The organism is Bradyrhizobium sp. USDA 4452, from assembly GCF_054063575.1.
In genome coordinates this window covers 3613546-3671216 of record NZ_JBSSGK010000001.1, presented here as the reverse complement: position 1 = coordinate 3671216, position 57671 = coordinate 3613546, and the positions used below count along the sequence as shown (strand labels likewise).

Genomic DNA, 57671 nt, shown 5'->3' with positions numbered 1-57671 from the left:
CGCGGTTGTCTCGGGTCAGATTGTTTGATTTCTGACTGTCTCTCCCGCATAGGAAATAGATCGCAAAGCCGTCGTTGGCGTAGCCCACTGTAGTTACTTGGGGCCAGCCGCAGCGCATGATGCGATGCTGATCGAGCAATGCCTGTATCTTGCACCTAGATAAATCGTCCATGGGTCCACCTTCACGCTCGCCCGCAGTGTTGAACACAATAGCGAAGGTGGGCCAGTCAAGGTTGAGTTAAATCAAGACGTAATTCGAGCTCGACCGCGTCGGTATTATTGTCAAGTCGGGCCACTGCCGTTCAATGTAGAAGCAGCCACTCTGAGGGTGCACGCCTATTCAAACGCCAGCGCGGACCTCCGCGCGGGCTCGGCCGCGGCGTGCGCTGCTGAGGTTGCAGACCGAAGAGTTGGAACAGGCGATGAACCGTGCCTTTGGCAATTCCCCTCTCTTTGGCATGGCGCGCACGCTCCAATGGGTTGCGGCTTTAGGCCTGCGAGCGTGCGTCTTCTGATCAACTTGGCCACAGCCTCATCCCCAATAGTGCGGGGCCTGCCGGCACGCATCTCGTCGTAGAGACCCTCGATGCTATTTGCGATGAAGCGATTGCGCCATTTTCCGATCCTATGTGGAACGACACCAAGCCGGGTTGCCGCGAGGGCGTTGCTCGGCTCACGTTCGCAGGGAAGCACGATCTTTGCTGGCAGCGCCAGTGCCGCAGGGAGCGACCGCGACCGTGTCATGGCCGTGAGTGCGTGCGTTCGTCACTGGAAATCGTCAGCATTCGCTTTCGGGCGTTCGGGGCGCATCGGGTATCTCCTTCGATCGCGACACCCGAAACACTTGCAGTTATTACACTACGAACTAACGAGACAGAACACTAGTCTAGCTTTACATTTCTGGATCTGAAATGCGGGTCAGCATCTTAACGTGCGGTCCCGCCCGTTTGAAGATCGGCTCCCAAAAGGCATAGGCCTTCTCGGCGAAACTCGCGCTCACGGTGAACTTCGTGACCGCCCCCCGATATGCGGCTTGTCGTCCGCAGCCCTGCCCCTCGACAAGGTGCCAAACGAATTGAGCGACCTGGCGCGTGTACGTGCTCGGACGACCTCGGTGGTTGGGTACGATCTCAAGCCGCATGGTCCCGGTGTCGCGCGTCTCCGGTTCGGTGATATTGGCGAGCCAGATGAAGATTGATGGATCAATGCTCGCGGCATAGCCGTCGCGCTTGAGCTGCTGATTGATCATAGAGAACACGCTGGCGGCTTCTCTGAAGCATTCGCTCAGGATGAAGTGCGCCTCATTCCCCAGCTTGCCGCTCCGAAGATCGTCCAGCAATCTGACTGCCTCGTCAGTGAGTCGCCGCATGTATCGCGATTGCGGCTGCCCTGCGCTGTCGGCTGGTGGTTCCTTCTGCACAATCAATTCGACCGCATCCGCGCGGCACTCCGTTGCGGCTTTTTTAAGAACGGTCAATAAATCGTTTTCAAGAATGGGACCGACTTTTGACGCCGCTTCACCTTCCACCCGGGTCTCGGCGAGGTCCTTTGCACGGTCCAGCGCAACATCCAGTCCGGCTTTGATGTTTTCAAAAGCTCTGTCTTGATTGTCCTTGGCAATCTCCACCATTCTCTCGATGGCAGTGTCGGAATCTGGGAGTTCGTACTTTCGCGGCACTGCCGCATTCCGAGATTCAAGCGCCGCAAAGGGACTCGGAGCCGTCGCTTGCCTTGCAAGGATTGGTTGATCAGATGTATTCGCGCCTGTGAGCTCCGATCGCGGATTGGAAGCAGCAACCCCGCCGGACAACACAAAGAGGCCATCGTCAACGGCTCGGCTCGCCGCCGCGGTAAGCTCCACGAGCGAGCGTCGCACGCAGCGCGTCCGCCTACCACGCCGCTTTTTCGTTTCTTGCGTGCGGCTCATGATCTGATGCCCCCTCGACAAGCTTCCTTAAGATCCAGCGCCATAGCTCGCGAACTTCCTCCGAGGCTCTTCCCTCTTGGGAAAACTCGGTCACGCCTAATCCTGCCCCAAGCGCATCCTGGTGGTCATTGCGCTGTCCGATACAGGGAAGCGCAAGCACCCCGAGCGAATTGAGCGACGTTGCAGCTTCACTCAAGCGGCAACCCCGCGGTGGCGTCTGATTGAGCACGAAAGCAAATCGGCGGTTGAGCCTACGAATGGCAATCAGCGTAGGTATCGCAGCTTCGATGTCGGCCAGACTTGGACGCACCGGCATCAGGCAAAGATCAGCACTCGCGATGGCACGCATAGCCACTGCATTGTACGTGGGGGCGGTATCGATAACTGTAAGCCAGATCCCCTCAGATTCAAGACTGACGAGCGCCCCTTCTATTGTGGCGGGATCGGCGACCCGAACGACCCGCGGAAAGGGGTGCCCGCGCCGCTCTGTCCATTTTGAGATCGTCCCTTGTGGATCCGCATCGACAATTCCGACGCGCTCCCCGTTTCCCATCGCGGCCACTGCGATTCCGACCGCCAGCGTGCTCTTGCCGCTTCCTCCTTTTTGGGTGACTAGAGCAAGGACATACATCGCCTGCGCGTCCCGGACAACAACGACATGAAACACACGAGGTGAGCCTACCATTCCCTATCGCGAATCGCATCAATAGCGAGCGCGGAACTCACAATCAAATCGGAGCGCAGCTACTAACTATAGTAGCGCGCTATACGGCGCCCAACGCCGGCCGGTCCAAACATTGGGCCACGCGGACATTCCACGGCCAACCCGAACGTTTAAAGATGCCGGCCAGCGCTGCTACAAAGGCAGGACTCTCGCTTAATCCGACCCTTACTGTTTGCCGCTTTCGCGACGGCGCATCGAGTGATAAGCTGACCTTTCTCGTCAGGGGCAGCCTGTTTGTGACGGAATCCGTTTGGCGGGCATACCGGAATCGTGAGTCCGCTGTTGCCATTTTGACGGATTCAGCGGGAGGTCGTGAGAGACAACCGCGCCAGCTAAGTGCTGTTGCAGCTTCCGGACAGGCACGTCATCAATCCGACACCGTTGAACGCGATGGAGACGTGCGGCTGATGCCGAGGACGCAAGGTGATTGGATCAATCTCACCATCGTGTAAGACGATCAGCCCACCTGGCCTCAAGCCGAGACTTTGCAACATTTCAGGTTCAAGCGGGAAGTTGAGCATTGCGGCATTGGCGCTGTTGTCTTCAATAGTCAGCTGCACGGCTTCGATCTAGTCAGCGACTGCAACCGCGTTAGTTACGTGCCGGTACTCTTCATCGTCGTCGCCGTCTTTCTCGATGGCGACAGTCACTATCCAACTACGCATCCTGCTGCGCCTCGGGAAGCGTCGCCCACGAGCTATCGAGCCTCTGCAATTCCGCAGCCAATGGACACGCTGGCTGTGAATCGGGTGGTGTGCCGGACGGTATTCCAGGAACCTTCTCCCTCCACACCGAACCTTGGGTGTCCGTCGTCAGAAAATTTGAGACTGATCAGGCGTTTCGAGAAGGGAGGCTCTGGCTCATCGGGGGTAGAGCTTAAGCCGCTTGCGATTGATGCAACGACCACCGAGACTTTAACTGCCGCTGGATGAAAGTTCAGTGGCAGATCAGTTGTACGCCTTGCGGCTCGGTGGAAGCAACGGGCGATCGGCGGAGCTGGTCGGGGTTGCGCAGCCGAGCGCCCGTTGCGGTGAGAGAGGCGGCGTAGGCCGCGGGCGTGAGGTATTGCAGCGAGGAATGGGGGCGTTCGCCATTGTAGTCGGCGACCCATGCCGCGAGTTTGCCCCAGGCATCGTCGAGACCGAAGAACAGCGTCTCATTCAGGAGCTCGTCACGCATCCGGCCGTTCCAAACGAAAGTTGCTGGCGATTCCGACTTCGAATTAATGCCACACACTGTCTCGGCGCGATGATCAGGCCGTTCCGGGCGGCTTTTTCATGAGCCTCGTCGATAGCCCCACAAATCCTTGCCGAAGACTTTCGGAGAATTCTCCAATTCTCCGAAGCTCAGTGCCTTGCTGGACTACATCAAAGTCAGAGATCGTTACGTAGGCCCACCACCTATGGTGATGTGGTCCATATTCGAGGCTAAATTTAATGTCTGTCACCTGCGCATCTTTATCGTCCGGATCGTGATGGATTAAGCGGATGACAGGTAGCGCTCTCCCGAGCCTGACACTGATCAAGGTGTCGGCCAGATCGGCAATGCCCTTTATCTCTTCGAGCGCAGCCTTCGCGCCATCGATATCGTCATCCGTCTCCGATGCAGCGTTGAAAGTGCGGAGATGCTAAATTGCTCGAACGGGGTCCATTGCCAAGCCTCCCGACCGGGCGACGCTAGTCCTGAAGCTTACGATGGCTCATTAGCATGAACGTCGAAGGAGCTCCGCTCTAGCTGCCAGTATTGGTGGGGTCCACCGTGCGCAATCAGGGTTGATGACATGCCTATCCGATGGCTCCGAAATTGCTGGATGGTCGCTCACGGCCACTGCTTGGGAGCGCAGCAACATGGATGGTTGGATACTGACGGTCGCCGTGCCCAAGGAAGACGGCGACGACGACGAATTCAGGCACATAACCTACGTGGTTGCCGTCGCGGACCCGGCGGAAGCGGTGAAAATGACCATAGCTGAGTCCGGCGCAAAGGCCGCAATGCTCAACTGCCCGATCGAAGAGGAGCAGCTGCAAAGGCTCGGCGTGAAACCTGGTAGACTTATGGTCGTGCACGATGAGCAAATTGATCCACTCATGTCGCGACGACGTCGACATCACTAGATGCGCGTCCGATCTCGTCCAGCAGTGTCCGGTTGTCAGCATTCCCGTTCGAAAAGCCGCGCTAACAGTAGCGGCGCGCGTGTGAAAAGCGCGCCGTTTTGGCCTCTCGCGGCGCGTGTGAATGTCTGGCACGCGGCTTGCTGAGCCAGGCACGGCTTGGTCTTTCTTGAATGACCCTCCCGAGGGGACAAGCCTCCTGCTTAGCGTAACTACGTGCGGGCGGTCCATGCAGCCGTCCGCACGCTTTTGCTTGGCGCCCCCCCTGACATAGCGGCTGGCACGCGAGTTGCGGGAAAGTCGGCGGGCTTGGTTGCTCATTTTATCCCCAGAGGACCAAGCTCGGCGTAGCCAACTTCGCGCGGGCGGTGCCTCCATCTGCCCGCGCATTTTTCCGCACGCCCTCCCCCTCGAAATCGGGCCGGGCTCGATCTGCGACGCCTTGCCGATCAGTTCTTTTTGCATGCCCTTTGAGATCGCTTTTGATCTCTGCTCCAAGGGCCTTGATGTCGGCTCGGATTGAATCCGTCGCGCGCACGAACTCGTCCTTCTTCACGTAGTTGTCGCGCCCGTAGATTTCGACTTTGCGGACCTTCTTCTCGACGTCGGCGATGTACCGTCGCATGGCTGCACCAACCTCTCCGAAATTGTGGTCTTGGGTTTTTTGGTCTGCATCGAAACGCCGCTCTAGCTCATCGATTTTGTCGATGAACTTTTCGCGTTCCTAGTCGATCTCTTCTCGGACGGCCGCCCGCATTTGCTCGACCGCGCGCCCAAGGCTGATGCACCGAGTATCCAAGTCCCGATGAAGCCAAGAGCGCCCAGCCCCAGCGTCACCCGTTGGTAGGTCGTCATTCCGTCTCCTAGCCGTCCGCCGAAGTGCTAGGATATTCCCAGCGCCCTCCTCCTCACCGTTTGATGATGCGAGCCACGTTTTCAAACAACGGCTCGCCTCCAGCGATAGTCGTCTATAATACCTGAGAGTGCGTCGGATGCCCTTGACTAAAATCAACCCGACTTGTCTGCGAGCTCGTGCCTGAAGTCTACAACTGCACAAGACGCCTAAGCGCCGCTTCCAACCTGCGCGATGATCTTGACCGAGGGAGAGCAGCACAAAAGCTGCGTCCAGTTCCGCTGGCGAGGGCAACGAAGCTCCGGCACGTCGATCGGCTCCGTTCTTCCCAGTACGTTGGTCACGCATCGACCGAGCGCCGCTTGTCCGCTATCTTACGGCCGCGTCCGCTGTCAGCTTTCGGACACCCGTGACTATCGTTCGAACCAACGTTTCTCGCGATAGGCAGCTAGCATCGATAGACGCTTTGGCACGCTCGTTGCTACTCCGGTTAATGAACGTCGGTCGCATTGCTGCGGAGGGGCGCTAGTCGATCAGCTTCGCAACGCTGCACAGGTGAAAGGCGACGGTAGCGAGGTCGATGGTCCTTCAGGCTGCCGCCACGCTTGTATGACGTGTACGACGACGTTCGGCGCGGTCCCCGATTGAGCTAGAGAGCATGACGAAGGTCGGCTTCAGCATAGCACACCGAGAAGCGCGCGGTGACAATACAGACGCCCGCTGGGTTGGCAACACCGTGCACGATACAATGCTGGGACGCACTCCAGCCGACTTGTCAGCCGGAAAGCTGTTCAATGGCGACACTTTTGCAGTCAAGGCACTCCGGCAAACTTATCAATCTGGATCGTCTCCAAGCAGTTCTGAGACTGGAGAATGTTGACGCTTTGGTGGCAAGCTCGCCAGAGAACGTGACCTACGCAAGTGGGTACTGGGCACTATCACAGTGGATTAGAAGGGGTCCACCGACGTACGTCGTCATTCCCCGGAAAGGCCCGGAGCGATCTACGGTGGTCGCCCCAACCGCTCTGCTAGATCTTCTTGCTGACCAGGATATCTGGGTGCCCAACGTCCGCAGATTTGGCTACTTTCAGATGGATCGCGCAGAAGGAGTGCGCAGTGGCCTTGATAAGAAACTCCTGCGCCTCTTCGGCCTACCCGATGATGGTACGCCACTCGAGGCGCTCGCCAAGGCACTTATCGATGCGCGCGTCGCCAAGGGACGTATTGCGATTGACGAGCTTGGACTGCTGCCGGGCAATTGGGAGCGCCTGCAAGAGCTATTGCCAAACGCGACGCTCGTCCCAGGTTGCGCCCTGTTCAGAACTGTTCGCGCCGTCAAGACTACGGAGGAGATTAGCCGATTGCGACACGTCGCTCAGGTTGCTGAGCGCGCGATCCAAGCCGCGTTGGCGGAAGCGCGAACGGATATCACCGAGATTGAGATGGCGCGCGCGTTTCACCGGAAGACGGTCGATAGCGATTGTCAACCGGTACTCGGCTGTATTGGCTTCGGAACGCGCAGTGCTATGCCCAACGTGCAGCCGTCTGACGCTCGCCTGGTCGATGGCGACATCATTCGGTTTGATGTCGGTGGGCGCTTCAGGCATTACCGCGCCGATATCGCGCGCATCGCCGTGTTCGGAGAACCCTCGGCAAGAACTAAACTGTATCATCGCGCGCTGCATCGCGGCGTTCAGGCCGCACTCGAGATGATAAAGCCGGGTGTCAAGGCAGCAGACGTGTTCTTGAGGGCCGTCGATGTCACGCGAAAAGAGGGCATCAATCACTTTTCACGCTCACATGTTGGACATGGCATCGGGATCGATGGCTACGATCTGCCCGATCTCACGCCGAGCAGTACCGACCTCATCGAGGAGGGGATGGTCATGTGTGTCGAGACACCGTATTACGAGGCAGGCTGGGGCGGCCTTCAGGTCGAAGACACTGTCGTCGTGCGCGCTGACGGCATCGAGACGTTCATGACCACTGACGGCAGCTTGATGGTGTCGCCATGACGGCGGAGATCGCTCTCATTCGCGCGGAAGCTTGAGCGCGCAATCGGCGGAGCCTCGCACATCGAACGCTTCGCGAAAGAACCGCGGAGCTACAAGCTTTCCGCAAGCGGTCGAGCGGTTCTTCACAAGCCGGGGACGTTGCCGCTCCAAAGTCAACGCGCTCGAGATTACACGTTTATCAGAATGTGGTTCGGCGAACCAGCTACCGCAGCAGCGCCCATAGCCCGAAAGTTTCATGCTAGGGCTGCTCAGAGAACCCGTGTCTCCCCAATTCTGGTAGCTTTACCCAAATGAGCTACCTGCAATTATGTAGGCCGTCGTGCCATGAGCGGGTGTCATGGGTGCGGGCGATGCTCTAACAAATGAAGGCGCTCGAGGCTCTGGTCCTGTGAACGAATTTGCACCAAGGTACTTGCTGCATGTCGGTGTTGGCTGTGCAATCGGTCATCACGGTGAGTTGCTGCAGGGTGTATTCGAAGCTGACGATGGACGCCTTCATCGCGGCCTTATCACGATGCCATTTCCAGCTCGGCACTCGGTCGCGACCTTTCGGCCACGGAATACGGCTGAGATCAAGATATCGCCGACCGGTCGTACTAAGGCCGCGCGGGCGATCGCACTAACGTTCAAACATCTCGGGTTTGTCCAATATGGAGGAGATCTCACGATTGAAAGCAACATTCCCGCGAGTCATGGCTACGGCTCTTCGACCGCCGATGTCGTTGCGGCGATCCGCGCCGCGGCGGCCTCAGCGGGGAAGGCATTTTCCTGCGCGACGGTATCGCAACTTGCGGTGGCGGCCGAAGGCGCCAGCGATCCTGCCGCTTATGATGGCCGAGCGGTGTTGTTTGCTCAGCGCGAAGGGATGGTCATCGAGCATTTTGCCGACGAGTGTCCGCCATTCCTGGTGGTGGGCGTCAGGCATCCAAGTGACCAGCCAGTCGACACGTTGCATCTGCCGCCGGCCCGTTACGATGCGCGTGAGATTGAACAATTTCGGTGTTTGCGCGGCCTGGCCGCCCAGGCGATCAAACGACAGAATGCGCGCCTACTCGGGTGGGTGGCGACCGCGAGTTCCCGAATTAGCCAGCGCCATCTCTCCAAATCCCGCTTTGACGACATGCTGCGTTTGACAGCAGAAGTCGGCGGTTGCGGGCTTCAAGTGGCCCATAGTGGCACGCTAATGGGCATCCTGTTTCCGGCGGAGGAATTGGGCGTGATTGAACGAACCAACGCAGTAGCGGACCGCCTCAGACATTCCGGATTTGAGGACGTTACGGTCTTCGCTACGTACGCGAATGGAGCCATCTCCCCGTGAACAGCGCCGACACGTTTCTTGCTGCCTACGAAACACCGCGGCCAGCGCGTCTCGCCCCTAATCTTCTCGCTGCCTGCTTTCCCTTGATGAAGCTTATCCCGGCCCGCTTTATGATTGCCCGTGCGCGCGCCTCTGGGCACCTTGCACCCGGCGGTCATATTGTTGAGACGACATCCGGTACCTTCGGCCTGGCGCTCGCCATGATCGCGGCGGCGCATGGTTATGGTTTGACCCTAATCAGCGCCGAAACCTTTATCGATCGAACGCTCCGCTGCCGACTGAGACTACTCGGGGCGCGGCTAGATGTCGTGGACGATCCGGACGGTTCGGGGGCTCAGAGCCGTCGTCTGGAACGGCTACAGGTGATCCGCGAAGAACATGCGGGAACGTTCTGGCCCGCACAGTATGATAATCCCGAAAATTGCTGTGCCTATGGCAGGCTAGCTGAATGGTTCGTACGCCAGGTCGGTCAGGTCGATTGTCTCGTCGGCTGCGCTGGATCCGGAGGGTCCCTGTGCGGCACGGCGGCTATCCTGCGCGAAATCTTTCCCGACCTCGTCGTCCTCGCCGTTGACACACCTCGCAGTGTGCTGTTCGGCCATCCGCCCGGACAGCGGCTGCTGCGCGGGCTTGGTAACTCGATTTTGCCCCGCAATCTGGACCACGGCCTGGTTGATGAGGTCCATTGGGTTGGCGCTCTGCCGGCCTTCGCCGCGGCGCACCAACTTTGTCGGGACCATGCGCTCTTTATGGGTCCAACGAGCGGAGCAGCGGCCTTGGTGGCGCGGTGGTATGCGCGGCACCACCCCAGGGCGATGACGGTCGTCATCCTGCCCGATGAAGGTTTTCGATATCAAGAGACCGTGTTCAACAGCAAGTGGCTCACCGCTCTGAAGGGGTGGCCGGTCGCCATTGCCGATGCGCCAGTCACAATTGAGAAGATCGCGCCAGGTGGAGAGGAGACATGGACACGCATGATCTGGGGACGGCGGTCGTTGGAAGAGATGCCGAGTGGAGGAGAAATGGCACATAGGATCCTTGGCTAAATCGCCGCTGCCGGGCGGAAGCGGTGCGGGGTCAATGTTAAATGTTGGATGCCGATTCACAGCCACGGCTTTATGTCGGAAACGGAACACCGATACGCAAGGACCCACCGGTTCGCGGTCCGGAGCATATGTTTGCTTTTGCTTTGTGCGAGCTATGGCTGATTTTGGGTGACGCGGCCTGATCAGGCGGCGTGGCTTTCAGTGTTCGGAATGACGTCGATTCCGTCGATGAACTTTACACCTGCGATGACTTTCGGCAACTGGTTCGTGCTCTTCAATCGCCGCCAGGTCTTCGACGCGGCGTCGATGAGCTTGAACGCCATCAGCTTCGCGGTTTGTTGCGACAGCGATCCCTTGGTCCGCACCGTTCGGTGGCGCACCGTGGCGAAGACGCTCTCGATCGGGTTCGAGCTGCCTAGGTGGATCCAGTGCTCAGCAGGGAAGTCGAAGAAGGCGAGCAGCGCGTGGCGATCCTTGATCAGGCACTCCACCGCACGTTCGTATTTGACGTGGTATTTCTCGACGAAGACGTCGATCGCGGTTTCAGCTTCGGCCCGGTGTGGGGCCAGATAGATGTTCCGCAGGTCGTTCTTCATGGGGCCGATTCCGTTGAAAAAGGCCGGCAGTTTTCGTTGTAATAGCTCCGTCGCGACGTGGCCGAACTGCTCTACCGACCCTATGCGAGCCTCGGGCTGGGCATCGGGATCAGCTTGGCCATCTTTCGAAGGTTCTGGGCGGTGGCTGCGAGGATGAACTCGTCGCGCGCGCCGTTTGGACCTCGTAAACGCAAACGGTCGAGCTTGAGAATGCGCTTGAGGTGCGCGAACAACATCTCGATTTTCTTGCGGAGCCGGCGCGAGGTGCCTCCCTCCCACGATCTCTCGATCTGGCGCGCCATGTCGCGAGCGCCCTCGTAGATCGAGCGCGGCACTCTCCGTGAAGCCTGCTTGGGGCAACACCGAGCCTTCAATGCGCATCGATCACAATCGCGCTTGCTGGCGAGGTAAAGCATGGTGGCACCATCATTCACCAACGTTCCGGTCGTGGTAAGAACTTTGCCACCAGGGCAAGGATAGATGTCCCCAGCATGATAGGCGAAGTCGTCGCGCGAGAAGATCCCATCTGTGCGGGCCGACTTGTCGAAGACTGTAACGTGCGGCTCGATGTCGTGCTCATAGACCAGCCAGGCGAGCATCTCGGCCGAGCCATAGCCGCTGTCACCGAGGAGCCGGCTCGGATAGAGATCAAACCGCTCCAGCGAGCGCTCAATCATGCGCTTAGCGGCCAATACCTCCGCTTGCCGGATTGCCGTCGTTGCCTCAACATCGACGATGATCGCATTCTCGATGTCGATCAGGTAGTTCGTCGAATAGGCGAAAAACGCTTGGCCGCCGTGCGCCCCCGTCCAGCGCGCCGCCGGGTCGGAGGGCGATACGAACTTCGGGGTAACCTCGGTCGCGGCTCCGAAAGCAGCATCATCGAGGACAGCCAGATACTCATCGATTGCTCGGCCGGCAGCCTCCGGCGGAAGTCCCTTATCGCCTTCGATCCCCTTCTGCCGATTGGCATCGGCCTTGATTAGGCTCGCATCGACTGCAAATCCTTCACCGCCGACCAGTCGTTCCTCGATGCATCGGCGCAGCACGCTCTCGAACACGCGACGGAAGAGGTCGCTCTGCCGGAAGCGGCCATGCCTGTTCTCGCACAGGCGCCGTTCCGATCGGATGCCGAAGCAGTAACCGATCAGGAGCATCCGGATCATCAGCTCGGGATCGATCGAAGGCCGACCGATGCTGCTGTAGAAAGGCGCCAGGTCCCGCCGGACCTGTTCAAGATCGACAAACCTGTCAATCAACCGCAGCAAGTGATCAGTCGGGATATGTCTTTCGAGCGAGAACTCATAGAACAAAGCAGCCAGTTCGACTTGTCGATGCCCCATCATGATCTTTAGTCCTGCCAACTAGACAGACTGAATCACTGATATCACTGCGTCGCAACAGCCGTCTTTTTCAACAAAATCGGCCCTGCACGGATTTGGCGACTTTGTCGAGTACGTTGCTCACTTTATGGCACCAGCATCGTTGGTGCCGCGTGCCGGGAAAGGCCTCGTCCAGTGCCTTCCAGAAGCCGAGGGCGCCGTCGCCGATGGCGAGTTGCGGGGCAATCCGTAACCCGCGTTGCCGCAGGTCGATCAGGAGTTCGCGCCAGCTCTGCGCGCTCTCGCGCACGCCGACCTGGAAGCCGATCAGCTCCTTCTTGCCTTCCGCCGTGGTACCAATCAGCACCAGCATGCATTCGCTGTGATCTTCCATGCGGGCCTGCAGGTACACGCCATCGGCCCAGATGTAGACATAGCGACGCGCCGACAGATCGCGTCTCTGCCAGCGTTCGTACTCGACCTGCCAATCGGCCTTCAGGCCGGCAATCACCGAAGGCGACAGGTTCGGCGCATCCTTGCCGAGCAGCGCCGAGAGCGCCTCCTGGAAGTCGCCGGTCGAGATGCCGCGCAAATAGAGGACCGGGATCAAGGCACCCAGGCTCTTCGTCCGCCGCGCCCATAGCGGCAGGATTGCCGAACTGAAGCGGAGGCGGTCGCCTGGCCCGCTCGCTCCGCGGTCGCGGACCTTGGGACGAGCGACCTCCACCGGACCGATGCCAGTCGCAATCTCGCGCACCGGACCGTGCCCATGTCGGACCAGGCGCGCTCGACCGTCGGGCAGCGTCAGACTGGCCGTGCTGGCCAGAAACGCGCCAACCTCGATCTCGATCGCCCTAGCAAGCAGGTCCCGCTCTCCTCAAGAGGTTCTGGCAGGCTCGTCACCCGCCTCGATACGCCGCCTTCCTCACACCGTCATCACCCAGATTCCGCCATAGCTCTCGTAGAGCGCTTATGAGATGTACACACATGTGCCATGTAGCAGAACTTTGACCGTGTTTTTTGATCTACGATAATGGCCCCACTATTCAGGCATGATTATCGGTTCAACGGGATCGTTGGCCGATGACAATCAATCGCCTGCTCGCCGGAAGTACCTATACGGAAAAAGAGCGGAAATCGCCTAATTGGGCTTACCAGCTCACGCTGGAATCGCTTGGGTTGGTCGAGCGAGGAGACCCACTTTGCGAATTTATCGCGCGTAAGGTCATTGAGGTCCGCGCGCGCGGCGTAATGAACGTATCAGCCATTTCGCGGCTTGCAATCAAAGAGCTGAAGCTTAATTAGGCCGCTTCAGTCGACGCCCGTTCGTCCCATAGTCCCAGTCGATGCCGGTTTCCTTGTACCAGGCCAGCATGGCGTTACAGGTGAGTTTGGTGCCGTTGTCGGAGACGACAAGGCCGGGTTTGCCGGGCCGCGCGACAACCGTCGTCAGTTCCCGCGCCACACGCCGGCCCGAGATCGACGTGTCAGGAATGGCGCCAGAAATTCCTTGGTGACATCGTCGACGATATTGAGGATGCGCGCCGGCCCCACCTAGTTCGATAGCGATCGGGGCATCCCGCGGCTCTTCCACCTCCAAGAATTGGTAGTCGCACTTCGTGATGAGTACGCCTAGAGTTAGCTGGGGCGATCTAACTCGTTGGATTGCACACATGGTAGCTGGTTGCATGGTCTTAATTGGTCACCTGGAGAGCGGCGGCCTTCAGAACGTAACGTTTGCGGTTACCATGCCTGCTGCGACCGACGCTATGAGGCTTCGCTCGATTTTCGGGGACATCCGTTTTGAACTCGACAGACACGGCGGATTTGCCTTGGGGATTTCCACACTCAGTGAACGGGCACCTGAGTGATCTCGGCATCGAGGAAGGGCGAGATTTGTCCGATCTGTGACGATGATTGGCAGATCTGGCCGCCCACGCTCCATTAGGCGCCACAAAGTTGGCTTGCAGTTCGGCCTCACTTGCGAACGGTGCACCGGATGAAGGCGATAGGCAGTCCGACACAAGCAGATCCGTTCAAAATCTACGCTGATCGCATGATCGAGATCGGGACCAACACCATCAACGTTCTACAGATGGCGTCGACTTTGCGGCTCAGGCGCAGCTGCGAAGACCCTTTTTTCGTCTGCCCCAGCTCATGGCCTCACTCAACCGACTTTAACCTCGACCCAAGACTCGTCGTTCTCGTAAATCCGCACACTCTAGCAGCCAAGAATGCGGCCAAAGAACCAATCGACGATGACCGCGGCGGTCGGATTCTCCGGTCCTTCGACATCGTTTAGAAGTCGGTGATCGACGAGTTTAGCAGCGGCCGCACCTCAGCGGCCATCTCAGCGAAGTGGCGCCAATCGTGCCCTTCGACGACGGGCGCACGCCGTGACGCACGCCAACGAAGCTCGTTTCCAATCCCGCGGCGCTCTTCGGCGGTAGCAAGGCGAGCGGTCTTCGGGAAAGCTCGATCGAAGGCATCAAGGACTCTCTCGAAACGAAGTACATCGCAGTCTCGCTGTATCGAGCGGATGAACTGCACACAGAGACGGCGCAGTGGCGTAGTGAACCACCGGAGATGAACAACGGACGTGTAGGAGGAAACATGGGCGCGGTGAAGAACGTTATCGTCGTGGGCGGTGGTATTGGCGGCTTGACAGCCGCCCATGCGCTTCGACGCATCGGCGTGTTTGTGCGAGTCATCGAAATGGGAGATAGGAGCGACCGGATCGGGACTGGCATCACCCTACTCGGGAATGCGCTGCGAGCGCTCGCCGAATTGGGATTGGTGGAAGCGTGTCTGCAAGGCGGTCACGGCTGGGACGTCGTATCGATACGCGACGCCGCCGGAAGCCCGCTGCATCAGCAGTTCTCGCCAAGAATTTGGGACCCGGATCGTCCAGCCGCGCTAGGGATCATGCGGCCGCGCCTCGGGCAGATCCTGGAGGAGGCCGCCAGGACGAGCGGCGCCGAGATCGCCTTCAATACGACTGTCACTCGGATTGATCAGGACGCTGAGGGCGTGACGGTGCAGCTCTCGCACGGCGAGACAGATCGCGCAGACTTGTTGATCGCGGCCGATGGCGTTTATTCCAAGACGCGCCAGCAAATCTTCGGCGAAGAGTTCAAGCCGCACTACGCCGGCCAAGGAGTGTGGCGTTACACTGTTTCTCGGACCGAAGCTATGAACGGCTTCATCCTCTATCGCCATCCGATGGGGAGAGTGGTTGGCGCGCTGCCGCTGTCGAAGGAGCTGTGTTACCTGTTCTTCCTGGAAACCACGGATGAAACGCTTCGTGTCGCTCAAGATCAGGTTTGCGATTATGTTCGAAACCTGCTCGCCCCATTTACGGCGCCCGAACTGATCCAAGCGGCCGACTTGGTCGGCGAGGGCAATCATATAAGCTACCGCCCGTTCGACGTATTGATGATGCCTGCACCATGGCACCGCGGCCGCGTCGTATTGTTGGGTGACTCGGCTCACTCGCTGACACCGCAGATGACGTCGGGCGGCGGCATGGCGATCGAGGATGCTCTGGTCCTCGCTCAGGAACTCCATCGCAGCCACGACCTGGAAACCGCGCTCGCGGGGTATTGCGTTCGGCGTGAGGAGAGGGTCAAGCGCATATACGACATCGGATACGCCATTTGTAACGAAGAGCGCAATCCGATGCATAGCCGAGAATATCAGATAGGTCTTCTTCGTGAAGGCTACGCATTCCTGTCTGCGCCTGTCTGAATCGAAAACGGCCGCCGAAGTCAATTGGAGAACAACCAAGATTATGAAAAAATAGTTCCGAGTAGGCGCCGTGTTCCGGGCAAACGTGCTTCTGCCCGCTCGCTCCAGAGGCAGCATCTATTTCGGCCGGCAACTACCGATTAAATGATTCAATATCACAGAGATTGAGAAGAGGACTGTGCGGCACAGCTCGCGCCGACGACGCCGCGCTTCTGACCTGAAGTGAAGACGCGGCGGGGATTTCGCGCGTCGTGGCCGCCGGTAGTCGTTGTCGACATAGACCCGCTCGATCGCGCAGCCGGCGCGTGTCTCTGTGCGGTCAATAACGTCCCGCTGTCCGACGACGTCAGATAATTTGAGACTGATCAGGCGTTTCGAGAAGGGAGGCTCTGGCTCATCGAGGGGTTAGCAGGCTGTTGAAGAAGCCGGTAGCGAAGCGTTTCGTAGAGCTATGGCGGAATCTGGGTGATGACGGTGTGAGGAAGGCGGCGTATCGAGGCGGGTGACGAGCCTGCCAGAACCTCTTGAGGAGAGCGATACGCCATGACCGAGACTACCAATGTTCTTGCTTTCCGTCAGCCGTCCGCGGTTGATGTGTCAGTAGCTCGTGATCTGTCGCCTGTTTGTAGCTCGTGAAGTGTCGTGTTTTCGGTGCTCCGGAACAAGGGGGCACGATGGGCGCGGCATCCATTCACGAGGGTGTACGACGGATGCGGTTTTCAGATTTGCTGGATCGGACGGAGGCGAAGGAACTGACGCAGGAGGCAGCATCGGAGGTTCTTGGGATCAGTGTTCGGACGTTTCAACGCTGGGCGGAGCGCTATGAGGCGGAGGGCGACGAAGCTGCGTGTCGTCGAGGCGGGAACAACGCCACTATGCCATGCTGGAACAATCCGCCATGGCGGCATAACTTAAACCAATTGATCGGAACTTCTCCGTGTACGGCGTGCGCAAGGTCTGGCGACAGCTCAAGCGCGAAGGCATTGACGTTGCCCGTTGCACGGTGTCGCGCTTGATGCGGGACTGCATCAATGGGATCAGCGTACGTGCACTGATGCGCGGCAAATCGACGGCGTTCGGGCAGAAGTAATCGCCTCGGCAAGATCCGTCGACGCGACCGAACCGCCCTGGGTCTGCCGTCCGGCAGCGCGACAACGACGTAGGCGGGTACTCTGACGTGTTCGGCGATCCCACCTACGCCTACGCCGTCCTCGACCGCCTGGTCCACAACGCCCACCGGATCGATCTCAATGGCGAGAGCCTGCGGCGAACCCGCAAACCCGATCGAAAGGCCTGAGCCAGTGACGCTGTGGACATGCCGCTGCGCTTGGACAACGCAAAGAGCGTTGCCCACATGCCCATCTGTGGACGCCCCCAGGGATGCAAGAAGAATCTTTCGTCAAGCGCTGCGCTGTAGTCGGGTGCTGACATCTGTCCGCCCTTTAATGCGACCGTCATTTGTCGCGGGCCCGTATGGGAGTTCGCGGATCAGGTCCAAATCACAGCGGCGTGCTTGGATAGCACTTGGGCATGTACTGGTTTTCCCAATCCCGTCTCTCCACTGTTGCGCCATATCTTCCGTTTGACCTTCCTACATCTCGACGACCTCTGACCGGACGGCTATGCCGCCACAGCCGGAGCTTTATAGGCCCCACCGTTGGCCATCAAAGCCCAGACGACGCGGGCCATCTTGTTGGCAAGGGCGGTGGCTACCAGCATAGGTGGCTTGCGGGCAATCATGCGCCCGAGCCACGATGACGGTGAAGCGCCTCGCCGCCGTGCCTGCTGCACGACCGCAGTTGCGCCCATGATAAGTAACCGTCGCAACGTTCGCTCCCCCATTTTCGACGTCGCACCCAGTTTCTGTTTGCCGCCCGTGGAGCGCTGCAACGGGGTCAACCCCAGCCATGCGGCGAAGTCGCGTCCGCACCGGAAGCTTCCGGCAGCAGGCGCAAGGGCAAGCAAAGCCGTCGCCGTCATTGGTCCCACGCCTGGGATTGTCATCAAACGGCGGGCATTTTTTCTTTTCGGGCGCGACGGGTGATCTCGCTGTCGAGTTTCTTGATCTGCATTTCCAGCGCCACCATCGTCTTGATCAATATCTCGAGTACGAATCGTGCCGCTTCGGGCACGTCGGTTTTTGGATCCATTGCGCGCTCGACAAGCTCTGCGACATAGGCCGTGCCCTTTGCCATAATCACCCCGTATTCGGCGAGATGACCACGCAAAGCATTGATCGTCTGGGTCCGCTGCCGGATCAGCAGGTCGCGGGTCCGAAACACCACCGCGCTCGCTTGCTGCTCTTCGCTCTTGACGGGAACGAAACGCATGGTCGGCCTCTGCGCCGCTTCACAGATCGCCTCTGCATCGGCCATGTCGTTCTTCTACCGCTTCACGAAGGGCTTCACGTAAGCCGGTGGGATCAGCCGCACTTCATGGCCGAGCTTGCCAATCTCACGAGCCCAGTAATGCGCGCCCGAGCAGGCTTCCATCGCCACGAGGCAAGCCGGCTGCTCGGCAAAGAGTGCCAGCAGCTTATTCCAGCGCAGCTGTTTGCGAAAAAAGACCTTGCCGGCGGCATCGGCTCCATGGGCCTGAAAGACATACTTCGCTAAATCTAGTCCAATCGTGCTAACTTCGTTCACGGACGCTTCCTCTCTCGTGATGGCTGTTCAACACCCTTCACTTTGGCACATCGATGCCGTCGAGGGGGCGTCCACCCCATCACAGCAACAGAAGCAGAAGAAGTTCAAGCCGCGATTCCAGGTTGACCACGCAGCTCGCCAAATGCCAGAGAAGCTACCGCCAGAACGCCTCGTCACCGGGCGAGATCGAATTGGAAAGGTGGGCGACATCGTCTCGGAATCCCCGAGCGACTTCATATCGGTACACCCGGATATCGGTACACCCGGGCGACTTCGTCGGAATCCGCATCCTTGCCGGCGCCTACTCAAACGAATAGGTGCCGGCCTTGGATTTGCTGTGTCAGGTTGGGGAACGCAGCGTGCCAGTCTGTGGCTTGCCGCGTTCCCGGAGTGGCGCGCTTCGTTCAATGCTGGAGTTGTGGAGTGCGCGGCGCCGCCGCGTTCGGTTAGTGTGTCACATGGCTACGGAATTGCAGAGGCTCGTTAGCTCATAGGTGCATAGGTGTCGCCTCCCGGAGCGCAGCAAGATGGATGGTTGGATAGTAACAGTCGCTTTTTTCAAGGAGGGCGACGACGGTGAGTACAGGCACATAACTTATGCGGTCGCGATCGCAGACCCGGCGGAAGCCGTGAAAATGATTATAAAGGACAGTGGCGCCAAGGCCGCAATGCTCAACTGCCCGATCGAAGAGGGGAAGTTGCAAATGTTGGGCGTGAAGCCCGGTGAGTTTATAGTTGTAAGCGATGAAGAGGTTGGTCCAATCATCTCACGTCCCAAGCGCCATTAGTTCGGCGTCGGATCTCGCTCAACCGCGTCGGGTCAACGACATATATGTCCGCAAGCCGCTCGAGCAGTTAGTTGGCACGCTCTGATAGTGTACAGCTTTTCTCTCTGGCACGCGGGTTGCTGAGCCATGCATGGCTTGGTCGCTTATCGAATGACCCTCGTGAGTGCTAAGCTGGTTGTCGGCGTGCGGGCGGCCAATCACAGGCGCCCGCACGCATTTCTATGTTCAGCCGCAGGCGTCGGTCACACGGGGCAATAGACGCTTTCGTTCTATGCAAACCTGCTTTTCAATGACCCGATTGCTGGTGATGAGCGAAAACTCCGAAGGATGGACGCGCGAGCAGGACGAGCTCTTCTGGCATTTGGTAGGGAAGCAAACTCCGGAGGAAGTCATCGCGGAGGCCCTGAACAAAACTTGTCAGGATCTCAGACGGCGCGGTTACCTGCTGGGCCTGCCACCGAAATGGTTCAAGTCCGCAAAGCGAGTGACTGATGATCTCGAGCGGGAGGGCGGCGGGTCACGTCTAGCGGAGAGATTACCAATTGCCGACCGACCTGTTGCTCCGATCCAGTTTTCGCGTGCCAATGATGCAATGACCGTCGGGTCTCGCGTGATAGTAGCGCGCTGGGCTGGTTCAAAATTGAAGCGACGGCGCGGCCTCATCGTTGGTCTTGGCACGACTAGGACAAGGGTGCGCGTCCTGTTGGACGGCAACATGCGCCCGATGACACTGCACGTGTGCCTCTTGGAGGTGGAGGAGGCGCAAGGCTCGCGGAAAGTACAAAACAGCCCAACGCCGCCCGCTAAAAATACCCGCGGACGGCGTTGGTTCTAGCCCCAGGAGGAATGGCAAAATCCTGGCCCCACAGGTATGGAGTAGGGGGCACGTCTTCGCTATCCGGGTGAGTCCGGTACTCCGAATGCGTCTCTGCGACGGTTAACGGCCGCTCAGGAGGCGTGGTTCGCAAGCACAAACTTTATTCGTTCAGCCTCTTCCTTCGACAGTTTCTCGGCCCAGGTGCCGTTCCTTAAAAGAGCCGGCCCCTTGCGTTCTCGACCGTAAACCATCCAGCCGACGGTGCCCTGACGAACGATGAACCTTTGTGCAGCCAATTCCAAGACGGCCTCCAATTGCACCTAGAAAAGAAGCTTCGGCACGGGCTAAAAGCTCCTCGGCTGAGGCGCCGGGCTGCGGTGAACCAGAAACCAAACCAAGACTCGATCATGATGTGTGCAAAGATGTAGAGCAGCATCACGCACCAAAAGTTCGTTCGGGCTTTGAGGTGCACAAACACGCTTGAGGAAACGGCAGTTGCCACCCCCCAGCCCCTAAGAAACTCTCACGTTCTAAAATAGCAATCAAACTACTGCCGCAATCAACGGCTGTCTATCGTAAAGGAGCAACTTCACTCCGTAACTTTCCGGGGAAGGGCAGGTCGCTCGGGCAGTGATGCACCAAAGCAGATGAGGCCAACAATTAGCAGCGCGCCAGCGCATGCCTCTAAGACATTTGATCTATGCCGACGTGTGTACAAGGCGAGAGCTGATCCCAAAATCGTACTGAGGATACCTAGTTCGCCTATCATTTTCGATCCAAATTGCTGAACCTGATAAGTGGCTTTATCGGTGTGACTCTGGTAGCCCAACGTAGTGGGGACGCCGTGGCACAATGCCCAAGGTCGGTTCTCGCGATCTCCAGCGCGCACCTTTCGACGTGCGCTCACGCGCTTTAACCCCCGTTGAAGATGGCAATGATATCCTCTTTTGAAAACCGGCCCGCGCTGAGCTTTGTGCGCATCGGCAAATAAGCCTTCAGCATCTTCCGATATCGCGGTAGGGATGTCTGCGTATGCGAGCTGTTCGAGGCGCCCGGAACATCCTTGAAGCGATGCAGATCCTGGACGAGGTAATTCGCAACTCCGTAATGAGGGTCATGATTGCTGTCAAAGCCCGGGAAATGTCGAGCCCATGCGCGGTGTACCCAAGATCGTCACGCACCTGCTTTCGCTCTGATTGGTCTAACCGCTGAAACTGGTACATGGTCGAGCTGAACATTTCCAGGATCTCAACCGTTTCCGTGACGACTGGATTGGGCTTCTCTGATCGCTCAAAAGCGATGCCACTGAATTGCCAATCGAAGCCCATAGTTGATCGGCATAGATTGTGTGCGCGACAAAGTCTGGATCAACTTCAGGTTTGCCTTGCAGGCGTTTCGAGATATCCGCGAGCATTAGGGCGATTAGCTTTTCACCATCGGTCATCTTCATGGAAACAGGTCTCCGCGCCGGAATGATCGCGGAGACTACCGAATCCTGTTTGCGCCAAAAGCGCCCAAGAATGGTGGTTGTAACCACCCTGTCACTTTAGACAGTACGTCCTGACCTGAGATAGGCGCATGATCGCCGCTAACGGACAAGGGCCATTGCTATGCGGCGCTATTATTTCCCGATCATTCACAACGGGCATCTACACCCAGACGAGGAGGGTGAAATGTTCGGCTCGGCAGATCTCGCGGAGCAATACGGTGCCCGTGTTGCTCGAGATATCGGAAGCGATCCCGAGTACGATCACGCCAGCGGCACGGTCGTAAGGGTGGTTGATGGCGAAGGCGCGAACATCGCGCGGTATGGGGTTTGTGGGGTGTGGGCACATCACCAAAGCTTAGCGATATTCCTTGGTAACGCTGCGGGAGTTACCGTCCTTGTCTTGATGGGTATCGGTGAAGATGACGGCAGACGGGCCTCCTGAGAGGAGATCCGGATTGACGCGCCCGCAACCAGTGTGCCACTGCAGAGGTAGCTATCGTATTCCTGCCCAGGCTTGTCGACGCCAGTAATAGGTGGCTTCTGCCCGTACACCTTCACTAAATGGCCGGCGACACCGATATTGAAACGGTGAATTTCCTGCCGCCCGCTCCATAAGCTATTGCGAGCGTTTCGCCAGAGCCCGCCCCCTCGATGACAAAGGTCCTGTCGGTCATCGGCCTGATTTTGGCGATTGTTTCGCCGGCAGCTACTTTGATTTCACTGATAGACTGGTCGGACGATACAACCTTGGTCTGCCCCGGGACGAGTTCTATCGTGTCGTCGGAGGTAACCTCAACTGGCGGCTGAGCAAGCGCGGCTTCGCACAGCAGCATGAATACTGAAAGCAAAGCAAATCGTTTCATTGAAAGCCACTCCCTGAAATGTGGAGAGGGTATGCCGCAACCAGTGACCGAGCAAGACGGTTGTATTCCCGTAGTTTCCCGACCTTGGGGCGATCCCGCAGACCTCCCTGTTGATCGCGGGTGGCGCGGGAGGGGGTATTGGCTTCAGGGGTCGTCCGTGAAGAACGCAAATCGGCCCGAGAGATAGGCAGAAGTTGTCTCGGTAAAGTATTCGATTTTGCAGGAAAGCCGGGTGTTGGGCTGCGCTTTCTTGCGTTTTGGGATTTTGCTTTCGAGCGATTCGTGACTGACGGTGCGTCGTCTGCATTGGGGAAGGCGATGAGCAAACGGCGGGATGATCGCCAGAAAGACCTGTTGCTTCCTGCGCTCGATCAAATCATCGACATGGGCCAACCCGCTGGTGCGGCGGCAACGCTGATCGACTGGAAGTTTCTGGATAACCGCTTTTGGTTCGGTGTGCCAAACCGGTCCGGAGCAGCCTGGCCTACCGACGCGGCTTTCGGCGGCCTGTTCATTCTGAAGCACATGGACAATCTCTCGGATGAGGTGCTGTGCGCCCGCTGGATCGAGAACCCCTCACATGGGGAATTGGGTGTCAAGACAAGATGCACCTTTTTGTTTGACTGGAGCCACCTTTTCGTCCCGACCACATGCGCTCTTGGATGGCGCGCGCAGATCAAGTCAAGGCCGGCCCGAAGGGACGCCGCGAAGCGGCTTGGCCTTGACTTGATCGAGCACGCCATCAAGCTTTTATGGTTGGGTGTAAGCGGACTGCTTCTCTCCTCGCGAAGCGCAAAGTCAAATCGATCGGTTTCCAAGTTCCAAAGCCCGACTGCATGACGCGGCTCGACTGCCGAGCCTGGTCCACCTCACATTCGGTCGCCGCTCATGACGGCCGCACCAATATCCCGCTTGCGGCGGGCAGGGCTCAGGATGACGAGACCATTCTATTAAATCGGCATTTCGCCATGGGGTTCTTCGGCTCGTCGACCTGGGCCACCAGGGTTTGATGAACCCTGGTGGCTTTAGCGATAGCTTGAGCGGATTAGGCGCTCTTCATGATTGCTCCCTCGATGAGGACGCCGGATGTCGCGTACTTCCAGAGCGCGACAAGCAACTTGAGCGCCAGTGCCACGATGGTCGATTTCTTCAGCCGACCGCTATTGCGCTGGACGCGTTCATTGAACCAGTGGGTCAGCACTGATTTGGGTTGATGCCGCAGCCACAGCCATGCCATCTGGATCAACGTCGCTCGCAATCTCGGATTGCCTGCTTTCGAGACGCCTTGCTCTCGATCGATGGACCCGCTCTGCCAGGGCGTCGGCGCCAGCCCAGCATAAGCGGCAACCTGGCGACGGTTGTCAAAATGTCGGAACAGTCCCTCCGACCATAGGATGGCGGCACACTCGGTGCCGATCCCCTTTAACTGAAGCAGCATCGTGACTGGCGAAGGTGTTGTTGCCGCGGCGGCTTGTACTGCGATGAGCGTGTCGCGTTCGGCCTCGACCGCCTTGATCTGTTCGAGCAGAAGTTCAAGTCGATCCAACTCACGGCGTATCTGGGCTTGCATATGTGCAGGTAGCGCACGGCCATCACCGGTTCGCAGTTCAGCAAGCCGCTCTCGCCGATCCTGGCGTAGCGGCCCGTAATTCGTAATCCCTTGTGCGAACAAGAGGCCCTTGATGCGATTGACATGAGCGACGCGCTCAACGATCAGCGCCTTCCGCTCGCGGCAAATCCGCCGCCGATCCTCTTCCTCTGGAGACGGAGGGCGCGCCATGGCACACACGCGCGGCTCGCCCCGTTTATAAGCCATCAGCGTTCGCAGCAATGCCTCACCGTCAATCCGATCCGTCTTAGCTCGCCCACTTCGGCGTGGCGCCGCAATTGAGGCTGGGTCCACGACGTGGCTTTCGATTCCTTCCTTCTCAAGGACCCGATGAATCCAGAAGCCGTCAAGACCGGCCTCCTGAATGGTGATCATCGGACAGGTGTGCCCGGTCTTGATACGGCTTTTCTCGCCAAGCTTCGAAAATAGTGCGAACAGTCCGGGTACGTCCCCGGCAAGGACAGAATGCTTCGACATCTTCTCACTGCTCCCCGGCGACAACGATGTGATCAACCAGGTTGAGCGACTGAGTTCCAATGACACAAAAATCGCACCAAGATTGGTGCGGATAACGGTCGGCTGTGAGGATTGTGCGGCTGTATGCATGGTCACCTTCCGGATGATTATTTGGGCAACCACATTCTGCAAAAATGCCGGCTGCCATCCACCCATGGGATCTATTACCGTGTGCCACGAACACCGGTGGCGACGCCGGTGATGCTGTGTTGAAGATGGGAGTTTGGCCTCCCGGAGTCGGCCTGCAGGGGCGGGCTTCAAACCACCTCATGCTGCCGCGTTCAAAAGGCGCGGTGGTGAGCGATGAGAAAAAAGGCGGTGAATGAAACCGTCAGGTAAGTGACAAGAAGATGAGTGCAAGTGAACCGCCGATGACGTATCGAAATGGGTTCAAGACGCTGTCCAAACGGGCGTGGGGTAGTAGCGCTCGGAGGAGTGTGGGCGGAGCCTGTTTACGGCCCACGCGGCAGCCGGTGCATAGGCGGCATGATCTCGTCACAGGCTTCAACACGGAACGTGGGAACCTGACGCAATGCGTCAGGGGCGGAGCAACCCGTAATAGTGACGAAGCGGCTGTAATGGCCGTGGAGCAAAGGGGTTGCGTTATCCTGCCGGCGTCACTGAGCCAACCGGGAATACCGGGAGGAGCACGGTGAACTTCGGCAAACCATTGCCCACCACCAAGCGGATGGTGTGGGAGGCTTCTAAGCTTGTGAAGAAGAAGGGAAAGGCGGCGGGCGTCGATGGCCAGAGTCTAGAGGACTTTAGCCGGCGATCTTGAGAACCACCTCTACCGGCTGTGGAATCGGTTGGCGTCAGGAAGTTACTTCCCGCCACCAGTGCGGCGGGTCGAGATTCCTAAGACCGGCGGTGGGGTTTGTCCTCTTGGCATACCGACGGTCGCGGACCGTATCGCCCATATGGTGGTCAAACGGTGTCTGGAGCCGGAGTTGGATGGAGAATTTGATCCGGACTCCTACGGCTACAGGCCCGGAAAGTCGGCCCATCAGGCCATAGAGCAGGTGCGTAAGCGGTGCTGGCAGCACGACTGGGTCGTAGATCTCGACATCAAGAGCTTTTTGGACGTGGCTTCATAATACCCCCTGGTTCATGCAGGTTGGTCAAAAAGGCTGGATTGCGGGGCTAAGACCTTGATGCGGAGGCCTTTTTGCTTCCCGCGTACAACGTGCACGGCTTCGAGTTCGCCGCGCTTGACTCGCTGCAAGACGGTTTGGCGCGACACCCCGAGCGCCCGCATCGCCTCGCGCATCGGCAGAAAGTCGTCGGCCGTTTCGCCGTTGAAGTGCGCCTTGAGTTCATCGGTCAGCCGAATGCGCCAGGGAGCGCCTTAGCGCACGGTCTTTGGCCCCATCGGCGCATCGTGGACAAGGGTGCGCTTACGCCACTTGGCGACCGTCTTTTGGTTGAGCCCGTGCTGGGCGGCTAGCTCTTTGAGCGGAGCCTTCGATCGCTGTATTGCCGCTCGGATCGCGTGCGTGGTCGTGGCGCTGCCATGGAGTATCTGGCCCATAGGTCCTCCCGGAATGAAGGACCAGTTTGACTGATTCCCGTGTCATGCCATGATCTCCACAGTGCTTCGCCGTGAGACCCACGGCACGACAGAAGAGAAGCGCGGGTGTTTGGCGGAACTGCCCGCGCTAGCAGGCTTGACGGCTCGCAGGGGGGCGCGAATGCATAAGTAGCCAAGCCCGTGTACGTCTCTGAGCAACTCGCGTGCCAGACGATCATGATGCCACGCGCTCGGCTGATCATCGCGCCGTCAGAAAAAGCGCACGGACGGCGGGGGCCGCCGCCGACCGTGCGAGTTGCGATGCGAGGCTTGGCCTTCACGAGGTCAGTCAGTAAGAGACCAAGCCATGCATGGCTCAGCAACCCGCGTGCCAAAAGATCAGAAAGAGGAGGGGAAGCAAATTGCGCGCTATCACAGCAGGCCAGCTAACTACTCGTGCGGCTTCCGAACGCGCATGTCGTCAACCTGACCCGGTTGAACGGGATCGGACGTGTACGGCTAATGACGCCGCCGTACGCCGCTGAAAGCGAGGTCCCGCCGCGCGCCAGTCATTTCGGGAACCTCTTTCCTTTCCTCCGCGCCGCAGGTTGGGCTAGGATCGCAATCTCAGGGCGGACGGGTGACGAGGGAAATGCTGATCAGCGTTGAAGGGCGGCCGGCGATGCTGTCACGGCTCAAACGCATCGAGGAATGGCGCTGGACGCGTCTCCAGCGGTTGCTCGCTGATCCTGCCCGAGACGATGAGAGAGCAATTCGGGCCGCACGCCACTTTCGCGAAGTTGGGGCGCGTCGCGTGGCCGTTGAGCGCGGGGTCATCTAAGCCCTCATCGTGGCGCGCGTCCCGGATCGTCAACCCGAGCCTTTCGGTTTACGTGTCGGGCTTGGGTAATGCGCCGAGCCTTTAAGTGCATTTCGCTGCGCCCGGGCAAAGGTTCGGTCCAATAGCGGTCTCGCCGCGTCTCCGAAAAGAGCAATCGCCCGCTTCCGGAACGTCTTGAATGCTGTAAACGGTTCTTCCTTTTTGAGGCAGTCCGAGGCCGGTTTTTGAAGTCCCCGTTCGAGGTCATCCGTTTTGGCTCGAGAAAACGGCCGCAAAGGCTCGACCGGCGCCGCCATCACGGCTGCCGTCGAATTCACTGTCAATTGGCAGGAGCGGTAGGAATCGAACCCACGTAACCGGTGTTGGAAGCCGGTGCCTTACCACTAGACGATACTCCCGTATTTGGTCCCGGGGCCAGATTCGAACTGGCGATCACCGGTCCACAGCCGATCGCTTTGGGCCTCTAAGCTACCGCAGGGGAAAATGGAAACTGCAATCGAGCCAGCCGCATCAACTTACGACCGCTACAAGGCTGCCCGTCTTTCCGGGCTGTTCTCAGCGCCGGCGAGCCGTTCGATTGGCGTCTCGACCACTCGCGGATATCGCCTCGAGGAGCGGCTGAGAACGGAGTCGCCTCCGGATCAATATGACGCGCTGATCTCGCCCGCTTCCAGACGGCACCGGAAGGACCCGACCTGTTGCTAAGTGCAAGAAGTTCGAAGCTGACGCGAAGTGGGGAGAGGCACACTGCGAGAGGAAAAGGCGGCAGTTCTGAATCAGCCGATGTCCGCTTGTTATCGAAGAGCGGCACAGCGACGGATGTTGCGCGAGGTCGCAGATGGGCCAGAGGACTAAACCGCTCGCGCGGTAGGACGCCGCGGCTGGCGGCACGGCCAAGACGATAGCGCAACGGGGCGTCCTGTCTTGAGATCGAGGGGTTCGACAACCTCACTCAAGACAGGAGCATCCCCATGACCGACGAGGCAATGAGCCCGTTGCGCCGGCGCATGATCGAAGACATGACGATCCGCAAGTTGGCCCCGAAGACCCAACATGACTACGTGCAAAGGGTCAAGAACTTCGCCGCATTTCTCGGGCGATCACCGGATACGGCGACCTTCGAGGACGTGCGCCGCTATCAGCTACATCTGACGGCAAGCGGCGTCGGCGCGCCGACCATCAACCAGACCGTCTCGACGCTGCGGTTCTTCTTTCGGGTCACACTCAAGCGCCACGAGATCGTCGAGCATACTCATGTCATTCACGAGCCGCGCAAGCTGCCGGTGGTACTGAGCGTGGAGGAAGTGGCACGGCTGCTCGATGCCGCACCGGGGCTCAAATACAAGGCGGCGCTGAGCGCGGCCTACGGTGCCGGGCTGCGTGCCAACGAGGTCGTCTCGCTCAAGGTCTCCGATATCGACAGCAAGCGGATGATCATCCGCGCCGAGCAGGGCAAGGGCGGCAAGGACCGCAATGTCATGCTGTCGCCCAGCCTGCTCGCGCTGCTACGGGCCTGGTGGAAGATGGCTCGGCCGCAAGGCTGGCTGTTCCCTGGCCGTGACCCGGCCCAGCCAATGACCACACGCTAGCTCAACCGTGCCTGCCACGCCGCTGCCCAGATGGCGGAGATCAACAAGCGCGTCTCGCTGCACACCTTGCGGCACAGCTTCGCCACCCACCTGCTTGAGCAGAACATCGACGTCCGCGTCATCCAGGTGCTGCTCGGCCACGCCAAGCTCGACACCACCGCGCTCTATACCCGCGTCGCCACCAAGACGATCAGCGAGGTCATGAGCCCGCTGGAGCATATCACGCTGAAGCTCAAGGAGGTCCGACCGCCCGGCTGACGGCGCTTGTGTCGCGCCCGGCCTTGGAGGTTGCGGATATTTTCCGCAGCCATGGCGTAGCATGGCGCAAAGCCCATGCCGGCCACGTCAGCCTCGACCAGTTGAAGGTGATGTCGGCGATCGAGCGCTGCCGCACGGTGGCGCTCGGCGGCCATGTCGCGCGCTGCGCGGACTGCGCCTACACGACGATCGCCTACAACTCCTGCCTTATGGGCAAAGCTGGTAATGGGGAGCTGGCGGCAATTTGATCACGCTCCTGCACCAATCACCGCCAACCCCGCTCTCCATTATGAGGTACGCCTGAGGAGTTCGATCAGCTGGTCGGTGGGCTGGAAGACGCCGCGCCGCAGGTGGGGCGGCACGATCGCCTCCATCGCATCGAGCTTCTCGGTTGGATCGCCGTCCTCGCCTGCACGATCTAAGGCACTCGTTTGCGGTGCGCGCGCTGCAAGGCAGCCCTACCGGCCGAGGCCGGTGCGGGGCGCACATGGCGGCACTCGCGACCTACATGGGTCACGTCAACATCTATGCGACCTACTGGTATCTCGAGGCCACGCCCGACCTCTTGCGCGACGTCGCCATGGCCGGCGAAGCGTTCATGTCCGAAGGGAGGTCAGCATGACGCCGATCGCTCCCCTCATCGAGACGTTCCTGCGCGACCCCCTCGCTTGCCAGCGGGGCGCCAGCCGGCACACGAGGGACTCCTATGCCTCGAGCTTCCAGCTGCTGTTCGTGTTCGCCGCCGACCGGCTCAAGGTCAAACCTTCGGCGCTGACGCTCGAACAGATCGATGCCGGGCTCGTCAGCGCCTTCCTTGAGCATCTTGAGGACGAGCGCAAAAACGCGGCCGTGACGCGCAACGTTCGCCTGGCGGCGATCAAGTCGTTCTTCCGCTTCCTCGAGTATCGGCAGCCGGCGGCGCTCGAGCAGATCTGCCGTGTACTGGCGATCCCGTTCAAGAAAACTGACACGCGCCTGGTGCCCTACCTTCTGCGCGAAGAGCTCCAAGCCGTGCTCGACGCTCCCGATCCGGCGACACGCGATGGCATCCGCGATCGCGCAGTGCTGCACGTGGCCGTCTGCGCAGGGCTGCGCGTCTCCGAGCTGACGGACCTCAAGGTCGATGACATCGACCTGCCTTTGATGAGCATCCGCGTGCTCGGCAAGGGACGCCGGGAGCGGACGCTGCCGTTGTGGAAGCCGGCGGCCGCTGCACTGCGTGCCTGGCTGGCCATCCGCGGGCAGGTCGCGACACCCGAGGTGTTCGTCAACGCCCGTGGTGAGCCGCTGAGCCGATGGGGCTTTGCCTATCTGCTCAGGCAGCACGCCGCGACTGCGGCTCGCAAGCAGCCCGGTCTCGCCAAGAAACGCGTCTCGCCCCACGTGCTCAGGCACACCTGCGCGATGGTCGTTCTGCAAGCGACCGGGGACATCCGGAAGGTGTCGCTGTGGCTGGGCCACGCTACGCTGACGACCACCGAAGTCTACACGCGCGGCGAGCCGACGTCGATCTGATGCCAGCCTTGTCGACCAGCCTGTCGAAGGTCTCCTTGACGGCAATGTAGCGTAGCTGCCGACCGCGCTTGTCGATGAAGACCGGATCATCGTCTGAGCCGGGCCCGCGATCGCTGCAAGCCGGCGGCCGCCGTGTCGTGCAGCGGCACCAGTCGCGTCTTGCGGAACTTGGTCTCGCGGATCAGCAGACCGTCGCGGGTCACGTCCGCGATCGTCAGCTACAGGGCTTCGGAGATCCTGAGCCCGGTGGATGAGAGCAGCGCGATCAAGGTCGCTTGCGTGTGCGGGCGCAAGCCGCGCGTTGGCCGAAGCCGCAGCGCAGCTTCGACCAGCCGACTGATCTCGTCTGTCGTGTAGATGTGCGGCGTGCGACGCTTCTTGCGGGCGCCGAAGTGATTTGCCGGTGGCAGCTCGTGCCCGACGTCCTCCACCCGGACATGGCGTACGAAGCGACAGACGGCTCTGAGCCGTGCATCGCGTTGCGCGACGGATGGTCCGAGCGCGGCCCAGTCGATCGCTGTTTTTGTCTCGACGTACGTTTGTCCGCGCTCGGCCGCGAAGACGGCAAAGCTCTTCAGCAGGTACTCCGCGGTCGACATCGCGAAGCCCGTGGTGCGGCGGAGCGCGAGATAGGTCTCGATGGCGTCCAGCATCAGAGCGCCTCCGGCCAGGGCTGAGCAACCTGCTTCAGCAGCGCGACGTCGGCCTTTGCGTAATAGGCCGTCGTGTCGATGCCGCGATGCCGAAGGACGAGGCCGATCTTGTCGAGCGGCACGCCATGGCGCAGCATCTCGGTCGCCGCGGTGTGCCGCAGAGCGTGGGCCCCTTTGACCGGCGCCACGATGTCGGCCCGCTTCATGATACGCTTGACCACCGACGAGATGCCGTCGCCTCGTCGGAATGGCCGGCACGGCGCGATCGTGCGCAGGAACAAGAGATCGTTCCGGCGGGTAGACGGCCGGCATTCGAGGTAGGCGGCGATCGCATCCCCGACGTCTTGGGGGAGCAGCAGCCGGACCTCGTAGCGCGACTTGCCGCAGACCCGCAGCGATCCCGATTGCCACTCGATATCCGCGAGACGCAGTTGCGCCACGTCACCGGCCCGCAGGCCGAGGGCGCACCAATAAAAGTACGATCGCACGATCACGCCGGCGCCCACCGACGTCGCCGTCACAGGCAGCGATCAGCCGGTCGACCTGCTCGGTCGACAGATACCGGGGCATGTCGGCAAGCTGCCAATGAGCTTAGGCTGGAACGGCGCCGTCGAGACCTGCCTGGCAACGGCCTGCGACTGCGAGATACCGCAGGAAGGCCCGCAGGCTCGTCGTCATCTTCTCGATCGTGCCATTCCCGCTATTGCGTACGCCTCCGTTGACGGCCGCCTTGTTTGGCAGAAGCGAGCGCTGCAGGTCCTAGGGGTAATTCTAGGAGAAGCGCTATGACGATATCGCGGGCAGAGGTGATCACATCGGTAGAGCGGCGGCGGCGGTGGTCGCGAGATGAGAAGGAACGGCTAGTTGCAGCATCGCTCGAGCCCGGAGCCACTGTTTCCGAGGTGGCTCGCATGGCCGGCCTTCATGTGAGCCAGCTGTTCCGGTGGCGTAAAGAGCTTTGCAGGCACGGCGAGACGAGTGTGGCGCCGTTCGTGCCGGTCGAGATTGGGCCGTCTGTGCCGGCGCGGGATGTGGCCGAAGCACGATCGACGACGGCGTCGGCGCGTCGACGGAGGAGCCAAGGCATCATCGAGATTGATCTTGGTAGCGGACACCGCATCCGGGTCGATGGCGAGGTTGATGGAGACGCGCTACGTCGAGTTCTCGATGCCCTGGTGCGCCGATGATCCCGGTTCCGACAGGGGCGCGAGTGTGGCTCGCGACAGGCTACACCGATATGCGCAGAGGCTTTCCGTCGTTGGCACTCCAGGTGCAGGAGGTGCTGCACAAAGACCCGCTCAACGGTCATCTGTTCGTCTTCCGCGGTCGTCGCAGCGATCTTGTGGAGGTGATCTGGCACGATGGCCAGGGAGCATGCCTGTTTACCAAAAGGCTCGAGAAAGGCCGGTTCATCTGGCCATCGGTTGCCGGTGAATCGGTAACGATCTCGCCGGCGCAGTTGAGCTATCTGTTGTCCGGGATCGATTGGCGCAACCCACAAGAAACCCAGCGTCCGACGCGGGTCGGATAGCGTTTTGTGGTTTGAATCTGCTACCTGATCTGATTCACTGGCTTCATGATATCGAAGCCGGACGATCTTCCATCGGACCTTGCGCCTGGCGGCGCTGCAGGCCGAGCGTGAGGCGCGGCTGCGAGCCGAGGCGGTGGCTGCCAGTGTGCGGGCGGAGCTGTCGGATAACGAGGCGCTGATCGCGCATCTCGAGCTGCGGATCGAGAAGCTCAAACGCGAACTGTACGGGCAGCGCTCCGAGCGCACGGCGCGGCTGCTCGAGCAGTTGGAACTAGAGCTCGAAGACCTCGTCGCCACGGCGAGCGAGGATGAGCTTGCCGCGCAGGCTGCAGCGGCGAAGACACAGAGCGTCCGCCCCTTCACGCGCAAGCGGCCGGTGCGCAAGCCCTGGCCGGACGACATCGAACGCGAGCGCGTCGTCATTGACGCCCCGACGACCTGCGCCTGCTGCGGTGGATCGCGGCTGGCGAAGATCGGCGAGGATGTGACCAGGACGCTGGAGTAGATCCCGCGCCGCTTCAAGCTGATCGAGACGGTACGCGAGAAGTTCACCTGCCGCGATTGCGAGAAGATCAGCCAGCCGCCCGCACCGTTCCATGCCACGCCGCGCGGCTTCATTGGCCCACAATTGCTGGCGACGATCCTGTTCGACAAGTTCGGCATGCATATCCCGCTCAACCGCCAGAGCGCGCGCTTCAAGGCCGAGGGGATCGACCTGTCGTTGTCGACGCTGGCCGATCAGGTCGGCCACGGCACCTTCGCCGTCATGCCGCTCTTCCACTTGATCGAACGTCATGTGCTCGCGGCTGAGCGCCTTCATGGCGATGACACCACCATCCGTATCCTGGCGAAGGGTAAGTGCACGACCGGACGGATCTGGACTTATGTGCGGGATGATCGGCCCTTCGCCGGGCCCGCGCCGCCGGCGGCGGTCTATTACGCCTCAAGCGACCGACGAGGCGAGCATCCCCAGAAGGATCTGGCCGCCTTCGGTGGTATCCTGCAAGCCGATTGCTACAGCGGCTTCGAACCGCTGTTCGATCCGCAGAAGAAGGTGCGGCCGATCACGCCAGCGTTTTGCTTTGCCCATGCGCGGCGAGGCTTCTTCGAGCTGGCCGACATCGAGAAAAATGCCCGGGAAGGCAACAAGGGCAAACCGGTCTCTCCAATCGCGCTGGAGGCGGTCAGGCGCTTCGATGCGCTGTTCGAGATCGAGCGCGCCATCAACGGCCGCGGCGCCGACGAGCGGCGCGCCGTGCGCCAGGAAGAGAGCAAGCCGCTTCTCGAGGACATGCACGCCTGGTTGCTGCGTGAGCGCGAAACCCTCTCGCGCTCCTCTGAAGTCCTGAAGCCGATCAACTACATGCTCAGGCGCTGGGACGACTTCGCTCGCTTCCTCGACGATGGCAGGATCTGCTTGACCAACAATTGCGCCGAGCGCGCATTGAGGGGCATCGCCTTGGGACGACGGAACTGGATCTTCGCCGGCAGTCAGCGTGGCGCCGAACGTGCCGCCATCATGCTGACGATGATCACGACCTGTCGCCTCAACGAGGTCGATCCCAAGGTCTGGCTCGCCGACATCCTCGCCCGCATCGCTGATCTTCCCGCATCGCGTCCGCACGAACTGCTGCCGTGGGAATGGAAGCTCCTGCGCCAAGGCGACAAGCCCACCGGTCAGCAGGCTGCCTAACCGTCACGCAACACCGTCATAGAACTCGCCGCGCCCGCGCGCATGCGTCAATCAGGCGGTCTTCGTCGTCCTTCGTCGTATGCGTACGCTATTGCTCGCCCGCTGGAGGAAGTAACTGCGGACATCGTTCGGCCTCCAGCCGGCCGGGTCCCATCATCAGGCCCGCGGCGTCGCGGGCGTAGAGCCTGACGGTGGCATCGGATGCGCCGCGATGCTTGCGCAGCCACGTCTTGAAGTCGGCGACCAGCTGCGGCTCGGCGGGTGCTGCCCCCACGGCCGCGGACCGGCAAAATCCGAGCTCGACGAGGTGCCGACGAAAGAGCCTGGCACCGTAGATGGTGTGGTGGTTGCGCCGGCCGCCTTTGGCGCGTGGACACCGGCAAGTGCGCAGGTGCTCGCCGAACGCGGCGAGATCAACGTCCGCCAGGCCCGCGCCTTGCTCGGCCATAACATGGCCGATGTGAGCCGCCGCTCGCAAATAGCGTACCGCTGTCTCGGGGTCATAGCCCTGCCGCTCCAGCACCGCTGCAAACCCGTCAAGGTAAGGCCCGCTCGGCCCACTGCGCAGATGCCCCAGCATCTTCGCTGCCGCGAAGTACGTCTCCAACATGTCCGTCTCCGTATGTGACCGGCCATCAGTGGCCGACCCAACGGGGCCGCACGGGCGACTTGTAATGGAGAGCTCGAGAGCGGCAATACACAGGAAAATACGGTGATCGCGATTGGCAGCTCCCCATTACCGGCTTTGCCCATAAGGCAGGTAATGGGTGACGCCCATTAGCTGCGGCACCGGCATTGCCCGAAGTGCCAAGGCGCCGCCGCAAAGGAGTGGCTCGCCGATCGCGAGGCTGAGCTGTTGCCCGTGCCGTACTACCACCTGGTGTTCACACTCCCAGGAGCGATCGCCGACATCGCCTACCGTCCTCTACGACCTGCTGTTCAAGGTCTCGGCCGAGACCATGCTGACGATCGCCGCCGATCCGAAGCATCTGGGGGCCAGGATCGGCATCACCTCCGTACTGCACACCTGGGGCTCGGCGCTGACCTATCACCCCCACGTGCACATGATCGTGCCGGGCAGCGGCATCTCGCCCGATGGTCAGCGCTGGGTGTCCTGCCGGCCCGGATTCTTCCTCCCCGTGCGCGTGCTCTCCCGCCTGTTCCGGCGATTGTTCCTTCAGAAGCTCGTCGCCGCCCATCAAGCCGGCCGCCTGAGCTTCTTTGGCGACAACAGCCAGCTCGCTGATACCCCATGCTTCGCAGCCTTCCTGGCGCCGCTGCGCAAAACCAAGTGGGTCGTCTATGCAAAGCGTCCGTTCGGTGGACCGGAGGCGGTGCTGGCCTATTTGTCGCGCTACACCCACCGGGTTGCCATCGCCAACAGCCGCTTGATCGCTTGCGACCAGCAGGGCGTCACCTTCAAATGGAAGGACTACCGCATCGAGGGCCGCGATCGATACAGGCAGATGACGCTCGCCACAGACGAGTTCATCCGCCGCTTCCTCATCCACGTGCTGCCCAAAGGGCCTTCACCGCATCCGCCATTACGGCCTGTTCGCCAAAGGCGCTTGCGCCGACAACATCGCACGCGTCCGCGAGCTGCTCACCGGTGCAAAGCCTGAAGCCAATCCCACCGCGGCTGCCGTCGATGCCAACAAGCCGGCTTGCCCATGCTGCGGCGGTCGCATGATCATCATCGAGGCCTTCGAGCGCGGTTGTACGCCACGGCATCGGCCGACAGCTCCAACGAACCGCATCAGGATCGACACCTCATGACCACGTCGCTGTCCTGCAAATCTATTCGTAGTGCTCGCTGCCTCTCGGCCAGCCACGGCAGAGCGCGCTCAGATATCCACCGCCCGCCACAACGCGCTCGACAATTTGTCGAGCTCGACACCACCCGCCGCGCATTCGCCAGCCGATTCACCCTCGAACACCTCGTTGCATCTGCTCAATTCAAATCAGCCAATTCGCCCGCGGCAGTCAAATCCCCATAGCGCCCGCGGCACCGCCTACGTTTCCCTTAAGCGCGGTTTCCTCCCTCGCAGGCTTTCGGACGCCGGCCGCCGAATGTGCCGCGCCGTCAGTCATGCGGCCGGCATCCGAAACCCTTCACACAAGGAGACCTCATGTCCCGGCAGGCGTGCTTCAACTCCCAAGGCTCGCGACGAACTGACGATGCTGTTCCAGCCATTCCGGGTGTCGGGTCGCGATAACTTGCACACACACCGGAATGCATTCATCACAAATAGCAGCTGTGATTTCTCGGCCTTGCACATTCATTGAGGGCGCGACGATCATCGTCATAATCTCCGGCGACCCCTTTCCACAAAAAGAGCAGATTACATCTGAACTCATATTCGCTCCTCGTCCGTGCGCGGGATGGGCTTAGGCCCAGATGCTTAAGACGGCCACAGAGAACAGCGCAGGCGGCAGTCAGGTAATTGAAATGACAATTCGAGCATCCCAGTCGACAAACGAACGGGTCCAACGTCATCGTCAAACTCGGTCATGTCCCATCGCCCGCTACCGCAAACAATCCGGACGGCTTTCCCCTTCAAAAGCTCCGGCCTTTTGCTATAACTCCGTCTTATGAGTTCTCTGCTGATCGTGCCCACTACCCTTCGGATGTCTGCGTAAGCAGCCTTTCGCTCTGAGTTCACATCGATCCGTTGTTAGGGCGAGGTGCGTTTTGGATCACTCGCGACAGGAACGAAGCCAGCGGCAGGTGTTCATTCAAGAATTGCTCGTTCGGCTCATCATCGGGGCGCCCATCGTTGCGGTCGTGAAGAGAATCTGGAGGCTGGCTACAGTGCGGCTTTTCAATTGAACTTGTAGCTGCCCTGAAAGAACGTCCCCCAGCGCTCCATGTTGTACTTCCCTGGCCCAGTGATCGTGCCCGGGCCAATGCAGCCGCTGCACGTGGACTCGCTGTCCTTTTTTGTCCACATTGCCCAATAGCGGCCACCGACGCCGACGCTGAAATTGCAAGTGATAAAGTAGGACAACACGCCTTCAACCTGTACACCCCCGCCACCATTCCCGCGTTGATCATTGAAGGTGGTCGTCGGGCGCAAGAGATGGTGGTCACGACCGCTGAAATCGGTCCAGGGCAGGTAGGCGACATCGGTGTTTAAGCGCCAGCGCTCGGTCAGCATCGTTTCGGCGCTCAGGCCGAGACGAGGTGCATTCCACTGGGTATTCTGGCTACCAATTATCCTGTCGTCGCCGGGCGACAAGCATGCAAACATTGGGTTGGCGATCTGGACGCATCCCGTCGAATCGGAGCTCTGGCCGTAATAGGTCCAGCCGATGAATGCGCCGATCTTGTAGTTGGCGCTGTGCAGGAAATCGTATCCGGCATCAGCCGTGTAGTACGTGAATGTTCCGTTTGCCTGGCTTGATACGTTGTTGATGTAGGACAACCCGCGTTCGATGCCCCAATCTTCATTGTTGATGTTTCCTGTGTTGAAGCGTCCGATGCCAATATTGCTTTTCAGGAATACTCCCCAGGGGCTGTCAAGACGGCCAAATAATTCCCCGGAAAGTCCGTCCAGTCCGTGATAGGTGAGCCTCGATATGAGAATGCTTGGGTCGGTAGGTTTATCAGCAGCACTGTGATCCCATTGGAATCTTCCTCGGCTGAGCCAGAGCCGAGAGCCGCCTTCGATCGACCAACCGGCCGTGTAAGCAATCGGCGCGCCGGCGGGTGCTTTCGCGTACAGCCGCGCATCGGACCCTTGCGCCGTCCATGGGTCGGCGCCAAAATGGTAGTTCAGGCCGATCTTTCCGATGTGATAGTTGCTGGAGAGGTTGGTTGTGTTCGCCGGAAGAATTGCGAACGGCGGATCCTGCACCGTCGGAGGCGTTGCGACGCGCGGTCCGCCGAAATGCAGATAGTTATACTCAGCTTTAACCGACCATGCAGGCGTAAGCGCTTGCTCGACGCCCAGCCCGATGGTGGCACCGACGCGACCATAGTCGAAATGGGCTTTCTCCTGTGTCCGATCGCCAAACTCGTAGTTATTGAAGACGTCGCCCCGATTGTTTTGCCAAGCGATGCCTCCCTTAAGATAGGCCAGCGTGCGGCCCAGCACGCCAAACGCGTAACCGATGCGACCGGTCCCGGTGGCAAAGACGTTGGGACCTACCTTGCAGTTTGCGCTCACGACAAAGCCGGACGCAGCGAGGCAGGTATTGGTGCCGTCGGAGACGGCACCGCTGGCCTCGAGTTCGACACCAAACACCCGGTTGTTCGTCTGCCAATTGTAGCCGATCTGGCCACCGGCGAGAAACACTGGAGTGTCGACGACATCGCCATAGATGGACGGACCGTAGGGATTGCTGAAGGAGGTCTGTCCGTAGCCTCCGCCGACGTGCCCGCCAATATAGCCTCCGGACCAGTCCCACACCGCCGGTGGCAGTTTCACTTCTGGCTCAAGGTCTGCCGAATTAGCTACACCACTCGCGACGAGCGCAATTGTCGTGGCTCCCAACAGAAGAACTCCAGCTCGCATCCAACACGTCCCTGCATTATCTCGGTCCACGACCGATCGCCCTTAACTTATCGCAGCAGCAAACCGTCGGGGCGGACCAGACGCTAACCGCGACGCACGCCGTGTCCGCCCCGAAGACCATCGCACTGCGATTGGTGATGATGCCGTGACGAAGCAAGCGGCGTGCCGAATGGAATTGCGGGTTCTGCCGGCACTCCGGAAGAGTGTGTAGTGTCAGTGTAGTGTCAAGCTGCTTACATAGTCTGAAGGCCGACAACCGGCGCTGCTAGCGTCCCACAGGAGGTTGCGCAGCAGGAAGCACCTTTTGAACGGTTTTCTATGGCGCGCCAATGTGCGGGCCGTGCCTGATGCACGGCGTTTATGCTCCGCGTGGCTGCGCGCGGTTACTTGTGCAGCTTCTGGGTGATTTAAACACCAGCCGGTGATAATCGCATTCGATTGTCGGAAGCGGCGCGACATCCAAGGTGGCTGCGGGTCAAAGGCAGCCCTCGGCAGCTTGCGGGCTCTGAGCTAAGGTCAGTCGCGGGCTCATGCATCGCAGCAAAGCAATCCCTATTCGATCACTCGGCGGGCGAGCACCGATGCCGGCGGATCGAGGCCGAGCGCCTTGGCGGTTTTCGATTGACCACCAGCCCGTACTTGGTCGGAGGTCTTCACCGGCAGATCAACTGGCTTCGCTCCAGCCCTTATGTGATACTCTTGTGACCCGTGGTCGGGGACCTGAGTTATGACGCTTCCGATTGCCTTCGGACGACATCGCTGAGCGAGACCTGCTGGGCCTTAGGTGTTTAGTCCTAAGCTTTTATGGTGCATTCTTATCGCACGATTCGAAGGATGCGCTATGGGACAAGTTCTACACGGCTGCGCCACCGCGACGGAGGCTGTCTGTCGAGCAATACAAAATAGTCAAGAGAGCCTGAGAGGCCTCGCCCAGCGCTACGGGATCAACCAGAAGACTGTCGCGAAGTGGAAGCAGTGAGCGAAGCCTTCGAGTCCCCTCGGTAAAGGCCGACACATCCTAGAAACTGGTGCCCGGAGATGGATTCGAACCTGCACAGCGCCGTAGGCGACGGGTTACAGCGTCTGAGTTTACCGGCTCCCTCCATATCCGAGGGGTGTTTTTCGTTCGCCAACGTCTATATTGTCGCCGCATGAAACAAGACGAAAATGAAGGACTCGAGCGGCTCGCCGCCGCTGCTTTGGCGCGGGCGGCCGAGACAATCGCCGACATCTTCGAGACCACCGAGGAAGACGGCCCGGCCAAACTCTTACTGTCTGCGCTCACATTGGTCGTGAAATTCAGTTTACGGGAGCACGACCGCGTCGTGACCATTGGCCGAGATCACCGGCCACCGGCTAACATCTCCGACAGCACCTCGCTCTATGTGACAAAGCCTACTGCGACCGATGGCCTGCCCAAGATCGCGGTTTGGGCTTATGACCACACCGGAGACCCGGCGAAGTTCCGGGTGATCGTCACGCGCCGTCCCAGGTATGCCTTCAAGAACGCGGACGGCGTCATCCAGGCGCCGGCCCCGGCCCATATCATTGAAGGAGGCATTCCGACGGAAGCGCTTCTGGCCCAGATCGCTGTCGCCAAATATGCCGACGGCCTGCCGCTCTACCGGCAGGAGGCCATCTACGCCCGCGATCATGTCGAGCTCGACCGCCAGTTGATGGCGCAATGGATGGGGGCAAGCTCGGCTTCGAGCTCGAGATCATGGCGGACTACATCTTCAGCGAGGTCAAGAAGGCCGACCGGGTCTTTGCCGACGCAACCACTTTGCCGACGCTCGCTCCGGGCTCCGGATCGACGAAAACGGCCTATTTGTGGGCCTATGCCCGGGATGACCGAACGTTTGGCCGCGACGGTCCCCCGATGGTGGCTTATCGCTTCGAAGACAGCCGCTCCGGCGAATGCGCGGTCCGGCACCTCAATGGTTATCGCGGCATCCTGCAGGTAGATGGCTATGCCGCCTATAACAAGCTCGCGCGATCCGATCGCGGCAATGATGGTATCACATTGGCTGGCTGCTGGTCACACTGCCGGCGCAAGTTCTACGAGTTACATGTTGCAGAGAGCTCAGAAGTGGCAACGGCGACGGTCGAGCGGATGACGAACCTTTGGCAGGTCGAGAAGACCGTGCGCAGTCAAAGCCCCGACGCACGCGTCGCCCCGCGCCAGCAAGCCTCCGCGGCGATCGTCGCAGATCTCTTCGACCTCTGGCAGCAGACCTTGCGGCGGATCTCCGGCAAATCAAAACTGGCTGAGGCGATCCGCTTTGCCGTCTCGCGCCGCGCCATCTTCGAGCACGTCCTGGCCGACGGCCGCATCGAGCTCGACTCCAACATCGTCGAACGCACCATCAGGCCACAAACAATTACGAGAAAGAATAGTCTCTTCGCTGGCAGCGACGGCGGCGGACAAACCTGGGGACTATCGCAACACTGCTGCAGACGGCGAAGATGAACAACGTTGATCCGTCCGCCTGGCTCGCCGTAACGCTTCAGCGTATCGCCAACGGTTGGCCGAGCAGCAAACTCGACGCGCTTATGCCATGGAACCACGCCGCCTGACGGCCTCAGCTTGCTTTCAATTACCCATAATTTTTGCCTCGATCGCAGCTCCCAGTTCGATGTCGGTCAGGCGCGATAGTCCGCGCCAGATCACGGTATTTCCTGGAGGCGGATCGTTGGCTCGGGCTAAATATCCTCCGAGCCGCGCAATCTTGACCACATAGTGCGAGAGCGTGCTTCGTCGAGAGCAATCGCCACCCCGAGCTATGACGGAAACTGGGTGATGACGGCCTGAGAAAGGCGGCGTATCGAGGCGGGTGTCGAGCCTGCCAGAACCTCTCAAGGAGAGCGATACGCCATGAACGAGACTAGCAATATTGTTGCACTTCGTCAGCCCGATGAGATCGACGATCCACTGACCGATTCTGCGCGCTGGTGCGCGGCAGCTTCTGGCGCAGGCGGTCGAGGTCGAAGTCGAGACCTTTCTTGTCACCGTGAAGGACTTGAAGCTTGCCGACGGGCGCGCCCGTGTGGTGCGGCATGGTTACGGGCCGGCGCGGAGGATCCAGACCGGGGTCGGCCCGGTCGAGGTCGCGCGGGCGAAGATTCGCGACCGCGGGACGTCCAGCGATGGCGAACGGATCCGGTTCAGCTCGGCGATCCTGCCGCTGTGGGCACGGCGGACCAGAAGTCTGGATGCGCTGTTGCCGGTGCTCTATCTGAGCGGCATCTCGACCGGCGATTTCCAGGAGGCGCTGACGGCCTTGCTGGGCAAGGACGCGCCGAACCTGTCGCCCGCGGTGATTTCCCGGCTGACGGCCGAGTGGCAGGGCGAGTACGAGCGCTGGCAGAGGCGCGACTTGTCGGCGCGACGATACGTGTATGTGTGGGCCGATGGCGTCTTCCTGCAGGCCCGCATGGAAGATCACAGCGAATGCATGCTGGTGCTGATCGGCGCGACGCCGGAAGGCAAGAAGGAACTGATCGGCTTTCAGGTTGGCGTGCGGGCAAGCGCACAAAGCTGGCGCGAGCTTCGGATCGACGTCAAACGGCGCGGGTTGCCGATCGCCCCGGAAATTGCTGTCGGTGACGGCGCACTCGGCTTCTGGAAGGCGCTCGACGAGATCTGTCCCGACACGCGGCACCAGCGCTGCTGGGTGCACAAGACCGTGAATGTTCTGGATAAGGTCCCGCTCTCGGTGCAGGCCAACATGAAGACGGATTTGCGCGAGGTCCACCGGGCGCCGAACCGGGGGGCCGCCGAGGCGGCGATCGACGTCTTCGCCGAGAAATACCGCGCCAAGTACGGTCGGGCGGTTGAATGCCTTACCAAGGATAGCGACGAGCTGCTGGCGTTCTACGACTTCCCTGCCGAGCATTGGGATCATTTGCGAACGACAAACCCAATCGAGAGCGTGTTCGCCACCGTGCGGCACAGGACGGTGCCCACCAAGGGCTCGTTGTCGCCGACCACGGCCACGCTGATGGTGTTCAACCTGGTCATCGCTGCAGCAAAGACCTGGCGGCGGCTCAAAGGCACAAATCAGTTGCCGAAGCTGATCGCAGGTGTCAGATTCAACGACGGCATCGAGGTCATCCAAATGCCGGCAAACCACGCCGCCTGATCACCTCGTCACCCAAAATCCCGCATAACTCCGCCACCCCTGTCTTTCACAAAATGATCAAGAAGCCTAATTTCGGGATTTGTCAGCGCGGTTTGCGGTAGGGCATTCGGTGAAGAGCGATTGAGCATCGTCATCCAGAAGACGCGCCAACTCACAATGCAGAAGACCGCGATCAGATTGACCAGACGCTCAGCGGTTCGCAATTTTGAGTCCTCTGCTTTGCAGCCAGATTTGAGGATCTTATGGAAGACTTCGATCTTCCACCTCAACGCGTACCATTCGATCTTCTCGATGGCGTCCTTGCGCGATCGGACCAGGAGATCGGTGAGGAGCTTCCACTCGATCTTCTTTCGCCGCTTCGGCCTTCCCCGCTCCTGAGCGTGGATCACGGTCAGAGTGAGTGCGGGATATTTCGTCTGTTTGCCGATCGGCGGCAGGACGCGTATCTTGCGGTACCTGATCTCAAGAACGGCGTCGTCGGGATCGCCCTTGTCGTCCTTGACCTTGATCCGATGTAGACCCTTGATCGTCACCTCGTCCATTTCGTCGGCAATTGTATGATTGCCGTCCCCGGCAAGCCGATCAACACAGGTTCGCACCAGGAAATGCGTTCCGACCTCCTCGGCCAGGCAAAACAGCTCATAGATGTCGCTCTCGCGATCACCAATATGAACGCATCGTCCAGGAGCAGCGAGAAGGTCGGTCGATTGCCGTAAATTCTCGAGCCAGCGGATGCTCTCCTTCTGCTCGATCGGCACCCGTGTCGGATTGATCTTTCGCTACAGCGCCGTCGTCCCCTTGAACTTCTTGCGGGTCCAGAACTTGATTGCCGACAGTCCGAGCGGAAGCCTCTCGGGAGTCACGGCGAGACTACAATGCATCAGGATGCCGCACTGTGTGCGTCCTGCCGTCTTGCCCGTAAAGCCGATCAGATCCGGCTTCTCGCGCTTGAAGCTGAATTCCGTCGTGTCATGGAGGACGAGGATCGGTCCCTCCGTCGCCGCTACGCGCCCGCGCGTCGCCTCGAAATGACCGCAAAGAATATCCGCCTCATTGACCCGCTCGTTGGAGAAGAAGCGATAGGCGGCCTTCGTGTTGGCCCAGTCCTGACAAACCAACGGGATGCTTTGACCCATGTCGCTCCCGACTTGTGCGAGCAATTTGCAGAACCGGCGACCAAGCCGCTCAGCCTTAAACTCGCATCCCGCAGCTTCTCGATCAACCCACGTCTCGATACCGGTCATCAATCGCTGAGCACGCGTCTCCGCGCGTTCCTTCACCAACCCCATCGAGCACCCCACTTCCGAATCAGGTGCTCAACAATGAATCACAACAGATTCTGCCGATTCAAGATTTCGCCCGCCGCGCCTCGCTCAAATCCGAGTCAAATGTGGGTAATTGAAAGCTCAGCTTGCCGCTTACGCTACAAATCCTTCGCCTTCCAGAAGGCCTGCAAGCGCTTCGGCCTCAAGCACATCCGCACTAACACTACTTTGGTAGATTGTTGATTTTGCCGCGTTTTATAGGATTCCCGATCAATTTTTCAATGATTCATGGGTGGTCGGCTCTGGGAGGGCTGACCATGCCCGGATGGGAAGACGAACTCGAACGCTGGCTGATGCCGTTCTTGGACCGGCTGGGTCATAAGACCCGGCAGCGGATGTGTCCTCTGTATGTTGCGGGATTGATCGGTCCGGGCGATCGCAAGAGCGTTCAGCCGATGGTGGAACGCCTTGCCTCGGGCAACTACGACCAGTTGCACCATTTCCTTGCGGACGGTTTCTGGGACGCGACGCCGCTGGAGACAGAGCTGCTCAACCAGGCGGACCGACTTGTCGGCGGCAGGGATGCGGTGCTGGTTATTGATGACACCTCACTTCCCAAGAAGGGTGAGCGCTCGGTCGGTGTTGCGGCTCAATACGCGTCGGCTCTCGGTAAAACGGCAAATTGCCAAACGCTGGTGTCTTTGACGCTTGCTCGCGGCGAAGTGCCGTGATGGTCGCGTTACGTCTCTTTCTGCCTGACAGTTGGACAAGCGACATATCTCGTTTGAAGCGCGCTCGCGTGGCAGTCGAACATCGAACGGCACGGTCCAAGCCCGAGATTGCTCTAGCCGAGATTGACCGCGCGATGGCAGCCAACGTGCGCTTTGGATGTGTGCTGGCGGATGCAGGATACGGCCTCAGCGCACCGTTTCGACAAGGGCTAACAGAGCGCGGGCTGACCCGGGCTGTCGGCATCCCTCGGCACCAGAAAGTGTATCCGGTCGATGTGAAGCTCATTTGGCCGATTACCAAGGTCCGCGGAAAACCACGAAAGCACCACGTGCCCGATATCTTATCGATTGCCGCAGAACAAATGCTCGCCAGCGCCAAATGGAAAACCGTGAGTTGGCGTAGCGGGACGAAAGGTCGGCTGAAAGCCCAATTTGCTGCTCTCCGTGTCCGGACCGCCGACGGCCCTCCGCAGCGGATATGGGATAAAGGTCAGCAGCATCTCCCAGGCGACGAAGCCTGGCTCATTGGCGAGCAACGTGCGTCCGGGGAGAAGAAATACTATCTGGCCAACCTTCCGGCGGCGACGGATCTGCGCACGCTGGCCGCCACCATCAAGGCACGGTGGATTTGTGAGCAGGCGCATCAGCAGTTGAAGGAGGAACTTGGACTTGATCACTTCGAAGGGCGATCATGGCAAGGTCTTCATCGCCACGCCTTGATGACAATGATTGCCTACGCCTTCCTGCAACATCGTCGCCTCGCATACGCGGGGCGGAAAAAAAAGAATCAACGGGCCTCCGCCTCACCCAATCATGCCAGCCGTACGTCACGCCATCGTCGATCTCATCCTTCGGCCGCCGTCTCAGCAGTGCCTATATTGCCGAAAGCAAATCCGTGAAAAACAGCGGCGAAAACACAATCTGCCAAAGTAGTGCTAGGACAAAGGCAAAGCCGGCTGAGATCGAGGACATCTTTTGATGGCCCGCCCGCGGCGGCATATCCCGCTCAACGTCTTCTTGAACGGCCGTCTTGTCGGGCGCCTCAACAGGCAATCCAGCGGCGCAATCGACTTTCAGTACGATCCGTCCTGGCTTGCCTGGGAGCATGCGCTGCCCGTGTCGCTATCTCTGCCTCTGCGTGAGGACCGCTATATCGGTGCCCCTGTCGTCGCCGTCTTCGACAATCTCCTGCCCGACAGCACGCCCATCCGCCGTCGCATGGCGGAGCGAGTCCACGCTCAGGGCATAGACGCTTACGACCTGCTCGCTGCTGTCGGACGGGACTGCGTCGGCGCACTGCAATTCCTGCCGGACGGCATCGAACCCGGCGCCGCCGGCGCTGTCGATGGCAAACCCGTTGACGACAAGGAAATCGCCCGGCTTCTCGGCGACCTTGCATCGGCTCCCCTTGGGCTTGGTGAGGACGAGGACTTTCGGATCTCGATCGCCGGCGCCCAGGAAAAGACCGCACTCCTGCTCTGGAAAGGGCGTTGGTACAAGCCGCTGGCGACTACGGCCACGACGCACATCCTCAAACCGCAGATTGGCCGACTGCCGAACGGCATCGATCTTTCCTACAGCGTCGAGAATGAGTTCTTCTGCCTCAAGCTGACAGCCGCTCTTGGACTTCCGAGCGCCGCCATCGCGATCGAGGAGTTTGAAGGCAACCGCGTGCTCGTGGTCGAGCGGTTCGACCGCCGCTGGACCAGTGACAATCGTCTCCTGCGTTTGTCCCAGGAGGATTGCTGCCAGGCCTTGTCCGTGCCGCCGTCCTTGAAATACGAATCCGATGGCGGGCCCGGCATTCCGGCTATTCTCAATCTGCTGAAGGGAAGCGATCAGCCGGAGGCAGATCAAACGACGTTTCTGAAGGCCGCAATTGCCTTCTGGCTGCTCGGTGCCACGGATGGTCACGCCAAGAATTTCAGCGTTTTTCTCTCTCCGGGCGGTCGCTTCCGCATGACCCCGCTCTACGATGTGATCTCAGCACAGCCCAGCCTCGACGCAGGCCAGATCAAACGTAACAAGATGAAGCTGGCCATGGCGGTCGGCGACAGCCGCCACTACGTCGTCGACGGCGTCATGTCTCGCCATTTTGTTCAGACCGCCGCTAGGGCAGGGATTGGCGAGGGACCCGTGACCGCGATCTTCGATGAGCTGCGTACACGGGCGCCAGCAGCGATCGAACAGGTCACCGCGTCGCTCCCGAAAGCATTTCCTGCCGAAGTCGCTGACAGCATCTGCAATGGGGTCAAGGCTCGTCTGCGCAGGTTGGAGGGAGCGTGATGCCAAAGATCGATGTGAGACCAACTAATCGAAGCCGAGGGGCATCTCTGCCTATTGCCACAATGGACCAGCGGGATTGATCATGGTCCGCCTCTTCGTCGCAGTTACGGACAAATCCTGGTTTGACCAGTTGAGCGTGTCCGCTCCACACGACGAAGTCAATTTCTGGCAGCCCAGCGGCACCACGCAGTTTCGGGCGCTCCAACCGGGCGAGTTGTTCCTCTTCAAACTACACGCGCCAAACAACTTCATCGTGGGTGGCGGCATTTTCGGTCACGCATCGATCGCGCCGCTTTCACTGGCCTGGGATGCCTTTGGCCTGAAGAATGGTGTTTCCAGCCGCGCCGAGATGCTGGCACGAATTGCGAGCTATCGTCGCGACTCGATCGCTTTGCCTGATCACAGGACCCCGTGATTGGCTGCCGAATTCTGACGCAGCCGTTCTTCTGGCCGCTACTTACGTTGCCGATTGGTCGGCTTCGGAGTTGAAGGTGCGGCTCGCCTTTGGGGCGCCGGCCACGGCGAATAGGGAGTGGTCCATTCCAGATGCGCCAGAGCGACGATATGGCTTGCGACTTGTCCGGCAACGTCTTCATCAAGCGACGTTCCGCGAGGCGATTCTGAGTGCCTATGGCAACAGGTGCGCGATAACGGGCTTGCCCGAGGCGCGACTGCTCGATGCCGCCCACATCATGCCCGACAGAGATGAAGAGCTTGGCCAGCCGCTCGTCCAAAACGGTCTTCCGCTTTCGAAAATTCATCATGCGGCGTTCGATGCAAACCTGATCGGCATCGATCCAGACTACCGAATCCATGTAAGCGAGGCGCTGCTTTCCATGAATGATGGGCCTATGTTCGAGTGTGGGCTTAAGGCTATGGCGGGGCAGCTGATCAAATTCCCGACACGCCCAGGACTATCCAGACCGAGATCGTCTTGCTGAAAGGTTTTCTCAGTTTTGCAGTGGCACAAGCCGCGGGCTCTAAACCGCGTCCGCTCCTATACTGCGGCATTAACCTTGCCGCTAGACAGAGCGAACGCGTGAGGCGAGCCTATGATGACGCGGGGACGCAACAGGTCAGCCAGGAAAGCGTTGGAATTCCTCAAGGTCGCGGCGATGAAGCTCCTCGCCCTGCGCGACAATCTCGTCGAGCACAGGGATCAGTCCCATCTGGCCGATGGCCCAGATCGCCAGACCCCTCGTCTGGTTCATGATGGAATTCGGACAGGTCATGACAAGCTCCCGCGCGTCCGCCTCGGAAATGCCGCGGCGGAGCTGCGCACAAAGATAGAGATAGGTCGCGGGGTGTTTCGACCTGATGATCGGCCCAGGCCGCGTCACTGACGCCATCCGCGCGCATTGCTGCTCGACTGACGATCCAGCCTTCCTCACACCGATCGGCGAGTTCTGAGAGAATTTCCTTTAGGAAGCCGGGCTGGCGTGGCTCGCGAGCCTCTTCGCCGCCCGATCGTCGTCCGTAGAACTATAGTAGGCCATGACCGCCCTTTCATCGAACAAGGCAGGAACCTGCGCCACAGCCTTTAGCCAGCGTGCGGCGGCTCCGCGCGTACCACCGTCGATCCAGGTCTCGATGATCGACTGCTGCTGCGGCCGTGGAGGGAATTCGAAAGTTGCCGAAAGAAGCGCCTCGACGGCGAGCCGTATGGGTGGGTTGTCGTGGCCAGCCGCCCGGCTTCGCTCGATCAGGTCGTACAAGTGCTTGCGATCGGGATGCTGGAGGTTGCCATAACCCAGAAGACGTAACAGCCTGCGCCGCAGCGCCAGGCGGAGCTTCGAGGGGGCGGCGAGCGTTTCCGTGATCGCAAGGCAGAGGTCCGGTACGGAAAGACAGGCGATATAGGCGTGCAGCAGGCTAGCGGCGTCCGGATGAGAAAACCCCTCAAAGGCGATTTTACTGATCCGCTCGACCATCCTTTCGGGACCAGAGCGCTCTGCACAGGTCATACCCTCGGCCTCCAGAGACCGACGTTGAACGTTCACTACCGTCCAAACGTGCATGATGCACGATTCGCGCCCGAGGGGAACGGCGCATCGCGACGTTGCCGAGATCAATCGTTTGTTGCTGGTCGCAGAGTGACCGGCCGACCTGGTCGTGAGTCGCATTGGCGCGGGTTACCGAGTTTCGCGCCAAGCGGTTCGTCCTCTAAGTGGCTGATAGCGCAACCGGCCTAGCGCGGGGGGAGAAGAGATGGTTGCCGCGTTGAGCTCGCCAAAAAGGTTGTACCAAAATCAATTGACGCGATGGCTGTCGCGGAATTGGTCGATCGGATCGAGACGATGCTGTTGCCGGAGCCACCGGCCGGCGCGGATATGAACTGTGTGAAGCGATCCAGCTCGCAATTGTTGAGTAAATTTAAATTAGTAGAGTCACCGGCGGATCGACATCTAAGGTTGCTGTTAGAAAGGCAGAATCGGCGCTTCAAACCGGCCATCCAGTCAGCTTCTCCGAAAGAATGGGTGAAGCCAGCGTCCACGGAAACAAGGCGTTCGGGTAGTCCTAGTTGTAGCATAAACCATCCTCAACGATAGCACTGGTGAGGGGCGGGTTTTACGACAGAGTCAGTTCGCGACTTCTGCGAGGTCTGGCCAATCTTCCGGTACTAGTGCGGGCGGTTTCGTCCAAGGTCGCTCAACTAAAGCCTCTTGAAACCAAGGATTGCGCAGATTGGCATGCTCGGTGACGATGATCTGAAATCCAGGAGCGTCCTCACGCGCGAATTTATCCAGCAGTTCGAATAGTCGTCTCACCGCTTCGAGATCGGCGTCCTGTTCGGTCTTTTCGATCGAGCCACCGGCTGCTTCATAGGAAGCTTCTGACGGGAAATAGACCTGGGTGGGTTGATCGATCAGCAGGAAGCGCGGTAGAGGCTGGTTCTGGTTCGCAGCGAAGCGATGGAGCGCCAGCAGAGCTGCGAGATGGTTCTCGCCGCCTCCGGTTCGCTGCATTATGATCGGGCGACCGGGGCGGTCGAGCGCGACCGTCAAATTGTGCAGGTCAAGCCGTGCCGGATATTGGCTGAACTCGCCACCAAGTGCCGCGATATAGCCCGACATATGCATCGAGATATTGTTCAACGTCGAGGCAAGCCGGGCGCCTGAATCGTCCGCGCCGATGCGTTGTTCGAGATCAGCGACCCGCGCTCTCAAGCGGCGCTGCTCCTTCTCGAGCCGCGCAAGCTCGGTGTCAGGCAGTAGGCCTTCTAAGAACAGGCTGATTCGGCCGACGACGCGCGAAGCAGCATTGTTACGATTGCCCAATTGTACGATTATTTCGCTCGCCGCGATCGCGCTCGACAGTTCTACCTCTTTGGCCCGGATTTGGTCTCCGATCGTCTGAAGTTCACGCCGCTGCTCGTCCAGATAAGCATCGAGCTGCGGGCGCTCGCCGACGACGGCGTTCATCTCGCGATCGAGCGCCTCCAGATCGGCAAGCAGCAACTTTGCGATCGGGCTTTCCAACGCCAGATTCGCCTCCGCGAACGGCCATTGCCATTCGCCGTCGCCTTGTTGACCGGTAGGGCCTTGATCGAGGTCAGTCGATCATGCTGCTCGACCGCCTCAGTCTGGAATCCATCGGCACGCCTCGCATATTGCTCAGCCGCATCGAGAAGGCGCTGAATTTCTCGACGTTTGCTCGCGCAGCGTCACCAGTTCATTTTCGATACCGGTCAAACGCCTACCATCGTCCTCGGGGACCGGCGTTGGTTTCCAAGTTAGAGCTTCCCGCAACTGGTCGACGATCTTTAGGTCCGCCGCAGGGCCGGCTTGGAGGATGCCGGCCGCCCGCGCTTCGGACTGCAGTCCGATCGCACGCTCCTCCGAGGTGTCGATGGCGGATCTAGCCTCGTCTATCAATTTGGTATTCAGCCGCAGTTCGCGCTGGGCGGCGCGCAACCGAGACTCCAGATTGAACCGATCTCGAGACGACACGCCCAGCAAGATTGGCAACGTGTCCCTGATCGTCTGCGGCTGAAACTGCTCGTTCTGGCGGTAAAAGAGTTGGTCCTTGTTTGCGACGATGGTTTGCTTCTGGAATAGATAGAAATAGGTGTGCTTGATATTGGCGTCATAGCTTTCCCGGCTATTATCCATGGGCACATCGGTAGTGTTTTCCGGAATGCCAAGCCGCCGTGACAGAAGGTTCACCACGCCATCATCATCGTCATTGACCGTGAGATCTTCGAATTCTGGAATGGCGACCTTAGCCCCACGGCGCACCATGGCGAGGCTACAGCTGCCGCGTCCTGGCTCCGGTGCTGGCTTGGCCACAAGCACTTCCTCGCCTTCAAAAGCATAGAGGACCGCGTACCAGGAGACGCGCTCTTGGATGATGACTTCGGGAATATTGAAGGTTGACCGCCCCATGCAATATTCGATGATGTCTGATAGCGCTGACTTGCCGGTCGACGAGCGCCCGGTGATAACGTTGAGGCCGTCATGAAAGGACAGGTCGCGCCGACGGCGGTCATGGCTGTAGATGTGGATCGATTTGATCTTCATGGCCGAACGCCCATCGTCATGTAGAGGGTGCTCCGATCGCCGACGCGGGCGAATTCCTTTCCGACAAAACGCGCGACGCGCTGGCAAGATACTGTCTCGGTAGTGCCGGTGACCGGCTTGCGGATGCCACCCGGCATCGCTTTCAGCCGCCCTTGCGCATCGACAGTGAACAGGCCCATCTGCATCAAGAAGCCCAGAGCTTCAAAGGTGTAGGGTAATAGATTGGTGGCGCGATGTGCGAAGCCAACGAGCAATTCGGGGTGCGCCGCGACAAGCGTCAGCAGATAGCTGCGATTGCCCGCATGCAGGATCTCACGCGAGTGCTTGTGGAGACAGAGTGGCAGCACCAGGAGCACGAGGGAGAAAGGCATGCCGCGTTCGTCCTCTTCTTCATAGCCGCACAACGCGCGCATCAGGACAAGGCCGCAAAAGGCAGGGTTGAAGAGATTGTGAATCTCGACCGGTCGTTCGTCCCACCGCTTCATGCAGCGATCCCAAGCAATTGTCGAAGGCGCTCGAAGAAGCGGGGATGCCAATAGACTCTTGGCCGCGGGCTCGCGTTGGCGAGTATGTGGAAGACCCCCCGCACCACATAGGGCTCGGTGACCCGCTCACGGATGCGTAGTGTCATCGTCTCCATTTCTGCCCAGCGGTAGAGTTCCTTTCCCGCTATAAGGCAGGCCTCTTCATCGCTGGTGTCGCTCAACCGTTCGAAGACGATCTCGCGATAGCGCGTCCACTCGTCGACCAACCGGTTCTCGTATTCCTCGATTCATCGGAAATCAGCAGACTCTCGCGCGCCCAGCTCGAGCGCTGTTCGAAGGCGCGATAATAGTCGACAATAGCATTGCGGATGCGGATCGCCGATAGGTCGAGGACGCGCAATTGCTCGACGAATAGCCGTGGATCATTGGCGACGTCGATCTGGCCGTCGGGTAGGCGTCCCCGGAAAGTGATAGGCAGATTGTCGGTGCGATATTCCTCGGCGATCGCGGACAATTTGTCTGAGACCTCGTACCCATGGACGGGTTCTCTGCGCTCGCCGGTTAGCATCTTGATGGCGAGATCCATCCACCAGCCTTCTAAGCGCTCGAACACGGCCATGCGGGAGTCCCGCCGGATCGTGCGCAGGTGGACGTTGATCAACGCCGGCAGATCGTTGATTCGGGGCGTCGCGTCGATGATGGTGATCCGGTTATAGAAATCTGTGAGCTCGTCTTCACTCAACTGTTCGAGTTCTTCGCGTATCTTGCCGATCAACGCCGATGTACTGGTGGCGAGTATCGCCTGCGCTTGCTCGACCCGATCATTGCCGCCGACCGCGCTTTCGGTGAACAGGGAGAGGAATGTGTCCTCACCGAGCTCGGCCGTCGTAAAGAGCAGGAACTGACCATCGGACGCGATGCCTCCGGTCTTGCGATAATATGACAACCATAGTTGTGCACGATGCGGCCTAGTTTAAGCATCTCTTTGTAAATAAAAGAATTTTGAGAAGTGATCGATCTAGCTGGGGCAGGCAATTGGGAGCGGCCTAGCGTGCATGTGCGTGACCATCATGCTCATTCACGTTAGTCTATATTTGGTTGCCTAGACGCGCGACACGTCACCGTATTCTTTCGATCCCAATCATCAAGCTCATCAGCTGGGTAAAGAACGGCCTTGCCAATCTTGACGAAGGTTGGTCCGATCTTCATTGCTCGCCAATTTCGAAGAGTGCCAATTGAGACACTGCCGCGATATCTTTCGAATACTTCTTCGGCGGTCAGAAACTTTCTGTCGGACATCAACTCCTCCTGACGTGCCTACGAAGCGATCACGCTTGGGAATGCTATTGATCTCCCAATCACTTTCGCACACGATCTGATGGAGCGGATGCCGGATTATTAAAAGAGGCAGATTGCGGCTGTCGTAGAAAAGGATGCTAGGGGACACGCAAAGGCACGTCGGCGATCATCGCCTTTTGAGACCGAACCACGAAACGACTTTCAATCCGCGGATCTCTGTCATGGGCCTATGTTGAAGAAATGCCCGTCAGACTTAATTTGAAGAGCCGGTTTGAAATAATCGGTAAGTATGCGGGGCTCTTAGCCAATCACGTCGTTCCTCTCAAGGCTGAAACAGGGGTTCGATTCCCCTAGGGAGCGCCAGAGATTTCAACGACTTACAGCTTCGCTCGAAAAGTCGTCGAATATGCATCAAAATCGTCCCAGCAATCTCATCCGCGTCGTTGAGTGCGGCGGTCTCGGTCCAATAGCGATGACCAATGCTTTTGAGCAAATACAGATTGTCCTGGTCGAATACAGTAATGCCGCGAGCAGCGGTAAAGGCCCGCTCGATCGGATTGGCGGCCCGTCGCAGTCGATCGAACGTGTGCAGCACGTCCGCTTCGACCGGTTGCGCCAAGGCATCTGAACGAGACGACTTGCGCAATACCGCCACGCCGATTCCTAATTGGTCTGACGCTACGGCGGAGCCTGTGACGACGTACTCGGTTCCTCGTACCCAGCCATTTAACGTTTCGCACAGCCGCTGGGTGTAGAGATCGCGTTGCTGTCTCGTCGAATGCGCAACCGTCGGCACCGGCATCTTGGCCTTCGTAGGCTGAATGCTGGGAATGACGACGTTTACCTGAATCGATATCGGCGCGAGCTCGCTCATTCTGTGCAGCTCACATGGGCCAAGGCCTGATTAGGATCAGGTCAACATCGGACTAGTCCACGTTCATATTTACATTTGTGCGCCACCACGCCGCCTTACGATTCGATGGCTTGAGGGGCCTCGAGGGTCCATCCCTCTGCTGTTGGAGGCACAGAAGCAGCGAGCTCGTTATCAGGAGGCGAAGATAAAGAATAAAACCAAGGCACGGCGAACCACACGAGCGCGATTACCTGCAGGGCGAGGCAGAGACCAAATGCCGTCTGATAGGCGATTACGGGATAGTGACCATCTTGGGGACTCCAATGGCCTACGATTAGTCCGACGCCGTATTGAGCCGCGAAAGCCAAACCGAAGTGCACCAGGTTCAAAGCGCCATTGGCACGTGCGGCGATTTCTAGCGGAAAGTAATCGGCAATGATCGCGTAGCTCAACACCGTGGCTGCCTCCATAACCGATACGATGGACCAAGGCAGGATGGATGGGACCGGTAAACGCAGGCCTCTGGGGGCAAGAACGCAGAATAAGCTGCTCCAATATTGCTTCGCTCGCTTGGCTTCTGCAGTTGAGCGCCGATCAATTGTGATTTCTAACTAGCTTGCTCGGTATGATGCTCGCGCAGTTGAAAACAACGATGGCAGCCATCAACCCGCGTTGTCATCGTTGTCATCCTTGTCGGGGCCGCGCGCCACGAGCCTGAGCGCATCGTTGGGCAGCGGCCGCTGCACCACACATGACATCGATGAGCTGATTGTCGGGCAGTGGTCGCAGGTCCTATGCCGTGGAATTTGCCTACGGGTAAGGCTTCGACGAAGGCAGGCCCCATCTCCGGCGTGATGACGTACTGGCCGTTCGGCTTGCGGTGGTCGGAGGCGAGTTTTGCCAGAAACTTGTTGTAGGAGATGCCGGCCGAAGCGTTGAGCCCTGTCATTTCCTTGATCTTCGCACGGATCGCTAACGCGACGTCCCGGGCTAACGGAATGCCCTGCAGATTTTCGGTCACGTCGAGGTAGGCCTCGTCCAGCGACAACGGCTCGATGATCGAGGTGTGCTCGGCGAAGATTTCACGGATTTGCAGGGAGACCGCCTTGTAGACCTCGAAGCGGGGCTTGACGAAGATCAGATCGGGGCATTGCCGCTTGGCCGTCACCGAAGGCATCGCCGACCTGACGCCGAATTGTCGGGCTTCGTAACTGGCCGCCGCCACCACGCCTCGCTCGCGGGATCCGCCAACGGCCACTGGCTTGCCGCGCAGATCCGAATTGTCGCGCTGCTCGACCGACGCGTAGAAAGCGTCCATGTCGATGTGGATGATCTTCCGCTGGCGGGGCGAGGGCTCTGCCCGATCATTGACCTCGTCGGTCACGTTGTCGGCCCAGCCGGATCTTCCTTGACGCCGCGGGCCACGATCTTGAGCGTTGCGTCCGAAAGGGGCCGCTGCAGCTTTAACGCCTCGTCCGGAGGTGCCGTCATCCAGGCTTCGACTTCGTCCGGCGTCGTTAGGATTACGGGCATGGCCTTCGGATGGATGGCGCCGACCTCGGCGTTCGGCTCCGTCGTGAGGAACGCGAAGAGGTCGTTGGTCGTCTCGCCTTCCTTGACCTTCCGGACGGACGTCCAGTTGGTCCAGATGCCGGCGAAGCAGGCGAGGGGACGGGTCTCGTCGAGCGCGAACCAGATGTCGCCGCCCTCGGCCTTGTTGAACTCGCTGAAAGAGTTGAACGGCACCACGCAGCGGTTTTCCGTTCCGAGCCATCGCGTCCAGTGTTTGCTCTTAACGTTGCGGATGTTGGTCGTACCGCCGTCCGGTTCCATCCGCAGCAGTTCCTTGAAATCCACTGCCTTGCCCTTGGCCTGCAGCTTTTCGGCTCGCTTCTTCGTGGCGTCCATCAGCGCCTTTGATGACGATGGCATCCCCCATCGCGCGGTAGCGAGCTCGCGGCCGTCGGCCCCGTTGCGCACGATCGGTGCCTGGTAGTCGGGAAAAACCCCCGGCATCGGCGCCAGATTTCCAACGTATCGGTTCACGACGCGGAACAGCGCGCTGATCGCGGCTTGGTTGGTCGTGATCGAATAGAGATTGCACATCAGTCAGGTTTCGGTTCGAGGGTGGCGCGGCTGCCAGGCTAGTTGTAGCAGAGTCGCGGATGGACGCCGGCCCGCCTTGGCGCATTTGCGGCAGCGCAGCCGGCTGGCGAGATCGTGCACGAAGGTGGTCGGCGGATGCTTCATCGTCGCAAGGTCGACGTCGCTCGGCGTCTTGCAGCGCGCGCACCTGATCTCCAGCCAGGGGAAGCCTCCGTTCACGGCCTGATCGATGGTCGGCGACGGATCGATCGGTTCGCCGTCACTCCACATCCGCTCGTTCCAGCTTTCGCAAAGCAACCTATCGGCTTGCTGGATCATCGCCTCGCCTTTGGCCCGCATCTCCGCCGATTGAGTAGCCAGGATGTTCGCCATTGCGCGTGCCTTGCCGAGCTCTTTTGCCAGAGCCTTGCGATCACCGCCCGACAGGGGCGTAGGGTGATACTTCGGAGCCATCCAGACATCCTGGCGCAAAGAGATCGGATTGGTAAATCCAGAGTGACTACGGCGTCTCGAACGCCGGCCAGCACCCGTCTTCTTCATGCCTGCCGGTGCGCTGCTGGCAGGTGTTGTCGAGCAGCCGTTAGCGCGACGTCCTTCCAGACCGCGTTGCCGCCATACAATCGGACTGCGTCGGCGGTCTGGATCTCCACCGTCCGCTCGCAGCGGCGGCAGGAGACCCGGAGTACGTGGCGCTGAATTTCCGAAAGTCGTCGCTGCCGCATCTGTGCCCCGGTCGCGCCGGCGCGAGGGTCCTTGAGGACCGCTTCCCAATATTCGGCAGGGAGCGGCGCATCCGGAGCCGCAGCGGTTGGGCCAGGCCAACGGGCGGCTTCAGCGGCCAGCTTTTCCATCTGCTTTGGGGTCGGCATGCGCCAGCTCGCGGGTCGATCGGTCATTCCGAATTAGAACATAAAGAGAACAAAAGTCGAGTCCGCCCATGCGCGTTTCCTGGGAAAATCCTCCTATTGGACGGGTCCCGATGTCGGAACCAAGCCCGGCCGTTCGTCTTGAATCCGGCATCAGTAAATGGAGTTCCCCTGCAATGGCCCCCCGCGCCAACTGGAAAGGCTTCCTGCGTCTGTCCCTGGTTACCTGTCCGGTCGCGCTTTATCCGGCCACATCGGAATCCGAAAAGGTCTCGTTCAACCAGCTCAACCGGAAGACCGGCCACCGCATCAAGTACGCCAAGGTGGACGCCGACACCGGCGAGGAGGTCGAAAACGAGGACATCGTCAAAGGCTACAAGGTCGACACGGACACCTTCATCGAGGTGACGAAGGAAGAGCTTGAGAATGTCGCGCTGGAATCAACGCGAACCATCGAGATCGACGAGTTCGTCGATCGGAGCGAGATCGATCCGCGATATCTGATCCGTCCCTACTACTTGGTGCCGGACGGGAAAGTTGGCCACGACGCCTTCGCCGTCATTAGGGAAACCATCCGCGAGATGAACAAGGTCGCGATCGGTCGCGTGGTCCTGACCAATCGCGA

Annotated in this window: 43 protein-coding genes, 1 tRNA gene and 22 pseudogenes (2 of these 66 only partly in view); 30 read left to right on the top strand and 36 right to left on the bottom strand. The window is 59.7% G+C overall.

Features of this window, described 5'->3' with window-relative positions:
• The 5 genes and pseudogenes from ACVISU_RS17685 to ACVISU_RS17665 form a co-directional block, all read right to left on the bottom strand.
• On the bottom strand, positions 1-172 hold the 5' portion of the coding sequence (locus tag ACVISU_RS17685) for a pyridoxamine 5'-phosphate oxidase family protein (protein WP_456707765.1). 263 nt of this gene lie to the left of the window's left edge; 172 of the gene's 435 nt are visible here — the first part of the coding sequence; its start codon is at positions 170-172; the stop codon falls past the left edge of the window.
• A 720-nt stretch (positions 173-892) separates the two neighbouring features.
• Entirely contained in the window at positions 893-1630 is a 738-nt protein-coding gene (locus tag ACVISU_RS17680) for a hypothetical protein (protein WP_456707764.1), read from the bottom strand.
• A 259-nt stretch (positions 1631-1889) separates the two neighbouring features.
• Entirely contained in the window at positions 1890-2594 is a 705-nt protein-coding gene (locus ACVISU_RS17675) for an AAA family ATPase (protein WP_456707763.1), read from the bottom strand.
• Positions 2595-2983: 389 nt separating this feature from the next.
• Positions 2984-3211 carry a hypothetical protein gene (locus ACVISU_RS17670; RefSeq protein ID WP_456707762.1) on the bottom strand — a complete coding sequence of 76 codons (228 nt, stop codon included), beginning with the start codon at positions 3209-3211 and terminating at the stop codon, positions 2984-2986.
• A gap of 376 nt (positions 3212-3587) precedes the next feature.
• Positions 3588-3842, bottom strand: a pseudogene (locus tag ACVISU_RS17665) (integrase core domain-containing protein); the annotation flags it as partial.
• A gap of 656 nt (positions 3843-4498) precedes the next feature.
• Between ACVISU_RS17665 and ACVISU_RS17660 the strand changes: the two are divergent.
• Positions 4499-4765: a hypothetical protein gene (locus ACVISU_RS17660; protein ID WP_456707761.1), complete on the top strand. Its 267-nt coding sequence runs from the start codon at positions 4499-4501 to the stop codon at positions 4763-4765.
• A gap of 319 nt (positions 4766-5084) precedes the next feature.
• On the opposite strand, the gene ACVISU_RS17655 is transcribed toward ACVISU_RS17660, so the two are convergent.
• Positions 5085-5387, bottom strand: a complete 303-nt coding sequence (locus tag ACVISU_RS17655) for a hypothetical protein (protein WP_456707760.1) — start codon at positions 5385-5387, stop codon at positions 5085-5087.
• 1022 nt (positions 5388-6409) lie between these two features.
• On the opposite strand from ACVISU_RS17655, the gene ACVISU_RS17650 reads away from it, so the two are divergent.
• The 3 genes from ACVISU_RS17650 (at position 6410) to ACVISU_RS17640 (ending at position 9994) form a co-directional block, all read left to right on the top strand.
• Positions 6410-7630 (top strand): M24 family metallopeptidase, encoded by a 1221-nt coding sequence (locus tag ACVISU_RS17650; RefSeq protein ID WP_456707759.1) that lies wholly within the window; start codon positions 6410-6412, stop codon positions 7628-7630.
• Positions 7631-7967: 337 nt separating this feature from the next.
• On the top strand, positions 7968-8948 hold the full coding sequence (locus tag ACVISU_RS17645; RefSeq protein WP_456707758.1) for a GHMP family kinase ATP-binding protein: 981 nt from the start codon (positions 7968-7970) through the stop codon (positions 8946-8948).
• Positions 8945-9994 (top strand): PLP-dependent cysteine synthase family protein, encoded by a 1050-nt coding sequence (locus ACVISU_RS17640; protein ID WP_456707757.1) that lies wholly within the window; start codon positions 8945-8947, stop codon positions 9992-9994. The genes ACVISU_RS17645 and ACVISU_RS17640 overlap by 4 nt, the downstream gene beginning before the upstream one ends.
• Positions 9995-10176: 182 nt before the next feature.
• Here ACVISU_RS17640 and ACVISU_RS17635 read toward each other — a convergent pair.
• The 3 genes and pseudogenes from ACVISU_RS17635 to ACVISU_RS17625 form a co-directional block, all read right to left on the bottom strand.
• Positions 10177-10590 (bottom strand): annotated as a pseudogene (locus ACVISU_RS17635) (transposase); the annotation flags it as partial.
• An 80-nt stretch (positions 10591-10670) separates the two neighbouring features.
• Positions 10671-11936: a transposase gene (locus ACVISU_RS17630; RefSeq protein ID WP_456707756.1), complete on the bottom strand. Its 1266-nt coding sequence runs from the start codon at positions 11934-11936 to the stop codon at positions 10671-10673.
• A gap of 82 nt (positions 11937-12018) precedes the next feature.
• Positions 12019-12789 (bottom strand): annotated as a pseudogene (locus tag ACVISU_RS17625) (IS256 family transposase); the annotation flags it as partial.
• Between the two features lie 206 nt (positions 12790-12995).
• On the opposite strand from ACVISU_RS17625, the gene ACVISU_RS17620 reads away from it, so the two are divergent.
• Positions 12996-13217: a hypothetical protein gene (locus ACVISU_RS17620; protein ID WP_456707755.1), complete on the top strand. Its 222-nt coding sequence runs from the start codon at positions 12996-12998 to the stop codon at positions 13215-13217.
• 4 nt (positions 13218-13221) lie between these two features.
• Here ACVISU_RS17620 and ACVISU_RS17615 read toward each other — a convergent pair.
• Positions 13222-13454 (bottom strand): annotated as a pseudogene (locus ACVISU_RS17615) (integrase catalytic domain-containing protein); the annotation flags it as partial.
• A 1071-nt stretch (positions 13455-14525) separates the two neighbouring features.
• Between ACVISU_RS17615 and ACVISU_RS17610 the strand changes: the two are divergent.
• On the top strand, positions 14526-15659 hold the full coding sequence (locus tag ACVISU_RS17610) for an FAD-dependent oxidoreductase (protein WP_456707754.1): 1134 nt from the start codon (positions 14526-14528) through the stop codon (positions 15657-15659).
• A 194-nt stretch (positions 15660-15853) separates the two neighbouring features.
• Here the strand turns inward: ACVISU_RS17610 and ACVISU_RS17605 are convergent.
• Positions 15854-15992, bottom strand: a pseudogene (locus ACVISU_RS17605) (IS5/IS1182 family transposase); the annotation flags it as partial.
• A 341-nt stretch (positions 15993-16333) separates the two neighbouring features.
• On the opposite strand from ACVISU_RS17605, the pseudogene ACVISU_RS17600 reads away from it, so the two are divergent.
• From ACVISU_RS17600 to ACVISU_RS17590, 3 pseudogenes are all read left to right on the top strand, one after another.
• Positions 16334-16516, top strand: a pseudogene (locus tag ACVISU_RS17600) (helix-turn-helix domain-containing protein); the annotation flags it as partial.
• A 65-nt stretch (positions 16517-16581) separates the two neighbouring features.
• Positions 16582-16725: pseudogene (locus ACVISU_RS17595) on the top strand (IS3 family transposase); the annotation flags it as partial.
• A 102-nt stretch (positions 16726-16827) separates the two neighbouring features.
• Positions 16828-16956 (top strand): annotated as a pseudogene (locus ACVISU_RS17590) (ATP-binding protein); the annotation flags it as partial.
• 323 nt (positions 16957-17279) lie between these two features.
• Here the strand turns inward: ACVISU_RS17590 and ACVISU_RS17585 are convergent.
• Positions 17280-18304: pseudogene (locus ACVISU_RS17585) on the bottom strand (IS110 family RNA-guided transposase).
• Between the two features lie 527 nt (positions 18305-18831).
• Between ACVISU_RS17585 and ACVISU_RS17580 the strand changes: the two are divergent.
• Positions 18832-19092: a hypothetical protein gene (locus ACVISU_RS17580; RefSeq protein WP_456707753.1), complete on the top strand. Its 261-nt coding sequence runs from the start codon at positions 18832-18834 to the stop codon at positions 19090-19092.
• A 289-nt stretch (positions 19093-19381) separates the two neighbouring features.
• Positions 19382-19927, top strand: a complete 546-nt coding sequence (locus tag ACVISU_RS17575; RefSeq protein WP_456707752.1) for a hypothetical protein — start codon at positions 19382-19384, stop codon at positions 19925-19927.
• A gap of 113 nt (positions 19928-20040) precedes the next feature.
• Here the strand turns inward: ACVISU_RS17575 and ACVISU_RS17570 are convergent, their stop codons facing one another.
• Positions 20041-20211, bottom strand: coding sequence for a hypothetical protein (locus ACVISU_RS17570; RefSeq protein ID WP_456707751.1), 171 nt, complete (start codon positions 20209-20211; stop codon positions 20041-20043).
• Between the two features lie 1308 nt (positions 20212-21519).
• Here ACVISU_RS17570 and ACVISU_RS17565 point away from each other — a divergent pair.
• Positions 21520-21840 (top strand): DUF6894 family protein, encoded by a 321-nt coding sequence (locus ACVISU_RS17565; RefSeq protein ID WP_456707750.1) that lies wholly within the window; start codon positions 21520-21522, stop codon positions 21838-21840.
• A gap of 115 nt (positions 21841-21955) precedes the next feature.
• Here ACVISU_RS17565 and ACVISU_RS17560 read toward each other — a convergent pair whose 3' ends face one another.
• On the bottom strand, positions 21956-22261 hold the full coding sequence (locus ACVISU_RS17560; protein WP_456707749.1) for a pilus assembly protein N-terminal domain-containing protein: 306 nt from the start codon (positions 22259-22261) through the stop codon (positions 21956-21958).
• A 318-nt stretch (positions 22262-22579) separates the two neighbouring features.
• On the opposite strand from ACVISU_RS17560, the pseudogene ACVISU_RS17555 reads away from it, so the two are divergent.
• Positions 22580-22837 (top strand): annotated as a pseudogene (locus ACVISU_RS17555) (IS5/IS1182 family transposase); the annotation flags it as partial.
• 469 nt (positions 22838-23306) lie between these two features.
• Here ACVISU_RS17555 and ACVISU_RS17550 read toward each other — a convergent pair.
• Positions 23307-24476: an IS110 family RNA-guided transposase gene (locus ACVISU_RS17550; protein WP_456710846.1), complete on the bottom strand. Its 1170-nt coding sequence runs from the start codon at positions 24474-24476 to the stop codon at positions 23307-23309.
• A gap of 749 nt (positions 24477-25225) precedes the next feature.
• On the opposite strand from ACVISU_RS17550, the gene ACVISU_RS17545 reads away from it, so the two are divergent.
• Positions 25226-25483, top strand: a complete 258-nt coding sequence (locus ACVISU_RS17545) for a reverse transcriptase domain-containing protein (RefSeq protein WP_456710845.1) — start codon at positions 25226-25228, stop codon at positions 25481-25483.
• Positions 25484-25737: 254 nt separating this feature from the next.
• On the opposite strand, the pseudogene ACVISU_RS17540 reads toward ACVISU_RS17545, so the two are convergent.
• Both ACVISU_RS17540 and ACVISU_RS17535 read right to left on the bottom strand, forming a co-directional pair.
• Positions 25738-25917: pseudogene (locus ACVISU_RS17540) on the bottom strand (IS481 family transposase); the annotation flags it as partial.
• A 1223-nt stretch (positions 25918-27140) separates the two neighbouring features.
• Positions 27141-27210, bottom strand: a tRNA-His gene (locus ACVISU_RS17535).
• Positions 27211-27708: 498 nt separating this feature from the next.
• Here ACVISU_RS17535 and ACVISU_RS17530 point away from each other — a divergent pair.
• From ACVISU_RS17530 to ACVISU_RS17515, 4 genes and pseudogenes are all read left to right on the top strand, one after another.
• A pseudogene (locus tag ACVISU_RS17530) lies at positions 27709-28584 on the top strand (tyrosine-type recombinase/integrase).
• An 8-nt stretch (positions 28585-28592) separates the two neighbouring features.
• Positions 28593-28790 (top strand): annotated as a pseudogene (locus ACVISU_RS17525) (transposase zinc-binding domain-containing protein); the annotation flags it as partial.
• A 281-nt stretch (positions 28791-29071) separates the two neighbouring features.
• On the top strand, positions 29072-29206 hold the full coding sequence (locus ACVISU_RS17520; RefSeq protein ID WP_256575959.1) for a hypothetical protein: 135 nt from the start codon (positions 29072-29074) through the stop codon (positions 29204-29206).
• A complete protein-coding gene (locus tag ACVISU_RS17515) occupies positions 29203-30099 on the top strand; it encodes a tyrosine-type recombinase/integrase (RefSeq protein WP_456707748.1) in 897 nt (298 codons plus the stop codon). Before ACVISU_RS17520 ends, ACVISU_RS17515 begins: the two co-directional genes overlap by 4 nt.
• A 218-nt stretch (positions 30100-30317) precedes the next feature.
• Here ACVISU_RS17515 and ACVISU_RS17510 read toward each other — a convergent pair whose 3' ends face one another.
• Complete coding sequence (locus ACVISU_RS17510) at positions 30318-30752, bottom strand: hypothetical protein (protein WP_456707747.1); 435 nt, start codon at positions 30750-30752, stop codon at positions 30318-30320.
• On the bottom strand, positions 30752-31273 hold the full coding sequence (locus ACVISU_RS17505; protein WP_456707746.1) for a tyrosine-type recombinase/integrase: 522 nt from the start codon (positions 31271-31273) through the stop codon (positions 30752-30754). The genes ACVISU_RS17510 and ACVISU_RS17505 overlap by 1 nt, the downstream gene beginning before the upstream one ends.
• 264 nt (positions 31274-31537) lie before the next feature.
• On the opposite strand from ACVISU_RS17505, the gene tnpA reads away from it, so the two are divergent.
• From tnpA to tnpC (ACVISU_RS17490), 3 genes and pseudogenes are all read left to right on the top strand, one after another.
• The gene (gene tnpA, locus ACVISU_RS17500; protein ID WP_456707745.1) at positions 31538-31939 is read left to right on the top strand and encodes an IS66-like element accessory protein TnpA; all 402 of its coding nucleotides are present in this window, start codon (positions 31538-31540) and stop codon (positions 31937-31939) included.
• Positions 31936-32283 (top strand): IS66 family insertion sequence element accessory protein TnpB, encoded by a 348-nt coding sequence (tnpB, locus tag ACVISU_RS17495; RefSeq protein WP_456707744.1) that lies wholly within the window; start codon positions 31936-31938, stop codon positions 32281-32283. Before tnpA ends, tnpB begins: the two co-directional genes overlap by 4 nt.
• 45 nt (positions 32284-32328) lie before the next feature.
• A pseudogene (gene tnpC, locus ACVISU_RS17490) lies at positions 32329-33976 on the top strand (IS66 family transposase).
• Positions 33977-34064: 88 nt separating this feature from the next.
• Here tnpC (ACVISU_RS17490) and ACVISU_RS17485 read toward each other — a convergent pair.
• Positions 34065-34586 carry a hypothetical protein gene (locus ACVISU_RS17485; RefSeq protein WP_456707743.1) on the bottom strand — a complete coding sequence of 174 codons (522 nt, stop codon included), beginning with the start codon at positions 34584-34586 and terminating at the stop codon, positions 34065-34067.
• A gap of 174 nt (positions 34587-34760) precedes the next feature.
• Between ACVISU_RS17485 and ACVISU_RS17480 the strand changes: the two are divergent.
• Positions 34761-35752: pseudogene (locus tag ACVISU_RS17480) on the top strand (IS91 family transposase); the annotation flags it as partial.
• Between the two features lie 1046 nt (positions 35753-36798).
• Here ACVISU_RS17480 and ACVISU_RS17475 read toward each other — a convergent pair.
• A complete protein-coding gene (locus ACVISU_RS17475; RefSeq protein WP_456707742.1) occupies positions 36799-38472 on the bottom strand; it encodes an outer membrane beta-barrel protein in 1674 nt (557 codons plus the stop codon).
• 862 nt (positions 38473-39334) lie between these two features.
• Between ACVISU_RS17475 and ACVISU_RS17470 the strand changes: the two are divergent.
• The 3 pseudogenes from ACVISU_RS17470 to ACVISU_RS17460 form a co-directional block, all read left to right on the top strand.
• A pseudogene (locus tag ACVISU_RS17470) lies at positions 39335-39469 on the top strand (IS481 family transposase); the annotation flags it as partial.
• A 478-nt stretch (positions 39470-39947) separates the two neighbouring features.
• Positions 39948-41070: pseudogene (gene tnpC / locus ACVISU_RS17465) on the top strand (IS66 family transposase); the annotation flags it as partial.
• 298 nt (positions 41071-41368) lie between these two features.
• A pseudogene (locus ACVISU_RS17460) lies at positions 41369-42635 on the top strand (IS256 family transposase).
• An 8-nt stretch (positions 42636-42643) separates the two neighbouring features.
• On the opposite strand, the gene ACVISU_RS17455 reads toward ACVISU_RS17460, so the two are convergent.
• Positions 42644-43393, bottom strand: coding sequence for an IS4 family transposase (locus ACVISU_RS17455; protein ID WP_456707741.1), 750 nt, complete (start codon positions 43391-43393; stop codon positions 42644-42646).
• Positions 43394-43414: 21 nt separating this feature from the next.
• A complete protein-coding gene (locus ACVISU_RS17450; RefSeq protein ID WP_456707740.1) occupies positions 43415-43924 on the bottom strand; it encodes an IS4/Tn5 family transposase DNA-binding protein in 510 nt (169 codons plus the stop codon).
• A gap of 257 nt (positions 43925-44181) precedes the next feature.
• On the opposite strand from ACVISU_RS17450, the pseudogene ACVISU_RS17445 reads away from it, so the two are divergent.
• The 4 genes and pseudogenes from ACVISU_RS17445 (at position 44182) to ACVISU_RS17430 (ending at position 47858) form a co-directional block, all read left to right on the top strand.
• Positions 44182-45530, top strand: a pseudogene (locus ACVISU_RS17445) (IS701 family transposase).
• A 79-nt stretch (positions 45531-45609) separates the two neighbouring features.
• Positions 45610-46917, top strand: coding sequence for a type II toxin-antitoxin system HipA family toxin (locus ACVISU_RS17440; protein WP_456707739.1), 1308 nt, complete (start codon positions 45610-45612; stop codon positions 46915-46917).
• Between the two features lie 82 nt (positions 46918-46999).
• Entirely contained in the window at positions 47000-47332 is a 333-nt protein-coding gene (locus ACVISU_RS17435; RefSeq protein ID WP_456707738.1) for a hypothetical protein, read from the top strand.
• A gap of 76 nt (positions 47333-47408) precedes the next feature.
• Positions 47409-47858 carry an HNH endonuclease gene (locus ACVISU_RS17430; RefSeq protein ID WP_456707737.1) on the top strand — a complete coding sequence of 150 codons (450 nt, stop codon included), beginning with the start codon at positions 47409-47411 and terminating at the stop codon, positions 47856-47858.
• A 135-nt stretch (positions 47859-47993) separates the two neighbouring features.
• Here ACVISU_RS17430 and ACVISU_RS17425 read toward each other — a convergent pair whose 3' ends face one another.
• The 13 genes and pseudogenes from ACVISU_RS17425 to ACVISU_RS17365 form a co-directional block, all read right to left on the bottom strand.
• Positions 47994-48257, bottom strand: a complete 264-nt coding sequence (locus tag ACVISU_RS17425) for a hypothetical protein (protein ID WP_456707736.1) — start codon at positions 48255-48257, stop codon at positions 47994-47996.
• Positions 48258-48338: 81 nt separating this feature from the next.
• Positions 48339-48848, bottom strand: a complete 510-nt coding sequence (locus ACVISU_RS17420) for a hypothetical protein (RefSeq protein ID WP_456707735.1) — start codon at positions 48846-48848, stop codon at positions 48339-48341.
• A gap of 648 nt (positions 48849-49496) precedes the next feature.
• On the bottom strand, positions 49497-50396 hold the full coding sequence (locus tag ACVISU_RS17415) for a DUF3732 domain-containing protein (RefSeq protein WP_456707734.1): 900 nt from the start codon (positions 50394-50396) through the stop codon (positions 49497-49499).
• A 135-nt stretch (positions 50397-50531) separates the two neighbouring features.
• Complete coding sequence (locus ACVISU_RS17410) at positions 50532-51437, bottom strand: AAA family ATPase (protein ID WP_456707733.1); 906 nt, start codon at positions 51435-51437, stop codon at positions 50532-50534.
• Positions 51434-51922, bottom strand: a complete 489-nt coding sequence (locus ACVISU_RS17405; protein ID WP_456707732.1) for a three component ABC system middle component — start codon at positions 51920-51922, stop codon at positions 51434-51436. Before ACVISU_RS17405 ends, ACVISU_RS17410 begins: the two co-directional genes overlap by 4 nt.
• Positions 51919-52490: pseudogene (locus ACVISU_RS17400) on the bottom strand (ABC-three component system protein). Before ACVISU_RS17400 ends, ACVISU_RS17405 begins: the two are co-directional and overlap by 4 nt.
• A gap of 515 nt (positions 52491-53005) precedes the next feature.
• Positions 53006-53221, bottom strand: coding sequence for a DNA-binding protein (locus ACVISU_RS17395; protein WP_456707731.1), 216 nt, complete (start codon positions 53219-53221; stop codon positions 53006-53008).
• Positions 53222-53543: 322 nt separating this feature from the next.
• Entirely contained in the window at positions 53544-54095 is a 552-nt protein-coding gene (locus ACVISU_RS17390) for a hypothetical protein (protein WP_456707730.1), read from the bottom strand.
• Between the two features lie 95 nt (positions 54096-54190).
• Positions 54191-54526: a hypothetical protein gene (locus ACVISU_RS17385; RefSeq protein WP_456707729.1), complete on the bottom strand. Its 336-nt coding sequence runs from the start codon at positions 54524-54526 to the stop codon at positions 54191-54193.
• Between the two features lie 311 nt (positions 54527-54837).
• Positions 54838-55458, bottom strand: a pseudogene (gene dinB, locus ACVISU_RS17380) (DNA polymerase IV); the annotation flags it as partial.
• On the bottom strand, positions 55455-56180 hold the full coding sequence (locus tag ACVISU_RS17375; protein WP_456707728.1) for an SOS response-associated peptidase: 726 nt from the start codon (positions 56178-56180) through the stop codon (positions 55455-55457). The pseudogene dinB and the gene ACVISU_RS17375, both read right to left, overlap by 4 nt.
• Positions 56181-56183: 3 nt before the next feature.
• Entirely contained in the window at positions 56184-56633 is a 450-nt protein-coding gene (locus tag ACVISU_RS17370; RefSeq protein ID WP_456707727.1) for a hypothetical protein, read from the bottom strand.
• 46 nt (positions 56634-56679) lie between these two features.
• A pseudogene (locus ACVISU_RS17365) lies at positions 56680-57076 on the bottom strand (hypothetical protein).
• 146 nt (positions 57077-57222) lie between these two features.
• Between ACVISU_RS17365 and ku the strand changes: the two are divergent.
• Positions 57223-57671: the beginning of a non-homologous end joining protein Ku gene (ku, locus tag ACVISU_RS17360; RefSeq protein ID WP_456710844.1), read on the top strand. It continues 484 nt past the right edge of the window; the window shows 449 of its 933 coding nt (coding positions 1-449); the start codon lies at positions 57223-57225; the stop codon falls past the right edge of the window.

Excerpts from the sequence above, each read along its gene's own strand:
- ACVISU_RS17680 (WP_456707764.1), bottom strand. The coding sequence starts at position 1,630 with ATGGTGGAGATTGCCAAGGACAATCAAGACAGAGCTTTTGAAAACATC.
- ACVISU_RS17660 (WP_456707761.1), top strand. The coding sequence starts at position 4,499 with ATGGATGGTTGGATACTGACGGTCGCCGTGCCCAAGGAAGACGGCGAC.
- ACVISU_RS17655 (WP_456707760.1), bottom strand. The coding sequence starts at position 5,387 with ATGCGACGGTACATCGCCGACGTCGAGAAGAAGGTCCGCAAAGTCGAA.
- ACVISU_RS17650 (WP_456707759.1), top strand. The coding sequence starts at position 6,410 with ATGGCGACACTTTTGCAGTCAAGGCACTCCGGCAAACTTATCAATCTG.
- ACVISU_RS17645 (WP_456707758.1), top strand. The coding sequence starts at position 7,968 with ATGGGTGCGGGCGATGCTCTAACAAATGAAGGCGCTCGAGGCTCTGGT.
- ACVISU_RS17630 (WP_456707756.1), bottom strand. The coding sequence starts at position 11,936 with ATGATGGGGCATCGACAAGTCGAACTGGCTGCTTTGTTCTATGAGTTC.
- ACVISU_RS17620 (WP_456707755.1), top strand. The coding sequence starts at position 12,996 with ATGACAATCAATCGCCTGCTCGCCGGAAGTACCTATACGGAAAAAGAG.
- ACVISU_RS17610 (WP_456707754.1), top strand. The coding sequence starts at position 14,526 with ATGGGCGCGGTGAAGAACGTTATCGTCGTGGGCGGTGGTATTGGCGGC.
- ACVISU_RS17580 (WP_456707753.1), top strand. The coding sequence starts at position 18,832 with ATGGATGGTTGGATAGTAACAGTCGCTTTTTTCAAGGAGGGCGACGAC.
- ACVISU_RS17575 (WP_456707752.1), top strand. The coding sequence starts at position 19,382 with ATGACCCGATTGCTGGTGATGAGCGAAAACTCCGAAGGATGGACGCGC.
- ACVISU_RS17565 (WP_456707750.1), top strand. The coding sequence starts at position 21,520 with ATGCGGCGCTATTATTTCCCGATCATTCACAACGGGCATCTACACCCA.
- ACVISU_RS17560 (WP_456707749.1), bottom strand. The coding sequence starts at position 22,261 with ATGAAACGATTTGCTTTGCTTTCAGTATTCATGCTGCTGTGCGAAGCC.
- ACVISU_RS17550 (WP_456710846.1), bottom strand. The coding sequence starts at position 24,476 with ATGCATACAGCCGCACAATCCTCACAGCCGACCGTTATCCGCACCAAT.
- ACVISU_RS17520 (WP_256575959.1), top strand. The coding sequence starts at position 29,072 with ATGGCGGCACTCGCGACCTACATGGGTCACGTCAACATCTATGCGACC.
- ACVISU_RS17515 (WP_456707748.1), top strand. The coding sequence starts at position 29,203 with ATGACGCCGATCGCTCCCCTCATCGAGACGTTCCTGCGCGACCCCCTC.
- ACVISU_RS17510 (WP_456707747.1), bottom strand. The coding sequence starts at position 30,752 with ATGCTGGACGCCATCGAGACCTATCTCGCGCTCCGCCGCACCACGGGC.
- tnpA (WP_456707745.1), top strand. The coding sequence starts at position 31,538 with ATGACGATATCGCGGGCAGAGGTGATCACATCGGTAGAGCGGCGGCGG.
- tnpB (WP_456707744.1), top strand. The coding sequence starts at position 31,936 with ATGATCCCGGTTCCGACAGGGGCGCGAGTGTGGCTCGCGACAGGCTAC.
- ACVISU_RS17485 (WP_456707743.1), bottom strand. The coding sequence starts at position 34,586 with ATGTTGGAGACGTACTTCGCGGCAGCGAAGATGCTGGGGCATCTGCGC.
- ACVISU_RS17450 (WP_456707740.1), bottom strand. The coding sequence starts at position 43,924 with ATGGGGTTGGTGAAGGAACGCGCGGAGACGCGTGCTCAGCGATTGATG.
- ACVISU_RS17440 (WP_456707739.1), top strand. The coding sequence starts at position 45,610 with ATGGCCCGCCCGCGGCGGCATATCCCGCTCAACGTCTTCTTGAACGGC.
- ACVISU_RS17435 (WP_456707738.1), top strand. The coding sequence starts at position 47,000 with ATGGTCCGCCTCTTCGTCGCAGTTACGGACAAATCCTGGTTTGACCAG.
- ACVISU_RS17420 (WP_456707735.1), bottom strand. The coding sequence starts at position 48,848 with ATGGTCGAGCGGATCAGTAAAATCGCCTTTGAGGGGTTTTCTCATCCG.
- ACVISU_RS17410 (WP_456707733.1), bottom strand. The coding sequence starts at position 51,437 with ATGAAGATCAAATCGATCCACATCTACAGCCATGACCGCCGTCGGCGC.
- ACVISU_RS17405 (WP_456707732.1), bottom strand. The coding sequence starts at position 51,922 with ATGAAGCGGTGGGACGAACGACCGGTCGAGATTCACAATCTCTTCAAC.
- ACVISU_RS17395 (WP_456707731.1), bottom strand. The coding sequence starts at position 53,221 with ATGTCCGACAGAAAGTTTCTGACCGCCGAAGAAGTATTCGAAAGATAT.
- ACVISU_RS17390 (WP_456707730.1), bottom strand. The coding sequence starts at position 54,095 with ATGAGCGAGCTCGCGCCGATATCGATTCAGGTAAACGTCGTCATTCCC.
- ACVISU_RS17375 (WP_456707728.1), bottom strand. The coding sequence starts at position 56,180 with ATGTGCAATCTCTATTCGATCACGACCAACCAAGCCGCGATCAGCGCG.
- ACVISU_RS17370 (WP_456707727.1), bottom strand. The coding sequence starts at position 56,633 with ATGGCTCCGAAGTATCACCCTACGCCCCTGTCGGGCGGTGATCGCAAG.